The following is a 57,671-nucleotide window of genomic DNA, read 5'->3' on the forward strand; positions in this document are numbered from 1 at the left end:
CCTATATGATAGAGAACATTCTGTCTTATTGCATAGATTGATGTCAAAGACCCCATTAATCCATTAAAAACAGACACAGTCAATATTATGAAGGGATAAGATACTAGGAGATCAATATTTCTAGCTAGAAAAGCACCTGCTCCAACATCTAGGAACAAGCAAAAAATAAGAACTAATTGGCTCTCACCTATAGTTCTAAAAGTTTCACGTAATTTATACATGTATGATATATAGGCTAAAAACACAGTAACCAACAATATGATTACGAAAACTATGTGTCTAATAATACTATTAAATAATACCAATAATGAATAACCAATAAGTGTCGGTGTAGTAATAATATCTGCTAACAGAAAGATCACAGGTAACATTAAGCTTTCAGGCTCAAATCCATGACGGTAAAGATATATGGATGAATAAGATGTGAACGGGTACAGTATGATTGATACAAAAATCATTGCTGGTAAAGCGACTTCAAATATTAATAATAAATCACCACCAATAAGGAACCAAGTAATAAATAATATGATTGTACTTGTCATGACAAGTGTGGATAACACAACTAATATATTACTTATTACTACTTTATCTCTAAGTCTAGGTTTAATTGATCCAAGGTATAATCCACTGTTTAAACGAGATAATAAGCTTGAATAAATGTTTCCATTAAGATCCTTCAATGGAGGATTAATTGCTAGAATCCATGGATTCTCTCTTATAAAGAACCTGTACATGCCTAAAAATATGCTTGAAGCAAATCCGCCTAAAGCATTAATTGTTAGGCTGATGAACTGTTGTTTTAAAAGCTTTTTTGAAACCATAGCGTATCTTTCATCATTGCTCAAAATCATCAACACCATTTCCTAAATAAATGTAAAGATTTATGTTGTGCTTATCTCTCCTAACATTATTATTCCTTACAAGTAATCATTTATCATGTTTTATTAAGGGTTTAAATATTATATTAGAGCTATGAATCAGCTAATAGTTAGTTATAGGATGATCAACATGAGCTACAATATTAGTCGATCTCCAACCCAACAGAGAACATATACTCCTATATTTAAGTTGATCAATGATGCTAGGGAGAGATTAAGCAAGACCAAACATAAAATAATAGTTTTAAGCGGGAAAGGAGGAGTAGGAAAAACATTCGTATCTGCAATGCTCAGCTTAGCACTAGCCTCTGAAGGGTATAGAGTGGCTTTATTTGATGCAGACATCCATGGTTCCTCGATACCTACTGTTCTCGCAATGCATGGTATGAGACTATATGCTAGTGAAAACGGTATAGAGCCAACTCCGGGTCCTTTAGGAATAAAAGTTGTAGCTACAAACTTAATGCTTGATTCCCCAGATTTACCGATCATATGGAGGGGGCCATTAAAATCTAAAGCTATAACAGAGTTATTGGCTAAGGTGAACTGGGGAGAAAACGATTTCTTAATAATCGATCTTCCCCCGGGAACAGGTGATGAAGCGATCACTATTGTTCAGACAATAAAAGATCTCGATGGAGCAATCATCGTTACAGCCCCAAGTATATTGTCCGAAGTAATTGTTGCTAAAGCAATAAATTTCGTAGTAAATAATGGAGTTAAATTGCTAGGTATTGTGGAGAATATGAGCTACTTTAAATGTCCTAAATGCGGATCAGTATACTATTTATTAGGGAAAAGCACAGGCGAAGAACTAGCTAAAAAATACAATACAAAACTTCTAGCGAAAATACCTTTAGACCCCTATATCGGCGAAGCACTAGATAGAGGTGTTCCATATTATATTGAATATCCTGATGCAGAAGCTTCAAAAGCAATTAGAGAGTTAGCAAGAAAGCTCATAGAAATTTTCCAAGAGAAGACTCCAGAGTAATAAGTAACTCTATTTTACAAATCTATTTTAACAGTTACTTTCATAGATTATTTTTCCTAATCCCATTTCAGCTAGTATTATAGAAATAAATTTATTAATAGGAACTAAACCATGTTTATTTATCTGGTGAAAAAGCTTGGCTAATAACCTGGGAAATCTCAGCAAGAAACCAAACTGGATGATACTTAAGGAAGCAGCAGAACAACTAGTCAAATCAGGCAAGAAAAGATTTAGTAGAAAAGAATTAACAAAATTCGCTAAAACACTTGATCCAACACGTCCTGAGACCAGTCTAGATTTCGAAATAGACTTAGTAACAGTTAATAGTAATAGTAAAGACCGGTATCGCGACCCAGATAAGCTCTTCCTCTTCAGAATTGCTAGGGGTAGATATACGCTTTACGACCCAGAAATACATGGACCATTAGAGAAGTATTTAGAAGAACATAGATTTATACCTACTAGAAAATATTTATTAGCACAAATAATTGAGGAGCTCAAGAAGATCGGGTATGAAGCTTATGAGAACCAGTATAATAGAAAACCATTAGCACCAGACATTATTGCTAAGGAAAACAATGAAAGAATAGGTGTATGGGTAATCGATCCAGCAATTGATAAACCTACACAGCTGAAAGCATTAGCATATGCTCTTGGCTCAGCAATTCTCAACAAGAAGTTTAATAGACACATAATAACTATGCCTATTGATTTAGTATCAAGTATTCCACCTGAGCTTAAAGAATTATTGAAGAAACTCAGAGTTGAGATAGTATTATTGAAGGAGGAGAAGAAGTATGCTCTTATCCTATAAACAATTAGTAGTTGTTATCATTACTAACAGCTAATTCTGTCTCCAATTTCTTCTTAATGATTTCTCTAGCCTCCATAAGTATCTTTTCAGAATCAGTGTAGTCCTCTACAATAAATGAGGAACCTATATCTGGTACTTCATAACTAGACATTTCTAGGTTTCTAAGAGTTGATTCTAAATTGGCAAATAACAAACCTATGTCTGGAATAGTTGCTTCTGGAAGCTTCTTTAATTCATTAGTTAGATTCAGAACTTCTTTGGCTATGCCTTTGAAATTATGTATAGTCATAGCATATTCGAGGCTTAAAACTATTTTTTCAAGAACCAATCTTAGATCCGCAAGTCTAGAATGGATCTTGTCAAGTTTCGCTATTTCGGATGCATATTTCTTGGCTAGAAAAGTTTCACCACGCATTTCAAGCTGAGCGGCTATTTCAAGCATGCGGTGTCTGCGACTTTTAATTCTATCCATTAAAGCCTCTATACGGCTCATTCCCTGCTTAACATTATAAATAGCGTATAAAGTCTCCTTATATGGATTAACCTTTCTACGCCTAAATACCAATATACTACACCCGCTTAAATTATCTATAAAAGATTTTATTAAAAGGGAGTGGATACATTATGTGGTTGCCCGTGCTTTATTGTTTGCAGGCTCCCCCTTTTGGGTCGGGTTTTTCACTCTCTTCATTGAGAGGCTATTGGGGCTCCACATAGACCACTTTTGAGCCCTTCATCTGCATTTTACAAACAATTATAAAGTGTTTATAAAGCGAAAACATAAACACTACAAAACAACCATAGTATCCAAATAAGCAAATAGTCTTAGCTTCTCGTCGTATCTGGCATTGTTACTTGATAAATACTTATTACCTCTACAAGTGTTCCGCCGCTTCTAAGTGTTATACCATAGAATGGCTTAGCGATCACCATATACGGCTTGATGTAAGGATCATTGGCAAGCGGCCTATCTGCCAATGTCAATGTCTTAGTTTGATAAGCGTCTATTTCATACTTTATATTTAATCCATACCTGCTAAGCCTGCTTTGAAGCTCATAGCTTAAAGTAGTGGGTGAACCAGTATACCATGCAAAGTAATATGTATGGTTCTTGTCCTGAATGTTTAGGTAGAGTATACTGTCTACTAGGATCTTATATATTAATGGTAGTGTATCTGGTTCGTCAAATCTGGGTGCAAGAACTATACCGCCGTTTGGATCTCTGTAGAGGTAGAAGTATTGGCTCATATCTCTACCTCCAATCTCTATCATCCACCTGCTCTTAGGAATATCTACTAATCCAATGATAAGCCCGGCTTTTACAGGATATACTAGATAAGAATTCTCCTGCTGAGGCAGGAACTGGAAAACATCGAATACTAGAATATATGTTTTGTTTGCTGGTGCTTTTAGTTTCTTCAAAAGCTCTACTGCTTCAGAGGAGTTCTTTGCTGTTAATATTTTTGCTAATAATGAGATCTGTGTAGAGTTAAGGGTTGCACCATCCGCAACTGTTGCTCTATGTGCACCCACGCTTATCCAGTATCCATAATCCCACCAAGCAACAATTAATGAGTCCTTACTAGTATTTGTTCTTAGGAAATCTAGTGTTTGATACCATGCATCTGTCCGTGCATTAATTGGTGCTCCTCCACTCATTATAGAGTATATCATATGATCATATTGCGTATAAATATTATAGCCGCTGAATCCAAGATTAATAAATAATAGAATAACTAATACTCCAGCAATTATTCTAAACCCTGAATCAGTCTTAATCCTAGCCCTCCCCCTCTTCCACTCATTAACTTCCCGTCTCGTGGGAACCACTTTACTCCACAAATATCCTGCAAATACTCCTGCAACCAATAATCCATAAGATGCTGCTAAAGCTTCGAAGTAAGCAGCGTTGAAATACGCATAGAATGCAATCAAGAAACCGATGGCAACATATATTCGATCAGCTCCTCCCTTATACAATAAGTATAAAGCCCCGAAAAACGCTAGGAATAGTGGCGAAACAAAGAATAACCAGTAGACCCCTGTACCCCATGAATGAAGTACTCCGAGTATTCCAGCAGCCTCAATAGCCGGCTGATGCTCTTCGACACTTCTAACCAAGGGTGGAGCCTTAACAAAGTGTAAGCCTAGAGCCCATGCATATCTAGCACCAATATTGATTACTCCCACGGAGATGAGGGCTAAACCAGTGATCACCACGATCACTAGTATTCCAAAATAATGCCATGTCCCGATCAATGGCTTCTTGAGGTGTAAATGCTTGTAACCGTTATGGAATAAATAGAATAGTACAGGTAATAATAATAGTCCAAGCATTAACGTTGCTAATCCATGCAGTCTAAACGGATATAGTCCTAGATGAAATATTATTGAAGGAGATAAGCTGACAAATAATAGTGAGAGAATCACCACAAGTATATTATACTTTATAAAATCTAAAGTTATCTCTTTAGGAGCAAATAATGGATACAACATAAGGAATAAAATAAAGCTTCCAAGCAAATAGCTGTATCCACCCCAGAACCATCCAACAACAGCCATTGAAAGACTTGCTAGAACAGCATATTTTATCTTAGCAGTCTCCCCTCCTCCCTTATTATTAATATTCTTAACCAACTTAGCATAGAAGTATACAAATAAGAATATAAAGCCTAAAGCTATACCCTCTTTCTCAACGAAACCAACAATATTTCTATCACTAGCAGCAGGGACTACAGCATACATTAAAGCAGCAAAGAGCCCGGCAAAAATATTTCCTCCAGTAAGTTCTTTAGCCGCCAAGAATATAGTAATGAAAGCTATTACTGCGAATAATAATGGTTGTAGAACTATCCAGTCCTTAATCGTTAAGCCAAATGGTTTAACAAGAGGATAAGTTAAAGCAGTCCATAACGGGAGGCCTGGATAGCTTGATCTAGTGAAGTCTCTGCCCCATGGATACCAGAATAAATGTGTGTCAGGATTCTGCTTTGTTAAAGTATACCATGATAATAAGCCATGCGTATATGTATAGTTTGCTTGCCAATACTCAATCCACGGATCATTAGCATGTAGCTCCAACCCATAATTTATAGCTGGTAATCCACGCACATATATACCAAAAGCAATAATCAATAATAGGACAAGATATGTTAATGCCTTACCTGCATTAGGTCTTTTATCAAACCATAAATAGATCTTATCGGCCATTTTATAAAATGTTTTGCTCATTTCTTTACACCATCATAATAAACAACTAATTCATAAAACTTATTTCAACTTTTAAAAAGATAATCTCTCGAAAAAAATAAAACTATTTCCCTTAGGTTATACATATACTTTGTTCTATGGAATAATAAGCGCAAGAATGGCCTTTTGTACGTGTTTACGATTCTCTGCTTGATCCCAAACAATACTCCATTTACCATCAATTACTTCATCGACAACTTCCTGCCCTCTATGTGCTGGTAGGCAATGCATAAATACAGCATCCGACTTAGCATGTTTCATTAACTCAACTGTTACTCGATATGGTTCCAGATCTTTTATCCTCTTCTCTTTTTCAGCCTCCTGCCCCATACTAACCCATACATCGGTGTACACTACATCAGCATCTCTAACTGCTTCATAGGGATCACGTATTATCTCGTACTCTCCACCATTAGGTACGGCTTTTTCCTCGAATAATTTAATAATCCTTGGATCAGGATCGTATCCTTTCGGAGAAGATATAATTATCTTGCCCCCTAGAATCCCTATTCCAAGCATTAAGCTGTGTAGGACATTGTCGCCTCCATCTCCTATGAATACTATTTTTAATTTACTTAGATCAGATCCTTTCTTCTCCATAATAGTATAAATATCTGTTAATGCCTGTGCTGGATGCAGTAGATCGCTTAATCCATTAATTACTGGTACACGACTATATTGTGCAAGCTTTTCAAGTTTCTCATGCTCATAAACTCGCGCCATAATACCGTCAACATATCTAGATACTACACGAGCTGTATCCTCAATAGTTTCCCCTCTTCCTAGCTGTAATTCTTTCCAGCCAAGATATAAAGCGTCTCCTCCAAGCTCCCTCATAGCTGTCTCAAAACTTATCCTCGTCCTCGTGCTTGATTTTTCAAAAATCATTGCTAGATGTCGACCTGGAAGTAGAGGAATTACTCTTTCGCCTGCTAAGTATCTTTGTTTAAGATGCTTAGCTGTCTCAAGAACAAATAATAATTCTTCGCGGGAATAATCCGCTAATGTTAAGAAGTCTCTCCCTTTAAGGCTTGTAACCATATTAGATCCCGCCAACTACATGTTTTGTCTTATATATTAATATTAATGACAAAATAAATCCTATAACTGCTACTATAGCAGAATATGTAAAAGCATATGCGTATCCCATTGAATCATATATTTTGCCTAGAATATAGTATCCAATGAGAGCTGATAACCCATATGTTCCATGCATATATCCATATGCTTTAGCTCTAACACTCCTCTTAACATAGAAACTCGTGACAATCCTTATAAGAGTGTCGTGGAAAGCCATGTATATACCATATATGATGAAAAAGACTATAGCAATATAGCTATACGTAAACAATACTATAATAATTGATCCTGTAAACTGTAAAACAAACACTAATGGATATAACTTATCAAATCCTTTAACATCGCTAATAAACCCTATTGGATAAGCTAGTGATGCATAAACTATATTAGCAATGACTAGAAACAATATAGAGAACCCCTCACTCCAACCAATCTCCTTAGCTCGTAATAATAAATATGCTTGAGTATATCCCGCTAAACCACTAACAGCAACAGTAGCTATGAATAACCAGAAATATGGATTCATACCTGTCTGTGAAAGCCCAGATTTCTTAGAAACATTCTTTTTTACACCTACTTCTTCAACGAAAAACAACAATATTAGAATAGCAGGTAATCCAGGTATTATACTGAATATGAAAACACCTATGTATCCAAAAAATAATAACAGAAATATAGCTAGTAAAGGACCAATAGTTCCACCAACAGTATCAAGTGCTCTATGAAGACCAAATGCTCTCCCTCTATATTCTGAACTAGCACTTGCTGCAAGCAATGTGTCTCTAGGAGAAGTCCTTATACCTTTGCCTGTTCTATCTAATACTTTAATTAACAAGATGCCTAACGAGCTACGAGTAATAGCGAAAAATGGCTTGATAAAGTTAGATAAGGAATAACCAATCAGAGTCAATAACTTATATTTGTGTATTTTATTAGCAATGAATCCACTTAAATACTTAAATATGCTAGCAACAAGCTCTCCAGCCCCTTCCACTAGACCTACAACTTCTTTTCCATAACCTAGGCTTTGAATATAGAATGGTAAAACAGCATAAACAGACTCACTAGATATATCGGTTAAAAGACTTGTAGTACTTAGTGCTAAAATATTTTTCTTTAAATACTGTTTACCTTCACCCGACATCTCATGGATCATCTCTATTTATTTTTGTTATTAGAAATTACCCTATCTATATATTTGAAATCAATATTAGCTATTTTCTCATAATTCCTCGATAGACTATATAAAATATTCTTAACATCTGAGTAAGAAACCCTATTAAGTAGATCATGTTTTACTAGTTCAATATAATTGCTCTTAGCAAGGTCAATTATTTGTCTAAATATTTTTTTAGACAATAAATATCTTCTAATATTTACATAGTATTTCGTCCTAAACGCATCTCTGGCTATATAGCTAGGAGTAATCTTGAAAGGTGTTATGATCTCAAAGTGGTTATTTGTGTCCTGCACTAAATATGTTCTTAGAAAGTATATGCCGCTTCTCATTTTAGGAGTTATAATAGTTATTTCTTCGAGTCTTCTAAAATATGAGTGAAGCTTATCAATTAGTCTATAAGATAATGATTCGATCTCCGATAATAAAGCCAGTAAATGATTTATTAAACTAATAGCATTCCTCGATACTCTATCCTTCTCGGATTCTATTAGATCGAGCCTCTTCTCTTCAACACTGATCATCTTAATATATTTGTTTCTCACCGATTCTAAATCTTTTTTAAGCGACTTCTGTAATTTTTTAATTCTTACTTGGAGCTTTCCTCGTTGGTGTTCAAGCTCCTTAATGAGCTCAGCATGTCTTTTTTTATTTCTGAACATTGATTGTTCACTAATTAATCTACGGATCTCATTATCAATAGTTCTAATTTGAACTTCTATACCACTTATTATTCTTTGATATCTTCGCTCAGTGTTTTTAAGTTCTGAAACCATTTCTGTACTTAAAAGGTTAATTTTTTCCTTAATCAATTCTTGTGTTTCGTTAATGCTTCTATCTATTCTCCCATGGATTCTAGAGTATTTTTCTTTAATATCGTTTATTGCAATAAATGATTGATATGATAGATCCTCTATAATCTTCATAATATCCATGATTGTTTTAGTAATGAGGTATATGAATTGGTTTATTTGATTAACATACTCCTCTATATCTATGCTAGTAGGTGCTATGTTTATTTCATATCCGCTGGATATATCGTATCCGCACCTACTTATTATTTCTGATAATTCATTAATAATTGACTTATATGGTATTACCTTAGGTAAAACAAGTTCTCCATCTACAGAGTATTTTCCTCGAATGTATTCTTTGAGAATTTCACGAATACTAATTAAGGCATTTTCATTTAATGAATCTATAGTGATAGACTTAATGTAGTCGGTGTTAGGTACTTTATATTTCAGCCTGAAATCCTTCTTGTTTAGATAATCTAGTATAAATGTCCTATTATCGTATCCTTCAAGAAATAATAGGGGGTAGTATATGGGTATTATCCTAGAGAGCTTCTTGCCCTTAACAGAGTATAAATATGTGATCAATGCTGCTTCTCTGTATTGGTCAAAATAGATGAGCGAATCTGGATCTATTATTGTAGGAATTATTGGGTATTTATAGGTCATAATATTCAGCCATTAAAACCTTATTGTTATGTCTGCATCGTTAAACTAATGGTTCTTTTAATTATTCACTATCTATTATTTATTTTTCACCGTATCAAGATATATCTGTTCCCATGTGATCAGCATAGACAATATATATTTGGACCGACAGTATAAGTGTATATTGACAAATAGGACTTGGAGGCAAAGTGTTATGAGTGAACCTTGGTTCCTAGGATATCTGGAAGGAAAACATTGGCTAACAAATGTCGACTATAATATAGACACAATATTCAAGGTACTACAAGCAGCGAAAGAGCTGAAGGAAATGTATCATAAAGGCGTAAGGAAAGTTAACTGGTTAGATGGGAAGACATTGTATCTACTATTCTACAACAAGAGTCTCCGTACAAGAAACAGTTTCCAAACAGGAATCTATCAGTTAGGTGGTCAAGGCATCTATATAGCTGCAGACCAAGTATATAGACCAACACTTCCAGAAGACATGGTACCATATCAGACAGAAGCAATACGTGACGTATCACGAGTTCTAAGCAGGTATGGTAGTGGAATAGCTATACGTATCTATGGAGACGCTGCTAAATGGATTATTGGACGTGGACACAAGATTATACAGGAATTTGCTAAGTGGGCAAGTATACCAGTACTTAATATGGAGGACGATATCTATCACCCATTCCAGGCATTAGCCGATGCACAAGCAGCTCTAGAAGCACTTGGATGGCCCAAGGATCTAAGAGGAAAGAAATTCGTTGTCAGCTATGCATATAGTGGTGGGTTAAAACCATTAGCAGTTCCACAGAGTGTAGCATTAATAGCTGCTATGCTGGGAGCAGACGTTTATATTGCTCATCCACCAGGTTTTGAATTATTAGATGACGTACTAGCAAAGGTTAAACAATACACTGAGCACTGGGGTAGTGAGTTCAAGGTAGTACATGATATGGATGAAGCATTCGAAGGAGCAACCTTCGTGTATCCAAAGGCTTGGAGCCCGAAAGGATTCTTCCCACCATTCAACAACGTAGTTGATAAGGAGGGTGCTAAAGCGTATCAAGCAAAGTTTAAAGACTGGATAGTAACTATGGAGAGACTCGAAAAAGCCGGCAAACCTTTCTACATGCACTGTGGACCAGCAGACCGTGGACAAGAAGTTACAGATGAAGTACTAGACAGCTATGAGAAGAGCCTATACTTTGAAGAAGCTGAGAACCGTCTGCATGTACAGAAAGCTGTAATGGCCATGGTAATGGGTAGTAAGAAGTAATTTTTCTCTTAATAATATTTTTCTTTTTCTTATCCTTTCTTCTCTCCTATTTATCTCTGATCTGTGAGAATTATGTTTATATATATAAGAATAACTGTTGGATCACAGGCTTTTGTAGAGATATAATTGGTTGCAACCCTAGGATAACTAGAATATTAACTTTAGGAGTAAAGTTAGTGATCAAACTATTTGGGTAAGTATATGATCAAGGATATAATATATAATATTATAGATGCCAGTAATATCATTGTTAATATTGATTCTGTGTTTATATTTAATTTAAAGCGCAGAACAGGCCTGTGTATTGGTTTAACTTGTCTCGTTTGCTCCTTATATTCTTTTACCCAAAGAGCTGGGGGAGTAGTCTTCTCGATCTCGGTGCTCTCAACACATTTGATTCTCTCTAAAACGCTTCGTAGTACATCTGTGTATTTACGTAATACTTTATGTCTTGGATCACTATTTATAGAATCAACAATATCATCTATGTAGCAGGAAAACCTTGATAAATACCTTGATAATTTTTCATGCATCAATATATTCTCCAACAAAACAGCTGGGTCACAATTACTTATTTCACGACACTCATCCTCTAAAGACACAACAATAGTCCCCAACTTAACCAGAAAACCATCAATACTCCTAATATAAGACAACGAATCAGCAAGCTCAACCACAAATTTCTCAACCATATAATTCCTCGCCAACAATCCAGCCCCTCCTACTACGCTAATCTATCCATTTCATAACCCTTAATAATTAACCTCATTCACGAAATTGAACCCTAGGATGATAAAAAAGTAAATCAAAAATTCTACCGTCAAAGTTTCCAAACAATTCTATTCAACATATAGAAATACTCATGTATAAAAATTAAAGACTATTTGCTTATTTGGATACTATACCATGGTTGTTTTGGAAAATTATGAAAACCATGATTGTTTTGATAGATTGGCGGGGTTCGCTTTATAAACCCCTCACTAATATTATGGTTAATAAAAAGCAGATGAAGGGCTCAAAAGTGGTCTGTGTGGAGCCCCGATAGCCCCCTCAATGAAGGAATGAAAACCCGACCCAAGAGGGGGAAGCCCGTGCAAACATCCATAAAATCCAAAGTAACCAAAAGATAAAGCACGGGCAACCACTGCTTATTACTGTATAGAGTAGGAACAACAAAGATTAACTTGGCGAAGGAACAAGGATTAAACATAGTTATGCATTATATTGGAAAATGTATAGAAGAAAACATTAGAAGTGTTAGGAACATAAATGTCTCCCTCTACTGGGCCCCAGATTTTGATCAGGAACGTGGAGATGTATTTGAAATTTACCCGGTATGGAAGGTTGACACATACCTCGTTCCAAAACAACTGCAGGAAGGTATGTGTGATGGTGTTATAGGGTATTCTGTTTCAATACGGACTGATACAGACAAAACAGGATCAACTGTCTAGTCCAGCAATATACTTGAACCAAAACGAACATACTCAATATAACGCGGAACAATACGAAATAATAAATGAATAGACAGTATAAATAATCTAATAGTGCCCACATCTACGATATTATTAGTCGTCGCTACAGTTATTTTTATCGTTAATACAAATAAACTTGCAATCATGATGATAAAGTGCAACGCCGATAACTTGTTAGACAAATTTATACTATTATTTCATAGTTGGCTTCTTTCGAAATTAAACAATATTTTTATAGAGTCTATTAGTTCAATATAGCTTTTAATGATTGTGTTAAAACCTTCATGTCGGATCAGATCTATTATTGTTTCTTCAAGCTTACTTCTATGTTTTATTTTTCTAGTCAAGTGTTTTTGTATTCTGCCTTGAATATAGCTTATTGACTGAATGAAGCCGTTGAAATGTTTGAAGATGTTACGTGTTAAACCATATATGCAAGTGTTTTTGAATAAGCATTTACTACAATTGAATTCGTGGCAGAGGCAGTATTTTTTATTTGGCACATATGGTTTAACTCCTAGAGATCGAAGTAATGCTTGGTAGTGTCTATCTATGGGAGCATATTCTGTAATTCCATATGTGTGTAACAAGTATGCGTTAATGGTTTTTAGCCCTACATATTTGATTTTGAGTAGTTCAACTGCTTCCTCGAGTGGTTGATAATTGTTTTTGCTTAAAAACTTAACAATATCATCATAGATTTCGATCAATTGTTTATACTGATATGAACGAATAAACTTGGCACATTTTAATGGGTTTGTTAAACAATTGTTTCTATGAATAATTTTTATCCATTTAACTGTGTTTGCATAGTAGTCTGTGTTTCTCGATAGAAATATTGATGTGAAAATGTATAGTTTATCTCTTGGACTATGCATTAATGTTAATCCTGCGAAAACATTGTTTTTAAAGATACCTAGCTTGTTAAAGAATTCCTTCACATATTTATGGTTCTCTATTCCTAGAATTTGTCTTATAGTATGATGAGAACAATTATTTGGAATAATACATGTTGTTTCATTACCAACCATATACTTGCATCTTAAGCCGCGACAAATACCTATTTCTTTTGTGAAGACTACTCCATTATTATGTTTCTCAACCCTAAATAGAGGTAGTAGATATGAGTAGTAGAGAGATAATGGATAGTTTATGTCTTTAATTATAATTTTCATTTTTCCACCAGAGAAGAAAAAATAAAACAGTTGTTTCTTATCCGAGCTAGATCTTTATTTTAGAATATAGTTTCTTATAGTAGTTCTCTATATCTAACTCAACTTTTCCTTGCTTAATATCTTTTCTCAATGCTTCAAGCGGTAAATTTTCTAGACCCATGTATTCAGCAGCTGTTAATACTTTTTTACCATGTTTCTCCGCTAGTTCATAAATTTCCCTCATTTTTTCCTCGAACTTTTTGTCTCGAACAATATGGTGATCAAGAATTATTGTTTTTGCCGGTGTATCTGTTATGACTTTTTTCACGTTTTCCATGCTTTCAACGAAGTCCTTCATTGAAACTCTCCATCCCATGAGGATTGTGGGGTAACCATCTATTATTATAAATGTTGGTTTCTTCTCGAGAACCCATTTTAATGCATCTGGATCCGCTAGGTTTTGAGCATCTGAGCCATGGATAAATGAGCTTCTCCCCTTTCTGATATTTACCATTATTACTCTTCCAACTTTGCTTCCAACGGGGCCGTGCCATACGGGAGGAGAGAATTCTAATATAATGTTTTTACCGATCTTGAACTTTTTGTCATCAGCCACTATTATTTCAGCAGCAATATCCTTTATGTTTTCATAGAATTTCCTACCTCTATTCTTAGCTGAACTAGTAACTTCGTTTTCATATGCTTTAATAAAAACTTTTTTCCCACTAAAGATTTCTTCATACATTTCCTTATCATTGGGATAAGGATGGTGATCGTAATGATAATGCGTAACGATTACTATGTCAGATTTTCTCCCTACTTCAATAATTTTTCTCCTAACAATATCCAGCGCTTTCAATTCAAGATCTGTTGGTGGTAACCCATATCTTTTAGGAGCAAGTGCAACCCCTGGATCGATTAATATTTTATAACCATTTACAACAACGAGTACTGCCTGACTTCTAACACCCATAGAATCAAATGCTAATGGATATATTTTAATAGGCAAAGCATACTCACCAATATATTATATATGTTACAGAGGAATTTTTAGAGTATTGACACAATATACGTTCCAGATAACATTACATGCTTCATCTGATCAGAGCCTTTATCTAACTAAAAATCAATAATACTAATAACGCTCTTTAAGGGTTGACTAAACATAAGAGCTCTGAAAAACAAGTGGTGAGAAAAATGAGTGATATACTAGAGATCAAGCATACTTCGAGAGTAATATATGCTAGACTATCAGATAATTCTAAAGCCTTCATTAGGTATAGAGTTGAAAATGGTGTTATGAAATTAATTGAAACATATACTCCACCACAACACCGAGGAAAGGGAATTGCAAAGAAACTAATGCAATACGCTATAGAACTGGCGAAGAAGAATAATTGGTTAATAGAACCCATATGTAGTTATTCAGTATATTACTTTATAAAATACCCAGAATATAGAGAGCTACTCGTTCCAGAATACAGAAAAATGAGTGATGAAGAACTGAAAGAACTATTTAAGAAAAGGCTTGAAGAGGAAAAGAAAAAGGATAAAGATTAATTCACTATTAATATAAACATTATACTATATCCAAACAATTCCTTCCATAAAATACAACATTGTTTTTCTTTAATAATAACTCTTTCGCTAACTGTTAGGGTAGATTCATGTGATCTTCGAAGCAGGGTTGAATAAGTATATACATAAGATACTTGAATTGATTATTGCGAGGTAGCATATATGGTTTTAGAAAGATAGAGTATTTATGAGGGAAACTCTTAATGTCCGGATTTGATCCATTTAAGTTATCCACTATAGTATATAGAGGAGTTGCAAGGATTAGGGATGGTGTAGAGGAGAGGAGATATTATCGTTTCAGAGGGGGCAGATGGTATGGTGGTATAGCTACTGGTGATGTTGTTGGTTGTAATTTGAGATGTAAGTTTTGCTGGTCTTGGAGATATAGTTTCTATACTAATAAAGGATTCTTTCAAACCCCTCAACAAGTCTATGAGAAACTAACGCGAATAGCTGAGAAGAGAAAATATAAGTATATTCGGCTTAGCGGGGGAGAACCAACTATTACTATGAAGCATGTTATACAGTTGCTTGAATTACTTGATCAGACAAAATTTGTATTTATACTGGAAACAAACGGTTTATTAATAGGGTATCATCGCAAATACGCTGAAGAACTTGCTACATATAGAAAAATAGCTGTAAGAGTATCATTTAAAGGAACAACCCCCGAAGAATTCGAACAATTAACTGGTGCAGATAAGAAATATTATGGATACCAGTTTAAAGCATTAGAAAACCTAATAGATGCAGGCCTCAAACCAGGAGAACAAGTATATCCAGCAGTCATGCTTAGTTTCTCCCCAGAAGAAAACATTAAGAAATTCCTAGATCGACTTAGAGATATACATCCAGTTTTAGCACAAGAAATAGATCCTGAATACGTAATACTGTATCCACACGTAGTTGAACTACTGAGAAAAAACAAGTTAAAACCCAGAATAGCCTATAAGCCTAATGGAATACCCGAATTCATGATTTAATAATCTAAAATTATTTCTCAACACTGAAACCCATTTTCCCACCATCAAGAATTACTGGATATGAAGTAATTTCGTATCTTACAGGGGAAGCATCAGGTCCTACTACATAGGATGTAAACACTTTTGAAGAAGTGGAAAAATCTTCTATTAAAGTATAATTATGTGCATAATCATAATAGAAATCAATATGTTCATAATAATTGTCTAGGTAAAGAATAGACATTGAAGCATCATTCCACACGCCAAAACATATATTCTCTATATAATAATCATAGATCGATGAGGAATTTTTATCAACGACTAATTTTCCGTCAATAAATAATTTAGTCTCAACCACACCTTCAGAGTCATGAACAATTAATTCAAACCTATAGTTGTGAGGATCAGTTGACTTATGGTTTAATTGAATATTGCCGTAGCCAGATAAATACAGATATAAATAGCCTTCAGGATCAGCCTCTAGATCAATATATTTCCAGTCATTAGAAACATCGTTCCATAAGCCTATCTCAAAGATAATTTGTTTACCACCACTAATCTGGAGGTTTGCATACCACATATTAAAAGAAACAATATATTTATTGACGCGCCCTCCCCAGCTATCTCCGAGTTTAGGCACCCATTCTGGAAGATTATATATTGTAGTATTGCTTGCAATCCAGTATTCACGGTATACTGCGAGCATCTTAGATGGATCAAAATCCCACATATAAAAGTACCCGTTACTGAAATAATTTAATGCGGGATGAGCATCTATTTGGAGCGTAGTATAGAATTCTTGTCCCGAAGATGTTCTTACACGTATGGAGACCATTAATCCGGGATATAGTGTTTGATCTTTTATTTTTAAAGCAATCACTGCTCTATGACCCGGCTTGAGATATGGTGTGTTTCCGAGATACGTGTTAGATGTAGTATCCCATGCCCAAACAATATTTGCTGGTTTATCATCGATGAATATATCAGTAACAGTAAATCCTTCCGACCCCTTATTTGCAAGGGTTAGGAAAAGTGTTTTAACAGCATACTTGCACTCCAGGATCTCAGCCTTAATTAATCCCTTACTTATACCACTAGTTATTATGCCTGATACAAATAATGCGTATGTAATCGATATTAAAATCGTTACTGTTATAATTATGGTAATAGCTATGATCGTGTTCACTAATAACCCCTCTTAATAATATGTGTTTCCTACGTGTTAATAAAGTATTTTTTAAGAATACCCAACATTTTTAGTATGTTCCATGAACAATGTATTTTTGCATCAATATATATTTAATACATTCAATTAAACTAAGGAAAATTCTAAAATACCATATATATCAGTTGAATAATAACATTAACATACAGAATTATAGGGGTGGTGTAGACTATATGGATAGACATGAGAAATACATAGTAGTAGCATTCGGTGGCAACGCATTCCAGACCAAGGGAGAGAAAGGCACTCCTGAAAACTATTGGAAAAACGCTTATCGTAGCGCAGAGTTCCTGGTAAAAATAATTAATGAGGGATATAAAGTAGCTATCACACATGGTAATGGTCCTCAGGTCGGCATTATTGCTGAATGGATGTTGGCCGGGAAGAAACTTAAAGGACTAGAGGTTATGACACTAGATATTGCTGGAGCTATGAGTCAGGGATGGCTCGGCTACTTAATACAGCAGAGCCTATATAATAAGCTCCAAGAACAAGGATTGCTTGGTAAAGTAGTTAAAGGAGTAGTAACCATTGTTACACAAACAATAGTAGATAAAAACGACCCAGCTTTCCAGAACCCAACAAAATATATTGGTCCATGGTATAATGAAGAGGAAGCTAAACAATTAGCAAAAGAGTTCGGTTGGACCGTTAAACCAGATCCCCGCGGTGGCTGGAGACGAGTTGTTCCATCACCAGATCCTAAGGGTCATGTTGAAATAGAAGCTGTTAAAAAACTTCTCGACGAAGGATTCATAGTTATAGCTAGTGGTGGTGGAGGAATACCTGTATATATAAATGATAAAGGATTAGTTCACGGCGTTGAAGCCGTTATAGACAAGGACCTAGCAGGCGAAAGATTAGCAACAGCTATAGGTGCCGGGACATTCATGATTCTTACAGACGTAGACAAAGTATACTTAAACTATGGCAAACCTGATCAGAAACCAATTGATGTTATGACTGTCAGTGAAGCAAAGAAGTTCTATGAAGAAGGACACTTTAAACCAGGCAGTATGGGACCAAAAGTTCTTGCAGCGATAAGATTTATTGAAAACGGCGGTAAACAAGCAATCATTGGACACTTAACACAAGCATATGAAGCATTAAAAGGAAAAGCAGGTACAAGAATAATTCCCGACTAATAGCCAGTCATTTTTTCTTCTTACTTTCTCTTACTTCTTTTCTTTCTTCTTATTTTAAATTTTGATACCTAATTATTGCTCGTTAAAGCTAATCGATGCTGTGAGAACTTCGAATGGTTCATCTCTTTGCTAAGCTTATTTATTTGAATACCACGATATATTATTACTAAGAGAACAATATATGGTGCATGGTTCTTGGCTGAGAAGGTATCTATTCTTATAAAGAATGGGCTTGTCGTTACAATGGATGATAAGCGTAGAATCTATAATCCTGGATACGTAGCAGTTGATAATGATAAAATAGTTGACGTTGGTAGAGGAGATGGAGCCGGTAAATACACCGCTGAAGAAGTTATTGATGCCCGCGGATCAATTGTTATGCCGGGGTTCCTATGTGCCCATACGCATTTCTATGGAGCACTGCTAAGAGCCAGTCCATGGTTCGCGAAAATTGAGCCGCCAACTGATTTCATGCAGAATCTACAGAGGATCTGGTGGGCATTAGATGTATTGTTAACACATGAAGATGCATATGCAGCAGCTCTAATAGGATCAATTGATTTCGTGAAGAGCGGTACAACGATGTTCTTCGACAACATTAGTGCTCCAAACGCTATAGATGGAATACTTGACCATATGGAGAAAGCTGTGAATGAGGTAGGATTAAGAGGAATACTATCATTTGAAGCAACACAGCGTAGAAGCATCGAGGAAGGTATAAGGGGTGTTAGAGAGAATGAGAGATTCATTAAGAAGAACAATAATGATCCAAACAAACTCGTTAAGGGAGCAATATATCTACACGCAAGCTTTACTGTAACAGATGAACTATTCAGAATGGCTCGAGAAATAGCAAATAAGTATAACGCACTACTCTCTATCCATGTTGAGGAAGGATTGGTGGATGTATACCACAACCTTGAAAGATACGGGATAAGGCCTGTTGAGAGAATGGAAAAACTAGGATTCCTAGGTCCCGACGTTATACTAGTACACGTAGTCCAAGCTAATGATGACGAATTAGCCATAATTAAGAAAACAGGTGCACACGTAGCACATAATGCTATGAGCAACATGCTAAACGCTGTAGGCGTTCCCCCAGTACCTAAAATGATGAAGCTAGGAATAAATGTTGGAATAGGAAATGATGGATACATTTTTGACGTATTTGAAAATATGCGGGCAACATACCTAATACATAAAGTATGGAACCTAGATCCGAGATTAATGACTCCTCAAGAAGTAGTAGAGATGGCAACTATTAACGTTGCAAAAATGTTTGGTGTAGATAAAGAGCTTGGAAGCATTGAGAAAGGCAAGAAAGCAGACATTATTGTAATCAAGCCAGAATTCACACCAACACCCATTAATGAACAAACAGTATATGGGCACTTAGTAAATACGTTTAATGGCAGAGATGTTAGAACAGTAATTATTAATGGTAAAATAATTATGAGAGATAGGAAACTATTAACAATAGATGAAGCAAAAGCAGTTGAATACGTACATAAAACTGTTGAGAAATTATGGGATAGACTATTAAGTGAGGGAGAATATCAATTAGATGTTCTTGAACTATCTAAATAATAATAATTGTTTTTTAATATTCTTATTCTCTATTATTTCTCCTAAGCTAAATATACTATATGATTAATATAATTGAAAAGCTATGCAGATTCATGTATTCTTCTATGTATTATACGAATTTGAATATCACCGATTAATACTCTACAAGATTATTATATGTTTAAAAAACTATACAGAGTGTTATGTTCCAATATAAAAATTTTATATTGTCATAAGTAAAAGTTAAATAACCCATAACACTCTATAAAAATATTGGGTGATAATGATGGCGGCCTGCAAGGATGCAGTCAAAGTCAAAACACTTAGTGGTAAAGAAGTAGAGCTTGTTCCTAAAAAGGTATGGCAGTTAAGCCCTAAGGGAAGGAAGGGAGTTAAAGTAGGATTATTCCAGGACCCAGAAACAGGTAAATACTTCAGAGCAAAAGTTCCCGACGACTACCCGATATGTGGTTAAGAAAAAATTTAAACAAGAATATTATTTTTATAACCCTTTACAACAACTCTTTCTATTTATCGACATAATTCATTTGTTATGCATTTAATAGTAGTATTGTGATTATTTAGAATAACATAGTTTTATAATAGTCAGTAACAGGGGTATTCTTCACCCATCTTTTGTCCTGGCCTTCATCATCCCTATAATTAATTCTTTGTATTCTACTTATTTAATTGTTTAAAAAGATCCGGAATTTTTAGTTTGCTATAGTGAGTATTTTGATTTAGTTGCCTTAATTGTTGTTTCCATAACATATTTTATTTATAGGTGTAAATATTTTCCTAGAGATAATTCTAGGTGAGAATGGTAGTGGTTAGTTTAGAAGTAGAGATTGCTGGTCTTAAAATGAAGAATCCATTGATGAATGCTGCTTGTCCAGTATCTAGAGATGCTGAAATGATGAAGGCATTGATAGATAATGGTGTTGGTGCTGTTGTAGCCAAGACGATTAGTGTTAGACCAGCAATTGTTCCAAGACCTAGTATGGGTGCTGTTGACCGTGGCATTGTCAGGTCGCAGATTCTAAAAACTTTTGGGCCAGGAAATGTACGGATCGTGAATGCTGATAGTGGAAACTATAGGTTTATATATGCTTTATTAAACGCTGAATTATGGAGTGATATACCGGCAGAACATTATTTTGAAAGAGAATATCCTATTGTTAAAAAATATGCTGAAGAAAAAGGTGTTCCATTCATTATAAGTATCGGTTATAAGCCCGAAGAACTTCAATTGCTGGGTCCAAAATGTCAGAAGGCAGGTGCTAATGCTATAGAGTTCTCAACACATTATATAGGGAAAGATTATAGACCAGTGGTTGAAGCAGCTAAAGCGTTACGAGAAGTTGTTGATATACCGATATTCGCCAAGCTGAGTCCCTTCACACCAAATATTCCAGAACTTGTTAAAGAACTTGAAAAAGTAGGTGTTGACGGAATAGTTGCAACAAACACTATTGGCCCAGCTCTACACATAGACATAGAGACAGGGCTACCCATTGTTGGTGGACCGAATGGTTATGGATGGATGAGCGGGCCAGCATTAAAACCATTAGCTTTAGCAGTTGTAGCGGAAGCAGCTAAAAACACCCATCTACCAGTTATTGGTGTTGGCGGTATTTCCAAGGGTACTGATGTTATAGAATACTTTATGGCTGGAGCATCAGCTGTCCAAATATGTACAGCCGCACTCATTGAGGGACTAGGCGTATTTAGGAGGATAGAGAAAGAAATAGAATCATGGCTTAAGAGACATGGATATGATAGCATATTAGATGTTAAAGGTAAAGCTCTAAAATACTTAAAGCCTGAGCCGCGCCGTGTATGGGCAAAACCTCCCGTTGTCGATCCAAAGAAATGTATAGGATGTGGATTCTGTGAACAAGTTTGTGACTATAACGCCGTAAAAGTAGTACCCAATGAAGAAGGGAAACGGATTGCACAAGTAAACTATGATCTATGCTATGGATGTGGTTTATGTACAAGTGTTTGTCCAACAAGAGCTATTCATTTCGAAGAAGAACTAGACTAAAACAGACATTTATTTTTTTATCTTCTTTCTCACTATTCCTTATATTCTATCGCTTTTAATCATCCGAATCCTGAATTGAGTTCTATACATTAGTTTCGGTCTACCCCCAGCCAATTATATATTCTGTTTCATATTAGCGGTGCAATAAAACCATGGTTAAACTGGGAATTAAGGAATTAGACAATATAATCTCTCCATACAAGATAGTGGAGTTGGAAGCAGATTGGAGCAATCATATATTAGAATTAGCAGATATAATATTTAGACTAGCTAGGCAGGGACAAGTACATATACTTTTTGTTAATAGTTCCAAATATATAGATATCGATAAATTCTACTTAGACCTTGAACCCTTCATTGAGGATATAGGCGATATAAAAATTTATTGGGCTAAGAACATTGAAACATTAGCTTATCATTTACTGTTAACACCGAAAACGAAGAAGGGATCCATAATAGTTATTCTACCGTATAGAAGAGATCTTGTCTCACAAATCGAGAACACGTATACGCCAAGACTTAAACATTCGTTACAAATAGCAGCAGACAAAGGGTGGAGCATTATTATCGTTAACCCACTTATGTCAGAAGGTGTTATCAATAATTATTTAGGAGAAATCTCGTTGAGAATACGTTTTGGTGAGAGAATAAACTATGTTGAGATCCTTAATAGAGCAATAATGGAGAAACCTATGAAGATTTTTTAAATATCTATTATAAAAAATTATTTATTGCATAAAATATTTTTGTTATTGATTCAAACAAACATTTCTAAACATCTATATATAGTCTATTGTAAATATATATGTTTTATGGGTGATAACTATGACCAACATGAAGATTCCAAGAATACCTACACTTAGAGAAATAAATATACGTGAAAAGAGAGTATTTATGAGAATAGATATTAATGTACCAATTGATCCTGATAAAGGAGAAATTCTTGATGATCGAAGAATAAGAGTGCACTCACAAACAATTAAAGAAGTAGTTGAAAAATATAGGCCAGCACTAGTTTTGGGCTCTCATCAAGGAAGACCGGGAGAACCAGATTTTATAACATTAGAAAAACATGCAGAATTATTATCTAAGTATACAGGGTATAATGTAAAATTTGTAGATGATGTTATAGGGCCTACTGCTAGAAAAGCTATACAGGAGCTTAAACCAGGAGAAATACTATTACTGGATAATTTAAGGCTTGTATCAGAGGAGATAATTGAGGCTACACCGGAAAAACAAAGCTATACTATATTTGTTAGAAGACTAGCTCCATTATTTGATGCATATGTTAATGACGCATTTGCAACAGCACATAGAAGCCAACCAAGCATAGTGGGTTTCCCACTAGTATTACCAAGCGCAGCAGGACCATTATTCGAAAAAGAAATAATGGCTTTGAGACGAGTTGTTGAAAGCTTTGAATCACCTAGAATATTTGTTCTTGGAGGAACAAAGGTCCGAGACCTGCTCAGAGTAATTGAGAACCTTGTAAGAAATAAAATGGCTGATAGAATATTAACGACAGGATTACTAGCTCAATTATTCCTAGTAGCCAAAGGAATAGGGCTTGGCAAAGAAAACATGAGATACTTAGAAGAAAAAGGAATACTCCCATTAATCCCTAGAGCCAGATACATATTATTAATGGGCGCACCCATTGAGACCCCAATAGATTTCAAAGTATTAATAGATGGAGAGACTAGAAACGTCGGCATAGGAGAAATAAATGGTAAAATAATGGATATAGGAGAGCAAACAATTAGGATATATAGCGAGTTCATCAAAGACGCTAAAATAGTTGTAATGAGGGGTCCGGCGGGAGTTATTGAAGATGAGAGATTCAGAGATGGAACAGTTAAGTTACTAGAAGCAGCATATAATAGTAAGGCCTTCGTATTAATAGGTGGTGGACATCTATCATCAATGATCGATGAATCCAAGTTAAATGAACACATACATGTATCAACAGGAGGAAATGCGTTGTTATTATTCTTATCGGGAGAGACTCTGCCAGCACTTAAAGCATTAGAATTATCGGCTAAAATGTTTTTAAGCTAACATTATCAATTGCAATATTGTCTTCTCTCGAATTGTTTTCATGAAAACAAATTGTTTAGAGGTGATAATTTTGTCTAAAATACGAGTTGGCGTAAATGGTTATGGAACTATTGGGAAAAGAATAGCTGATGCAGTAGCTAAGATGCCTGATATGGAACTAGTAGGTATTGTTAAGGTGACACCAGACTATGGATACTTGGTAGCGGAGCAAAAAGGTATACCTGTCTATACAATAAAGGATCGTATAGATAAATTTAAGGATAAAGGTTTCAAAGTTGAGGGAACAATAGAGGATCTATTGGAGCAAATAGAAATAATTGTTGATGCAACACCGGGAGGATATGGTTTTTATTATAAAGAGAAATACTATGAAAAACTAATTAATAAAGGAAAACTAAAAGCAATTTATCAAGGCGGGGAAAAATCCGAAGTAGCAGATATAAGTTTTAACGCGTATTGCAACGCCGAAGAAGCTCTAAAAGCAAACAGTATAAGAATAGTAAGCTGTAACACTACAGGCTTGCTCAGAGTTATATGTGTACTTAACAATGCTTTCGGAGTTGAAAAAGTAAGAGCAACAATTATACGGAGAGCAGCTGATCCCAAGGAAGATAAGAGAGGGCCGGTTAACTCGGTAAAACTTAACCCACCAAAAATACCGAGTCATCATGCATTGGATGTAAAAACAGTAATGCCAAACATTGACATAGAGACAGCCGCAGTTATTGTTCCGACGACTCTAATGCATGTTCATTCAGTATACATGGTATTAAAGACAAAGGTTAGGGTAGATGAAATAATTGATGAATTATCCAATTATAATAGAATATTGGTTATTGATGCTGAAAAAACAGGAATTGATTCGACTGCAAAGATCGTTGAGGCAGCAAGAGATCTGCTGAGGTCTAGATACGATATTCCCGAACTGATCATATGGAAGGATAGTATATATACTAGAGAAAATGAGTTGTGGTTTCTACAAGCAGTCCATCAAGAATCAATTGTTGTCCCAGAAAACATAGATGCTATTAGAGGTTTGGCAAGAACTGATGGTTATCCAGATAAAAGTATTAAGTTGACTGATTCTGTTCTAGGAATAGGAAAGTTTTTAGGATAATATAAAACCTGATAAAGCCTTTTACGTAATATAATATAATTGGGTGGTTTATATGGCTTACAAAGAAGCACCAACATATGAGATAAGCTTTATGTTTAGAAGAATACTTGTCCCAATAGATGGTAGTGAAAATAGTCTAAAAGCATTAGATCTCGCAGCTGATCTTGCAAAACATTACGGCTCACATGTAACAGTTATATTTGCGAAGCCTAAAGGATATAATGCAGATTTTAAACCGTTAGAAAAAGCTAGGAAAAGAATTGAGAATAAAGGTATTGACGCTGAATTCAAAGAATTAGAGTTCGACCCAGCAGAAAATAGTACAGCGGGAAAAATCTTAGAGGAAATAGTAAATGGAAACTATGACTTAGTAGTGATGGGGGCGCGTGGAAGAACATTATCAAGCGAAATAACTATTGGAAGCAAAGCATTAAGTATTGCAAGCAACTCACCGGTTACAGTAATTATTGTTAGGTAAAAAATAATTTAATATAATGTTTCATTCTTAATCTAATGGTTTTTTCAGAATCCAATTAGCTGCTTTAGGATAATCTGCTCCGCCATATCTGTGTATTGCAGATGTATAGAAGTTTTTAAGAGCTGAAGACAGAATTGAAGGATATTCATTTATGCTCAGAGTAGTGCTAATTAATCTATAATCCTTTGCAGCGCCTTTAACAGTGAATCTAATTTTTCCTGTATTCTTCATTCTCTCAATGTATCGTTTAACTAATCTGCCAAACCATAGCTTCTCAGATACATGTAGGAATTTCTCTAGATCAATATCATATGATTCTAGAATAGCTAGGCTCTCAGCAATTATGGGTGGAAGTGATAAACCTATATTGTTGAGAGAAAGTTTTAACGCCATTGCTTTAGGTATTTCTCCAACATATATGGTTTCAACACTATAGTTTTCGACGAATTGGACAACACTATCTAGATCCTTTTGAGAACCCGCAATCATTGATACTAGAGTGCATGAAGAAGCTTCATCGACGCTACCATATACTGGTGCTTCATAATAATGCTTAAATCCTAGACTAGAGAGTCTCTTGTTAATAATAGCACTTATTTGCGGAGTAACCGTTGAAGAATTCAAAATAAAGGCTTCCTTATTATTCATATATGCTAAACCATTATTTCCAAACACTACATTATCTAGTGCTTCATCATCAAATACAAAGATTACAATATAGTCTGCAACATCCATGTCCTTAGGTGAATCTACTACTTCACATTTAACCTCTTGGCAAAGTTTTTCAGCTTTAGACCTTGTACGATTATAAACTAATAGATCAATTCCCTTAGAAGATAAACACTTTGCTAAAGCAGAACCCATCAAGCCTGTACCAATAATTCCAGCCTTCATAAAAAACACCTTTATCCTAGCATTTCTTTACATTTTTATCTTCTGTGCTTGGTTTATGTGGAATAATACAGATAAACTTTAAAGTAGTACTGCCGCGATTCCAGTATTCATGCTCAACATTTGGCGGAATATATATGAAGAAGCCGCTGGTTACCCTATATATTCTGTTATCAATTCTTACATCACCGATTCCTTCTAAAACAAATATTTCATGCTCCCATGGATGATGATGAGCTTTAATATGACCTCCTGGCTCAACTTCGAAGAGCCTCATGGCAAAAGTTGGAGCTCCATCTTCTTTCCGTATAAGCCAGCGAATCCATGTATTAACAGCCATATTTTCCGGGACAGGTTCATTCTTCACTATACTATAATGCCCAACTTTTTCACCACAGGGTCCTAGAACAATTTCTTCCCTAGCCAAGATTTTTACCTCCGACTTTAGAATTGTACATGAAAATATCTATTGGTTAAGCAAATAATAACTATTAATATCGAGATCGCCATTGTATATTGACATGTATCCTATTGAAAGCATTTAAAAATTATTCTTCGGTAGCTAATATTTCTTCATATATTGTTCTCTCCATTTCATTCAGCACTTCTAATCTTCTCATAATATTAAATAAGTCGAATATGTCAATCCTGTTTGTTCTTATAAGCTCTAATAGATCATTAAAAGTTTCAGCACCATATTGTCTATACAATTTTTTCTTCTCATCATTAATTATCTCCAACATATCACGAGCTGTTAGCTTTACGTCTCCAAAATCTATTATAGTATTGAAAACTTTATCACTTATTCTTTTAGTTGTTATAGACATAATTGCCCCTGCAGAAAAATTAACAATATATATATTTATTACTTGGAGAAGAAAGTATTACTGGTGTATATAAGATTTTTTATCTGATGTAGTACTTCTTTAATACGTTAATAATGTTGACTTTCTCTGGTACTGTTTTGTAAGCATTAAACGCTATTTCCCAGTATTTCTCCGGGTCATTATTATATATATCAATTATCCATAGAAGCTTTTTCTTAAATTCTTCATAGTCTTTTTCATCAATATTAGCTGCTCTTGGATCACTGTATATGTTTATGAAGTCTCTAATATCCTCGCCGAAAAGCCAGCTGTTAACATTGTCTTCTACTATCTCTATAACTCCACCATCACGGCTGGACAGTATTGGTATACCGTTTGCTAATGCCTTCATATAGCTTGTTCCACAAGCTTCCCAACCACTAAACGGAGTAAATAATAATAGGTCACTTCCCTGCAATATGGTCTTTGCAGTACTAATATCGTATTCATGAATATATACTACATTACTGAGTCTTAAATGGAGTCTTCTAAACCATCTCGCATAATTTAATCCATCATTATCTCTTGGATGAGGTTTCCCACCCAATAAGAAGAACGCGTTAATGTCAGGATTTTCCTCAATGAATCTAGCTATGAAGTATGGTCTCTTATATCTTGCTAATCTTCTAACCCATGCAATAATTGGTCTATTATCTAATAGAATGTTTCCTTTATACTTATGCATTAGCATTACTAGTTTTTCTCTAGCTTCTCTTCTAGCTTCTTTCAATAGAGAAGGATCAGCCTTGTTTTCCACATATGCCTTGTATAGTTTGGGGTTCATCCATCTCTTAAGGCATATTCCATTAGTTATGGATCTAATCTTGTCTTTATGGCGTGGAAAAACTTTACCAATAACATCTTCTTGCTTCTTAGAAACAACTATAGCGTCTTTTAATCTCTCTAATGCTAGCTCGGTTAAGCTTACATAGTCGCTCATAAATGTACCGAATTCCCTAGCTATAAAATCACCTGGAAAACCCGGATGACCCCATGGGCCAGGAGTATGTATTATGATTCTAAACTTATTATAATTGTTCAGAGATAATAGTGTTAGAGCCGTATGTGCTTCCTCGAGATCTATTATACTTATATTTTCAAGTCCAACTCTATTCTTTAAATAATATGCAGAAGCCTTGGCTAGTAAAGCGTATCTGAGAAATTGGTGTTCTAGACTATCCTCGATATACACTCTATCAGTTAGTCTCCGAGCCCACATAGGACATATAGCTTCAAATAATACTGCACGAGCAGTCTTATAACTATATATCCATGGTTGAACAATTATTTCTTCTCCTCGAAGAACTACCTTAAACTGTTTATCAGGCTTTAAAACCTTATATGCCTCTTCAGGTTGTTCTTCAGGCTCAGGAATTGGTTCTTCGCCGTTGAAACGATATTTAACATATCCATCGCGATAAAATATTGTTAGAACAAGGAAATCTAAACCCATATCTCCTGCTCCATACAGTTTATCTCCTTCAAGAACGCCTAGTCCACCAGCGTATGTTTTGAGCTCATCCAATCCTATTTCGGGTGTTATACTAACAATAACCATGAACCATACACCAACTCATGGGTTCTTGGAAGAAGTAAATTTTAGATTGTTGTATTATATTAATTATTGGTCAGGTATTTATGCGTATACTTGGCCGTGTAAAAATAAATCATTAATGTGAGGGGAGTTGTGATGATGATTAAATTAGTTGATGAAAAAGATCTCGTTCTCATCGTAATAGATCTTCAGGAAAAATTATTGAAGATAATTAGTGATAAAGAGAAATTAGTTGAGAACAATAAGATACTAATAAGATTTCTCAGTAGAATAAAAGCTCCTATAATCGCTACTAAACAAGTTAAGTTAGGAGACATTAATGGGGATATTGCTAAAGAATTAACAGGCTCGAAGATTATTGAGAAGGAAACATTTAGTTGTTTTAGGAACAAAGAGTTTATGGATACAATACGTATGATGAATAGAAAAACACTATTAATCACCGGCATAGAAACACATATATGTGTATTACAAACAGCTATTGACGCATTAAATCTTGGATATAGAGTTATTATACCGTATGATGCCGTTTCTTCACAGATTAAAAGCGATCATGAATATGCTCTACAATATCTTCGAAGCAAAGGAGCCGAAATACTGCCAACAGAATCCATTATATATGCTATTATGGAGTCTTCTAAGCACGCCTTATTTAGAGAGGTATTGAATCTAATAAAAGAACGGAGAAAACTGTATTCGTAGAAATATATCCATGGAAGTAGAGAGATGAACACAGACTTAAAGGAATATGTTGAAAAAGCAAATCTTCCAGATCCGCATCTCACAGTAGCTGGAATAATCAATGATAAAGTATTGAAAGGATACTATTATAACTACTTGAGAAGGAATGGAATAATATTAATCGATCTAAATACAGCTCTAAGCAATAATACGTATAAGGAAGAAATACATGATATCGCTTATGAGCTTGGCTTTGATAAGGAACTCTTATATAAGGCTACAACGGGATTCTATATTAAAGTACCTGATGAGATTAGATCATCTATACCAATATATGCATGTTTCATAATAGGATCTAGGGGGTTTACTCAGAGAATAATTAATGTTGTAAATATAGGAGATAATGCAGAAGCCTTCATAGCTAAGGGATGTGCAACAATAGTTCCTGAAGGAGCACATTCTGCCATTACACTGCTTCGAATAGGTAAAAATAGTAGATTAACTAGTTTAATGATACACAATTGGGCACCATATGTAAATGTTGGAGCTAAAACAATAGGGATTGTAGGAGAAAACTCTATTTATAGCTACTACTATGTTAAACTATCACCTGTAAGAGCTCTTGGATTATCAACCAGCATTAAAGTATATAGGAATGCACAAGTAGACGTTCATGAAGCAACATATGTTCATAGAAATACAAATGTTAACAGCTCTATAGAAATCGAGTTAAACGGGGAGGGAGCGGGAGGATTAATAACTACTAGAGGAGTTGTCGAAGAAAATGGAAGCATGAATACAAGGCTTATGATTAAGAGTAATGCTAATAAAACAAGAGGACATATTGAATGCAACGGACTAGTTTTAGGAAAAGGCATATATCGAACTATACCTGTCTTAGAGACTAAAGTTGATGATACATATTTAACGCATGAAGCAAGTATTGGTAAAATAAGTGGTGAACAACTATTCTATCTACAATCACGCGGTTTAAGCGAGGAGGAAGCAACAAAAATGATCATACTTGGATTCTTAGCTTCGTCAATGCATGGATTGCCTGAGAGCATGAGGAAATATGTTGAAGTAGCATTGAAGCAATTATCCCATTATGGTAAGGGATTATAGCGATAATCTAATTTTAACACGTATCCTTAGCTCACTTCTTAGAATCATCTGATTTATTTACCTTTGATCTAGACGGAATCGAATATAACTACCGGTCCCCATTATTTAATGTTGAAACATTGAAATAAGAAGGTGAGTGCATTGATTAATGATTTTTACAGGAAAATAATAGCTGAATCTTCTCAATCACTTGTCAAAGATACATTATCAATCATAACTCGTTATCATAGATTGCAGGGTAGTAGCGGATTATGGAATGCCGTGAATGAATTAAAAGAAATATTGGGGGGTCTTGGATTACCAGCTAAAACCTTCCGTATTGAAGAGGGAGATGGAATAGGCTTTATTAAGGCGCCTATATCTTGGGATCCTATTGAAGCTTATATAGAGATCAAAATCGGGGATCATGTTTTAGCCAGGCTCGATCTAAAAGATCACCCTACTCTCTTGGCTGCGCATAGTCCCGGAGGAGAAGGGTGCGCTGAACTCAAAGTTTGTGGAGAGAAGCTCTGTGATGGAGAAGCCATTCTAGTTACTGGCTATCTCTATGATATTTACCTGAATACCGACGCTAAGTTAATCTTATACTATATGAAGAATAGGCATCCCGAAGCAGTTCCTTATACGGGTCTCTTCCTTGAACCCGGAGATAAAATGAAAGGAGTTGTTATGAATATACCGTATAGTTTAGCCTTGAAGATTATGTCGCTGAAAATTGAAAATCCTAGAAAAAAGATTACTGTTTGCTGGAAAGCAAAAATAAATAGACATAACAAGGGATTACCCATACTAATATCCTGTATTGGAGACGACCCCGGAGTAGTATTTATCAGTCATATTTGTCATCCTAAGCCAGGAGCACACGATAATGCTAGTGGATCAGCTGGAAACCTACATGTAGCCTATGTATTGAGCCAGATCAATCCCGGTTTTAGCTACTGTAATATATGGGTTCCAGAATATACTGGCACAGTATTTTTAGAAGATAAACTTCCATGGAGACCTTTATCGGTTATCAATCTTGACATGATAGGCTCTAAACAATATATAACTGGTAGCTCGCTAACATTAATTAATCCACCACGATTCATGAACACATTTACAGCACCTGCTGGATGGATTGCTATGCAGAAGGTTTTTGATACCAGTAAAAGCTTCAACAATATATCCCAACCAGGAATAAGATATGGTATATCACCATACACTATGGGAAGCGATCACGATGTCTTCATCGTATGGGGGATAGATTCCATAATGTACAATGAGTGGCCTAGCAAATATTACCATACAGACAAGGATACTACTGAAACAATTGATCCTGAACACTTAATGAATACTAGTATAGCATCAATACTGACAGCATACCTGATTTTAAAGTCGAATAATAATTTCCTAGAAGGACTACGGAGAATATATGATTCATACTTGAAAACATGGTATAAGAGCCAAGCAATCAAGATAGGCTATAGTATAAATTATTTGTCAAAATATCTTGTCAAGAAACCATTAGTCGAAAAATTAGAGGAGCCATTAATGAAGTCACCAATATTCTCTAGAACACTTTACCATATTCTTGGGAGGGCGAGGTATTTAGAAATAAGAAAGATACCGGGTATATATACATACTTAGCTGTATATGCTCCGCTATCTGAAAAGATCGGATTAAATAATCATGTCAAACACTATAAAGCAGAACTATTAATAAAATGGAGCAGGAAAGAAGAAAAACAAGTAGTAGATGCATGGGAAACTATTAAGTCAAACATTAAGATCTAGAGCCAGTCAAATTTATTTTTATATTCACCAACAACACATAATATCTTCGAAACAAAGATTAGCAGAAATAGAATAGGTGTAGTATTTGCCTGTGATTAGGATCGCTAAATGGGATCTCGAAAGACTTATTGGTAGAATTCTTAGCAACGAAGAGATCATGGATTATCTTCCCAGGATCAAATGTGAAGTAGAAACTATCTCGGAGGATGGGGAGGTAGAGTATGAAGCAACACATGATCGCCCAGACCTATATAGTGTTGAAGGAGTTGCACGTAATCTAAGATATTTTCTCGGCATAAAAAGTCGGAACTATAAATTTGTTGATGAAGGTGTTAAAGCATATAATATGGGTATACCACGCAGACCCTATGTTGCTTTTGCAATAGTTAAAGACCTAGAACTAGATCATGAATCCGTTAGGCAAATCATGCAGTTACAAGAAAAACTAGCAACAACATATGGTAGGAGCCGGCGAAAAGCAAGTATTGGAGTATATGATCTAGATAAGTTCAAAATGCCTGTATATTATGAGCTTAGAGACCCAGATAATACAAGTTTCATTCCTCTAAACGAAAAAGAAGAAATGAATCTTAGAGAAATACTTGAAAAAACAGAGAAAGGTCAAATATATGGACACATAATAAAGGATTGGAACAAATACCCAGTTATAAGAGATTCTGAAGGTAAGATTCTATCATTAGTACCCATAATTAATAGTGAAGACACCAGGGTAACTATGTATACAAAGAATGTATTGATCGATTCAACCGGATTAGATCCCAGAACAGTAGTTGATCTCGTAACAATAATGGCTACAAGCATAGCTGAGAGATCAACTAGTAAAACAATTGTATTTGTAGACACAATTATGCCTGACAATACTACTTTAAGAGCACCACGCGACAAAGGTCCAACAATAGAACTGCATCTAGATGATGTTGAAAAAATACTTGGAATCAAAATTGATACAAAGAATATTTTAAAATATTTGAATAAAATGGGGCATGAAACCGTTGAGGTAAGAAACAACACTATAAAAATAGTTACGCCACCATATAGAATAGATATTAAATCATGGATAGATATCGTTGAAGATATAGCAATGGCAATAGGCTACGATATTATTGGAATAAAGGCTAACAAACTACCTCCAGCAACCCATCCTGGAAGAATACATCCTCTCGAATATATTTCGAGGCTTATCCGTAAAATACTTGTAGGATACGGATACACAGAAATAACTAGCTATATGATGAGTAATCCAAGAGCCCAACTGGAAATGTTTGGATTAACGGATGAGAAAATAATTACAGTACTAAATCCTAAGATGGACAAATATACTGGTCTAAGGAGATGGTTAACACCAGGATTACTTGAAGTTATAGTTGAGAATAAGGAGAAACAATCCTCTATGAAAATATTTGAGATAGGAGATGTAGCTATACTTGATCCTAACACTGAAACTGGTGCTAGAATAGAGAGAAGAGTAGGAATAGCAATAACTCATGGAAAAGCAACTTTAACTGACGGATTAGCTATTGTATCAACAATACTTAACAGACTAAAACTTAATCCTACTTTCGAGAAAACTTATATACAGGGAATGCTACCTGAAAGAACAGCTTCAATAAAAATAGGCGGCGAAGAAATAGGTTTTGTAGCTGAAATCCGTCCCGATCTATTATACAGCCTAGGTGTTCCATTCCCAGTAGTTGTATCCGAGATAGTACTGAATAAGTTATTAATTATTCTTAGACAATAAACTCAACTGAGAGGATGAGGCTTGGAAGGGATGACCCTTTCTTAGGGGATGAATAGACGGGCCTGGCTGATCATTTTTTATATACTATAGAATACAGTATTGGCGCAATAACTGTTGTTGTTAGAGAAACAGTTATTGCAGTATTAAATAACATAGGAGATATTATTCCATAATCAAGTCCCAGTTTTAACAATGCTGTTTCCAATGCACCTCTACCACTCATAGCTAATCCAACAGCTATACTTCTCCTCTTATCTTTTAAGGAAATATATGCTATTGGAGCTGTCCCCACGAACTTGCCTAGTATAGCCAATGATAGCAAGACTAAATACAGAGAAAAACTTACAGCCCCCGGTGAATAGGATAAACCAATGTATGCGAAAAATAATGGAATAAACAATGCATCTAATACAACTGTAAAATCACTTATAAACTCGGTTATTGCTATACGAGTCCTCAACATTGGATCATGAAACTCTCTCCCTCTACTAATAAGTATGCCTGCGAGATAAGCACCTATTAGCTCGCTTAATCCGAAAAGTTTTGCTGCTACAGCCAAAGAGAGTGATAATAATATTGAGAATGTTGCAAACCAGAAATAGTCTTGGCTTATAGTTTTATATATCTTGGGATACTTGTTTACAAGCAAGCTACTAATGAAGAAAATCAATGATAGGAAAAATAATGCTTTACTAGTCAAGATAACTAGTGTAGTTATAGATAAACTATTTTCAACAGCTAAGCCGGCTAGTATACCTATAATGAATACAGCCATTACATCATCAACGAAACTTGCTCCTACAAGAAGCGATCTAGATATGGTATCTCCTTTTTTAGCAACTATAGCTGCCATAGTTTCAGTGGCTGTATTAGATAGTGATGCAGCAATAAATATTCCAGGCAGACCCTCATATCCAAGAAGACACATGGCTAGATAAATTAATGTAAAAGTTACTAATACACCCATGCCACCCATTAATAATACTGTTTTGCTTCTCCTCTTTAATTCTCTATAATCTGTTGTTAGACCAGTATAAAACATTAATAGTAATAAACCAAAATAAGCTATCCCCAACATTTCGCCGGAGGGTTTAACTAAGCCTAGAAAATATGGACCTAAAACTATTCCTGTAATAACGTGTCCTGCCATAGGATGTAAACTGTATTTCCTAAAAGGGATCTCTAGTATCTTAGCTAGCATCAGCAACATTACTATTTCGAATATTAAGTATTCGACATCCACTCCATCATCACTCCATCATATAGGAAGCAACAACTCTACCATCAGTTAATAATATATTGCTTCTTCTAACAAGTAAGGGTAATACATTGGGGCCAAAAGATTCTTCAAGAACAAGAGTCTTGTCCTTTACACTATATATTTTTGTCTCGCGCATTTTACCATAATCAACATATAGAGCAACTATATCTCCTGAAATTATAGCAAATATAGTATCTCTAATAATGTGACTAATCCAAACAACCCGGCCTTTAAAGTCATAGTTTATAATGAACGGCATACCCATAATCTGAGCAAGGACAGCCGCGGTATAATTATTTACATTAATATTAAATACTCCGCGAGTAAACGGAGGCTTTAGCAAAGTATATTCTATAACATAGTCTTCGGGATTATATAGCTTCAAAAAGTTCTTTCCCATTAAAACAACTTGTTTAACCTCAAAAATCTCTGAACCAGGAACTTTGTGAGGTATAGGATTAAACGGTGGAAGAACAGGTAGACCCTCCTCTCCCCCAGGAATTATTTCTTCACCATCATTATTGTATCCATGAGTGATTATTTTGCCTTCATGCTCTCCATAGACAAATACATAGTCTAGACTAGATACGGCTGATCCGCCAAATCCTGTTATGTGATCAATTACTGATCCTGTAGATCCATCGATCAGCATTGTAATAGTTGAATCAGCTCTAATACCGCGTGTAGTAACGGCAATCAGATTATCAGAACCCACAACTTCAAAATGATATACACCTCCAACAGTAACTGATTCCAATACATCACCGTTACCAGTAACAACATTTATATCTAGCGCATAATTAGGCTTTAAATTAGCTATTACACACACATCTTTTCTACAAACCATTTTAGTGTTTAGTCCTCTATAGATCTTAGTCCAAGCTCTGTTACCATATCCTTTAAAGCATATGAGTGTTTTAAATTCTCTTTTTCTCTCAGTAACACCTCGAAGCTCGGGTTCGCCTATCCTTCTAACGTCTACTTTACCGCTGATAAAGTTAACAGTGTACAGTACCATGGAATCGGCGCAGTACAGTCTTAGCTCGATATATTCTTCTCTAAATCTGACAGCATCCAAGCTACAATTGCTGGGCAGAGCCCTTGACCAAGTATGTCGTATGGGCATTTATTTTTCCCTCCTCAGAGATATTTTATTATAAATGACATAGTTAAAAATACATATTTGAAGACAAATACTATCATGTGTGCTTTCAAACTAAATAATTTATATGGTGTGTTTAATGGTTAAAGAAAAAATATATATGATGCCTATGATTATTGAGGATAAGGATATCGGTGAAGAACCCGATCCCATTAAGCCAAGAAGCATTTATATATATAAGAAAGGAGAACATAGTCCTTATCCCGGCTTAACATATAGTAAAAGCTTTGTATATGTTAGTGGAGGAAGACTTTATAGAACGTATGTAAAAAATGTCTCTGGAGTATCTCATTTGTTTCTAAACGATAAAAGTATAAGTCCCATATATGGTTCATTATATAATGTCGTATATAATGGACAATACCATGGATTAGCTGTTCAATTAGCAGATGGAACTCATTCATTTATAGTTCTTGATGGTAGAAGAACTGTTTATCAATTATCCAATATCAAAACCGGATTATTTTCGAAAAAAATATGTAACATCATACATGTTGATGTAGGCATTGTTGGAGACAGGATAATTGCTTTAGTACGTACCACCGGCCCACCCGGTACTAAGTGTAAAGATGCCATAGTGTATAGTAAAGATGAAGAAGAATATGCTCTTAAAGAGCACGAAAAACTCTTACTAGGTGGATGGAATGGATTATGGTTTTCCTATATCGAGACGACGAGTAGGAAGATAAATGTGTTTTTCCATTTATGGGATGGCTCAGTAAAGAAGTACTCGATTCCAACATCGCTTATTCCCAAACAATTCCTTATACCCAATGCAATAGTATACTATGATCATAGTCGTGGATTAATTGTGTTGAATAATACCTCTGAACTATTAGCGGTTGATTTAAAAAGTAAGACCGCTCTTTGGCGTAGAGGCTTTGGTGGAACAATTTATACACCCTTTATAAACACCGGTTTAGAAGAAATACTTGTCCATGATGATAGAAACATATACTTAATCGATCCATTGACTGGTGATGAATTATCTTCTCTAGAAGCACCATCAAATGTCTCAACTGCAAATTTATCGAGAAAATACTTACTAATTGGCTCAAATGATATATTATACTTATATATTAGAGAGGGGAGAAGGTTCGATTATATCGCGAAATACTCGATCACAGGAAGCATTAGAGGTATAAGTATACAAGGAGACGATGTTCTAATAGGGTATAGGTCTCCGGGGGATATACCTAAGGTCATATATATGAGCCTAGGAGAAACAATCAGTTTTAAACTAAAAGAAATCGAGCTACCGGTTAATAGTGTAGTCGAAATACCTGTGGGGGAAATAGTTCCTAATATAAGAGTGTTAAGAATCGATTCCCGCCAACTACTGATAACTACTCGTGAAAACAAGATCATAGTAGCTGATCGAGGCAGTAAACCCGGCGAGTACAAAGCCACTCTAGAGATCTCAATAGCTGGTTTCCTCCCTGTAGTAGATGATATAAGTATAAAGGTACAAGAACTGAAAAGTGCATTCAAAAAATTAAGTATACAATCAACTGTCATACCCAGCCAACTGGGACCATTCATACCTGTAACTATAAATTCAATTATACCTATCGATGAACTATACATGGTTCTAACAACTAAGGATAATTCATTGTTTGGGACAACTAATGTTGTGAGAAATATTAAAAGAGGTGAAACAATGCTTCCACTCTATATAGTATGGGCAAAAATTGGTATCCATAATGCTGATCTAAAAATAGTAGGATGGAGTAGGAGGAATAGAATATTTGAAGAATTCAAGACAAAAATAAAAATTGAATACGATATACCCCCATTTCATTTAAGAGTAGCTGGCGGAATAGCATATATCTGGTCGCCTTTTAGCATTGAAGCAGTAAAGATAACGCTTAGATCGAGGGAGGCAGAATATACTATTATGCACGACTTAAAAACTGGTTGGAACGAAATAGAAGTCCATGATATGATCCCTGATGAGGTTATTATTACTTTACGTGGCGGAATAACCTATGTTGTAAGGAGGGGGCAAAGCTGGATCCAATTAATGAAGCACTCATTTTAAGTTTTTATTTTGCCTTAGCAGCATTATTTACAGAACTATTAGCTGTTTATCTTGATAAAAAGAGACACTCTATAAATGAGCGCGAAGCAAAACATAGATCTCATCAATAATCTTCTCTATTCTATCAATTCTTTGCTCAAGAATACTTATTTTATCTTCTAGTTCCTTTATCTTAGATTCAATGTTTTCCTCCATAAAGCATCATCTCCCAATCCATTTATAAAGATCAATTGTTTGTTTCACCTTAAAAAATAATTTCTGTCCCCAAAGAATTTTATCTAATAAATTCTCCAAAACCATTTTCTCAGCAAGAACTACTCCTTTATCACCATATGTTGCTCTAATCTCATCTGTGCTGAGAGGTTTTCTCAGGAGATGATTAATCAATGCTTCTTCTAGATCAGAAGATAACACTATTGTATTATGTTTTTCGCTTATACATTCCTTAACTATGTATCCTTTATCTACTAGATAATCTTTGACTCGTGCAAACAATTTTCCCCTAACGGGTTTAATCATTTGTTTCCATGAAGGTCTATTTATTGTTTTCAAGTAAATCTTCACTATACCTGTTGAACCAATATGGCTTGTTAGCTCATCTAGTGTTGGGGGATCAGAGTTTTTTATTCCATTTATCTTTAAAAGATTGATTTCGAATGCTATTTTTCTCCTATATGTTTTAGGTATACTTTTCAATATCTTTATTAATAAGCTGGTCTTCGCATTATTCATAGGATCATTTATTACTTGTCTAGTATCCTCTGCAGCATCAAATGGAATAATTACCTCGTCTACAATGTCTAGTATTGGCGAAGCCCATTTCTCTCCTAAGGTATATCCTGTTGTTCTAATTCTAATACTTGATTTACAACCATATTGATTAATAATATCTCTTATTGTTTTAGCTACTAGCGGTGTATGATAATTGAGTAATGGGTCACCATATCCCCACAATAATATGTTCCGAAATATACATCCATTAACTTGTATGAATTCTTCGATTTCTTTTTTAACTGTCTCTGGATCAATAAGCATTGTTGGCTTCATGGTTTTAATAGATGTTCTCCCTAATGGACAATAAATACAGTTGTGCGGGCATCTTTTAGGAGGAAGCAATACATCTACTCCAAGACTCCAATCAAAACATCTACTAGGATGGGGGCCATAAATAGTCTTTAACTTCACTTGCCAGCCACCTTGCTCTCCAGTACCGCTATGTAGAAGCCTTGACTATTCATTGTATGCGGTAACACTCTATAAGTGCTATTACTTATATTGAAACCTTTATAAGCTGTTGATAAACCAGGCAAATTTATTTTCACAGTTTCAGCTAATCCTTCATTAACTATTCTTTCAATAACCTTCTCACCCTCTAATGGATGAATACTACATGTAGCATAAACTACTCTCCTAGCATATCTCAAAATATTCTTAAGAATTCTATATTGTTTTTTATGGTATTGTTCCAGCTTGGATCTTCTATTCGTATTTAACTTGACTGCTGGATCTGAATAAACAGCGCCTAACCCACTACACGGAGCATCCACTAAAGCATAGTCGAAAACCCGACTCAGCTTAATATTTCTAGAATCTGCATTAATCAGAATAGTTCTTATGGAATCAACACCAAGCCTTTTAAGAAGTGTTTGCTCGATACTAATTCTTTTAGAGCTAAGATCAATGGCAAAGCCATATAGTTTATTATTAGTAAGCATAAATGCTAAACTATATTTTAGCCCAGGAGCGCTACAGGCGTCTAAGAAATACTTATCCTCCTCTAGTTCTAGAGCTTCTACAACATATGCACTCGCTAAGTCTTGTGGAATAATGAATCCATTTTTTACGCATTTATTATGACCGATTGGATCCCATTTTGGATGTTCTACGTAAACCATGTATTTAGGGAAATCTTTTTTCTGATAAATAATACCGGTTTCATCTAAGCATTTATATGCGTCTTCATAACTTATTTTCAAAGTATTTATTCTAAGCCATCTCTTCCTTACATTAAGGTTTTTAAGCATCTTATCTAGTTCTTTCTCGCTCATATGATTCAATAAATCTTTAACGAGAAATTCCGGATAACTATGTAGGAGACTTATTCTTTTGGTTCTAGATAATTGTTTAACTTCGTCTTTTATAAGGGATCGTGCTCTTCTAATACTGAATCCTATTTTGGAGAAGTAATTAATTATTCCAGCAGGTTTTGTTCCATAACCGTTTTTTGCAGATAACCATCTTAGAGAATAATAGTAATTTATAGTATAGTATCCTACCTTGTAGAATATGCGTAGAGCCCATCTTGGAAAACTGTATTTGTGAATTATAGTTCTGAATGCTTTATCATAGCTTATATGTGCTTTTAATATGTAGTTTAGAAGTCGTTTCAGGAAAAACTCTAATTGGTGAGGGGGGAGAACTGTTTCCAATCCTAAACCCTACCTGTTCTCTCCCGTAGTAATAGGAATAATTTGTTGATAAATCTTGGGGGCTCAATATATTTCACACCAATTTGCATGCATAGTTTCATTATTCCAGTATCATTAGTTACTAGTTCACCGTTTATTTCGTGAGCTAGTACTACGAGGTCGAAATCAACCCTTGTATCAATAACGCCTTTACGCGTGGCTTCTCGATATTTTTCTCTAAGTTCATGTATTGTTTCGGCAACGCTTTCCTCAAATCCCTTTTTATCCTGTGCTACTCCATAATCGTATCCTCTACGAGCAGCTCTACGAACACTATCTTCAGCTACTCTTAACCCCTTTGTTATCCTGATCAACATATCATGTATCCAATCACTCATAATTATAGCTGGTATCCGAGTAGTATATAGATCAGGGGATCTAATAGTTATGGCTCCCATCAACATATCAATTGCTTCTCTACTAACATTGTTTCTTTCAAGAAAGCTTCTAAGCTCTAATGCCGTACTAGGTGTTGTATAGAATTCAGCTCCTAAAACTATATGGGACCTTATAAGTAGGCGAGCATATTCTCTGACAACGCCATCTAGAGTTTTAACTCCGAAGATCTCTCTAAGCCTAGGATCAGTTACAGCACTTGTATCAAGCACATATATTAGTGGCAAAGCATTCCTGCCTCAAACCATTATCCTAAACTATTTCGGAACACTCACAACTCTAACATCTGAACCTTGTGTCTTTGATGTGAAGTAGGGTAGTATAGGTGTTGGAAGTTTCTGGAGGAAATCAAGGTCTTTACTGAATAGATCCCTTATATCATCTAGTCCAAGCACAGCCATAGCTAGTCGATCAATACCTATACCCCAAGCAATAGCTCTAACACCAGGTGCTCCCAAGATCTCCATTACTTCAGGTCTAAATACTCCGCCTGGAAACACCTCGATCCATCCAAGATGAGGATGCTTAATAAAGCCTTCAACACTTGGTTCTGTGAATGGGAAGTATCCAGGTTTAAACCATACTTCTCTAATACCTAGTGCTGCAGCGAATTCTTTGAAAAATGCTAGTAAATGTTTAAATGTAACGTTTTTACCTACAATAACACCGTCTAATTGATAAAACTCCATAGCATGTTTAGCATCAAGTGTTTCCGGTCTAAATACTCTGTCAAGACTAAAAACTCTATACTCTCCCTCTCCTCTTTCATAGATTGCTCTAACAGATACAGCTGTGGTTTGGCTACGGAGTATAGGTCTAAGAGCTCTAATAGGGTCCCATTTATACCCCCAGCCTCTCTCATGTATTTTTCCAGCTCTACTGAGAAGCTCTTCTGGGACTTTGCCTTTGAAATCCATTTTCAAGAAGAAAGTATCATGTATTTCTCTAGCGGGATGATCTTGTGCTTGAAACAATGCATCAAAGTTCCAAAACTCTAATTCAACATGTGGGCCTTTAACTTCTTCAAAACCCATGGAGACCAGTATATCACGGACAAGGTCGAGGAACTCTATATAAGCATTTAGTCTCCCACCAACAGGTTTGGGAGGAGGAACTGTTAGGTCGAATTCTTTAATAACATATTTCTCCAATTCATCCTTTGGCTTAGGGATAACTACAGTTAATAATTCTCTCCTCGTTATCAAGCCTTCTCTAAATAATTTTTCGAGAACATCGCTAGGTTCAACAATTATTATTGTCTTCTTCTCGGTTCTTATCATTCGTCTACGTTTTAGAATATTAATAATATTGTCTCCTACGGTTTCGCCACGCATTATTTTTTCGAGAGCAGACCTTATGATTGAAGCCTCCTCTATAGCTTTGTGACAACCATATTCATCGCCTACAACAACGACTCCACTCATAACACTTAGACATTTATTCCTGACTAGATGTTGGAAGCCTATTTGGGCTTTTTGCTTTTCAATACCTGCTTCACTACTAACACATTCTAGGAAATCCTCAACATTCCTACCAACACATCTATACATTACCCTAAAAACTCTTTCCTCCGGTGTTCTTGAACTAAGAACTTCACGTCCTTCATCCGTGATTACTGGTACTTGTTTAATTTTACGGATTACTCTAAGTAACCCTTTAGCTTCGAGCTCAGCTAGATCCCTCATTATATTCTCGGGCTTCTCATCCAAAGCCCTAGCTAGTTCTTCGACACTGAGCGATCCACTGCTCAAAAGAACCTCGACAATCCTGTATTGCCTATTTGGCAAATAATATTTATCATCACTATCTTGACTCATTTACCAATACCCCTCCTAACAATTAACTCAGTCACTCATCTCATATATTACATTATAAATTATCAAACATGAAATAAATACTAATCCACCAATATACATTATTAATTATGTAAGGCCCCGAGCCTCTGGACCTGCAAATAACCCCTCTTATTCATGTAGGGGGTTAGGGATGAGCAGGTCCGCGCGACGGGGCCGACAATCAAATATTTTCAAAATAAAACATAAGTATTGTCCATGAAAAAACCTAGTGGAGTGTAAAGATTTGATGTATAGAGTTATAATTATTGGAGCAGGCATTGTTGGCTTAAGCATTGCCAGGGTCTTATCACGTTTTGAAAACCTTAAGATCACTGTTATCGATAAAAATCCTGATGTGGGATGGGGTGTTAGTAAAGCTAATACTTCAATTATTCATCCATGCCACGAAGAGGATCCCGACAAACATCCTTTGAGAACAAAGCTTTGCCTAGAAGGACATAATATATGGTATAAATGGGTCCGTGAACTAGATATACCGAATAGGTGGCCAGGCGAGATAATCGTTGCAACAAATGAAGATGAATACCATGTATTAAAACATTATCTCGAACTAGCTAGGAGAAATAATGTTCCAGGCGTTAGGATTGTTGATGGAGAGGAGCTTTTCAAGTTAGAGCCGAGTATAAATAGGAGTAGTATAGCAGGACTATATGCTCCATCAGCTGGCTCAATAGATCCTGTTCAAGCATGTATAGCTTTAGCTGAGAACAATGTAGATAATGGTGTAAGATTTGTTTTAGGAGAAAAAGTTGTTGATATAGTTGTTAAAGATAAACATGTCAAGGAAGTGGTTACAAATAATAATGTTTATGAAGCAGACATAGTTATTAATGCTGCTGGGTTATTTGCTGATGAAATAGCTCGTATGGTGGGTATAAATGATTACATAATCTATCCTAGAAGAGGTCAATACATATTATTTGATAAAACAGCTAGTCCTAAACCAGACAAAATAATACATACAACGCCAACACCTAAAACAAAAGGAGTATATGTATTGAAAACAATTGAAGAAACACTACTTATAGGTCCCACAGCAGAAGATTTATCAATAGAGGAGAAGGAAGCAAACATTGTTACTAAGGAAGGAATAAGCTTCATTCTTGAAAATGCTAAGAAAATAATTGAGAAACTACCTCCCATGAATCTAGTTATTAGAACATTTACAGGAATAAGGCCGGAGCCTCCGAATGGATCATATATTCTTAGATTTCACGAGGAACCATGGGGATTTGTTGAGGCAGCAGGAATAAGATCGCCTGGTTTAACAGCTGCTCCAGCAATTGCATACTATATAAAAAACCTGATCTCTCAACACATAGATCTTAAGCTGAAAAAGAAATGGATACGTATACGTAAAGGAATCATTAAGATCAAGGATCTTAGTAGAATCGAAAGAAATAACTTGATAAAACAGAACCCAAAATACGGTAGAATAATTTGTCAATGCATGGGTGTTTCAGAAGCTGAGATCTTAGAGGCAATTAATAGGATGAGAAAGATAGGTGTTAAGGAAACAACACTTGACGGCATTAAATTTAGAACACACTCTATGTATGGTAGGTGCCAAGGAACATTCTGCAGACCACTAATATCCCTAATAGTTTCGAGAGAAACAGGCTTAGAGCCTTGGAAAGTTTCTTTCAAGGGAGGAAACAGCACATATGGTATTGGATTTGTCAAGGAATTATTTATGAAGAGGTGATCTATTGTGAGGAAAGAATATGATGCATTAATAATTGGCGGGGGACCAGCAGGTTTAGCATCTGCTATAAAATTAGCTGAGAAAGGATATGAACCACTCATAATAGAGGCTAAGGATAGATTGGGAGGTATACCCCTTCAATGTATTCATCCCGGTTTTGGCTTGCATTATTTCCATGAAGACCTTACCGGGCCGGAATTTATTTATAGATTCATTAACCGCGTGGAACAACTTGATATAAACTATGTTACTAATGCATATGTTGAGAAAATAATTAATGAATCCATTATTTCCAAGAAAGTCTCAATTATCTCGCCTCATGGAAACCTAGTATTCGAGGGTAAGGCTTTAATATATGCTGCAGGAGCTCGTGAACGCCATAGATACGAAATAAGTATTCCGGGACCAAATGTTGCAGGAATTTATACTGCTGGAGAAGCACAGACAATGATGGATATGTATGGTATAATGCCAGGGAAGAAAGTATTAATTATAGGATCAGGAGATGTAGGTCTCATAATGGCTCGTAGATTTGTTCTCGAAGGTGCAGAAGTTGTTGGAGTTGTGGAAATACTAAAGTATCCAAGCGGTCTAGTCAGAAACATTGTTCAGTGTTTAAAAGATTTCAGTATACCCTTAATGCTTCAACACATGGTTACAGATATAAAAGCTGAGAATGGAAGGGTATCAGGAGCAATAATCTCGAAAGTAGACGAGAATCTCAAACCAATACCTGGAACCGAGAAAGAAATAGGTTGTGATACTATAATTATAGCCGCCGGTCTTAGACCTAAAGTAAAATTGTTAAAAGAAATAGGCGTAAATATTGATCCAAGAACACACGGGCCCTTAGTTAATGATTACTTGGAAACAATAAATGTTCCAGGAGTATTTGTAGCAGGCAACGCATTATTAATTAATGACTATGTAGACTATGCTACAGAACAAGGAGAATGGGCTGCTGAAAGTGCAGCCTTACATATAGAATTCAAAGGATTACCAACAAAACAATGGCGTAAAGTAGTACCTGGAGAAAACATTAGGCTTGTTGTCCCACAATATGTTAGCGGGGAAAAGAACACTATCCTATACATACGTGTAACAGAACCCCTCGAAAACGTTCAGCTAATGTTTCCAGAAGTTGGTAAAAGTATACCAGTAATACACGCATTACCATCAATTATGCTTAGAATAAGGCTTAGGAAAGAAGACGTCTCCAAGACAACCGACAAAATAATTGTCGAGGCGAAACCCCTATGAGCCCCGATAGAATAGATGAGATCATATGTATTATATGTCCTAGAGGATGCCAGATCAAAGTCTATAGTGTAAACGGTAAAATAACACGTATTGAAGGCTATAGTTGTCCTAGAGGTAAAGAATATGCTATTAAAGAAGTAAAAATGCCAATGAGAACTTTAATGACTATTGTAAAATGTAGAGGAGGAGATCTCCCAGTAGTATCTGTTAAAACATCCAAGCCTATTCCGAAAAATAAATTGATAGAAGTTTCAAAGTACCTAGCAAACATAGTTGTCGAGGCACCTGTTGAAATAGGTGATATTATAGTAAGAAACGTTCTTGGATTAAACGTAGACATAGTGGCTACTAGGCCTTGTAGAAAAATATGATTAGAGAAGATCAAAAATTATTTCTTAGTAAAAGCCTCAACATTATTGGTTATAACTACATCAATAAGTTCCTCTAATCCTTTTAATAAGCTTGGATCATCAACTGTCCATAACACGGTTTTTGCACCAACATTCTTCACATTAACAAGATACTCTCTAAACTTTTCGAATCCTATTAGTTGAAGTCCTTGAATAGGAGGATTAATAGAGTATAATTTTAGTTTTTCATGTAGTTTAAAAGCATTCATTGCCGCCTCTAAGCTTCCAATATTGTATCCTATTTTAGCGTTTGGATCAAGCTCTCTGATCTTCTCTAATGCTTTCTCGAAAAAACTAACATATACTATATTATCCTGCCAATTCATTTCATTAACAATTTTAATAGTCTCTTCAACAGCATCTACATCTTTTATCTCAATAGCTACAATATATCTTCGCGGAATAGCTTTTAATACATCTCGTAAAAGGGGAATATGTTGACCCATTCCAAGATCTATTTTTGCGAGCTCATTATAACTAGACTCCTTAACAATAAGCTTCACATTCGATACCCTCTGAGTATCAGGATCATGTATTACTACAACTTGTCCATCAGCACTAAGCCAAACATCAAGTTCTATTCCATCAGCACCATAGAGAAGAGCTCCTAGAAAAGAAGCAACAGTGTTTTCAGGGTATTTCAATGGGTATCCGCGATGACCTATAATAATCAAATCTAAGCACCTTGATCAATACATACTTTTCATTTATATATTTGATAAAACAGTAAAAAATTATTGTTGTAAACATGTTTTTAGGTGCTAAAATTGATAGGTTTGATCGAGATAATTCTCATTATAATTGTTCTAGCAGTAATCTTATTCGCAATATTAATTATTGGTCTAGCATATATTGCTGCAAATAAACTAGTTAAGCCACCAAGATATAAGCGTTCATGGACTCCTAAAGATCTAGGTTATGATTATGAAGATGTGATTGTTGAAACAAGTGATGGATTGAAACTGAAAGGATGGTTTATTGATCGTGGAAGCAATACTACAATACTAGCAATCCACGGATACACTTCCAGTAAATGGGATGAAACCTATATGAAACCAATAATTAATATTCTCGCTAAGAACGGATTCAATGTCGCGGCATTCGATTTTCGAGCTCATGGAGAAAGTGAAGGAGAAACAACTACTCTAGGATACTTAGAGGTAAGGGATTATGTGAAGATTATTGACTGGTTAAAACAGAGTAAGCCTGAGAAATCCGAGAAAATAGGAGTTATAGGTTATTCTATGGGTGGAGCAGTAACGATAATGTTGTCAGCAATAGATAAACGCGTAAACGTTGCTGTAGCCGATAGCCCCTACATAGATATTGTAGAATCCGGTAGGAGATGGATCAATAGAATGAAGGGGGTGGTGAAAAACTTGTTAATTCTAGGATACCCGTTAATCGTTAGTATAGCGTCTAGAAAAATGAATGTAAACATCGATGATTTAAGAATGTATAAGTATGCTGATAAAATAAAAATACCAATACTTATAATTGCTGGTGAAAAAGATGATCTTGTTAGTTTAGAGGAGATCAAGAAATTCTATGATGAATTAAAGAAACATAATGAAAAAGCTGAATTGTGGATCACAGAGTCAGCACATGTTAGAAGCATTGCTGATAAGCCGGAGGAATACGAGGAGAAAGTAATTGGATTCTTTAAGAGGTGGTTGATTTGAGTGAAACTAAAAATATATATTTAAAATCAATTCTAATAACTCTCGCATTGCTTGTTCTAAGTTATTTTGCCGGCGACTACATGTTAGCAGCAGTTATTGATCCAATGCATCAGGAAGGAATAATACCTGGAACCGAGGCAACATGGAGAACATACGCTGGTTTATTGAAAACTATTCCAGGCCTCGTTGGTCTTGCACTAACTATTATGTGGGGAGTGTTGGCTGATAAGATTGGTAGGCCGCGACTATTATTCATATTAGGAATCACTATGGGATTATCTTTAGCATTAGTAAGCTTCGCTATGAACTATATCTACTTATTACTCATACTAACGATATTTGGCATAGCGAAGATCGGTATCGGGCCGGTAATATATGCTTTCATACCCGATATTATGCCTCCAGAGAAGAGAGGACTAGGTTATGCTGCATATTATGCGCCAAGCGTGTTAGGATTCGTAGTTGGAATGATTATTGGTGGAATATTGTTTTATTGGAGAACTGCTTATTTACTCGTTGGACTAATGATACTAGTATTCGCTATTCCACTCTACTTATTATCTAGAGGCATAAGGATAGGCTTTGCAGAAGAGAAGATTATTGAGAAAAAATATCGTTTCATAGATGCTCTGCGTGCAGCGCTGAATAAAACAATAACACTCATGATGATCCAGATAATTCCATGGGCTATTCCATGGGGCTTCATAACATTATTTGGTGTCGACTATATAAAGATTAGATGGGGTTTGCCTGGACCGATTGCGAGCGGCATATTAGCAATAGCAGCTCTTTCAATAGCTACAGGACATATTCTAGGAGGTAAATTAGCTGATAATCTAGTTAAGAAAGGAAATGTTAATGGTAGAGTTAAGATATCAGTTATAGGTATCGTTATAGGATATTTAGCTATGCTGGGAATGTTCATATATCCTTATCCATACGGCTCTACAGCTATTACAGACCTATTACCACCAATAATCCTAGCATTAACCGGATTAATGTTCACAACATTCGCATATCCTAATATCAGCAGTATTATTAGCGACTGTGCATATCCAGAATATAGAGGAACTGTTTTCTCACTATACAATATACTAAATACTAGTGGCTGGGCTATAGGACCAGTCCTATACGGATTAATAGCTGGATATTATATATCTATAGGAATACCCGAGAAAACAGCCTTAATGTATTCTGCAGTTCTCATTGAAGCCTTATGGTTAATAAGCCTCATAATATGGATCATAGTCGGTAAAACATATCCAAGAGACAGAATCAAATAACAAAAAAATATATTATTTTTATCTAATCAATTCTCATTCCCAATAAGCACCGCTACCTGGTAGTTCGCCGACTTCATCTAACCATTTCATAGCTCTCTTAACAGCTGATCTCCATCCACTATATAGTTTCTCTCTTTTCTCCTTACTCCATATAGGTTTAAACTCTTTATCCAACACCCACAGTTTGCGTAGTTCATCGATATTTCTCCATAATCCAGCTCCTAATCCAGCGGCAAATGCCGCACCTAAGCTTGTGGTTTCAATGTTTCGGGGGCGGAGAACAGGTATTCCTAGTATGTTGGCTTGTAATTGCATAAGATAGTTGTTTTTAGTAGCACCACCATCTACTTTTAACATGTTTATAACTATTCCAGCATCCTTGATCATGGCTTCATACACGTCTCTCACCTGGTAAGCTATTGCTTCAAGCACTGCATGAACAATATGTTCTATCCTAGTATACCTTGTAAGACCGATTATTAGCCCTCTAGCAGTCATGTCCCAGTATGGAGCATATAATCCACTAAATGCAGGAACAAAATATACTCCACCAGAACCGATTTCTCCAGTCTTCCCTGCTAGTTTTTCGGTTTCAGAAGGATCTCTAATTATTCTGAGATTATCTCTAAGCCATTGAATAGCCGCACCACTAATTGCAACCGATCCTTCAAGAGCATATACTGGATCATACCCTTCAAATACATAACCAATAGTAGTAAGCAATCCCTTAGACGAATGAACAGGTTTATCCCCAGTATTTAATAACATAAATGTTCCAGTACCATATGTTGATTTCATTTCACCTCTTCTAAAACATGTTTGTCCAACAAGAGCAGCTTGTTGATCGCCTAGATCTCCATGTATAGGTATTTCTTCGCCTAGTATATCCTTATTCATGTAACCATATGGTTTCCTAGAACTGCTTGGAACAACTACTGGTAGGATCTCATATGGTATCCTCATTTTCTCTAATAATTCAATTGACCATCTATGATTAACTATGTCAAACAACATTGTCCTAGACGCATTAGAATAGTCTATGACATGTGCTCCTCCACGATCAGGGGTTAAATGATCTCTTGTCCCCCTCGTCATATTCCATATAATCCATGTGTCAATTGTTCCAAACAATATTTCTCCGTGCTCCGCCCTATCACGAGCACCTGGAATATTATCAAGGATCCATTTAATTTTTGAAGCCGAGAAATATGTTGAAATAGTCAACCCGGTTTTCTCATGAACAAACTTGCTTAAACCCTTTTCAATAAGACTTTTACAGTAATTAATAGTTCGAGTATCTTGCCACACAATAGCATTATAAATAGGCTTACCTGTAGCTTTATCCCATACAATAGTCGTTTCTCGCTGATTAGTTATACCAACACTAACTATATCACTAGGATCAATTTCTGAAAGCTTCACAGCATCCTTCATAACATAAACTGTGTTTCTCCAGATCTCTAATGGATCGTGCTCTACCCAGCCTGGACGCGGATAAATCTGTCTATGCTCTCGATAACTATAATTAATTATCCTACCTTCATTATCGTAGAGAACTGCTCGAGTACCAGTAGTTCCTTGATCAACAACGAGGATATAGCGAGGCAAAACCCCGTCCTGCTCCATCACATTATTTACATTATAAAAATTATAATGTATAGGCAAGAATAAAAATGCAACAAAACTATCTAGATCTAAAGATGCTTCTCTAGAAATATCGGGCATGATTTATTATTAGTTACCGAATAGTTCTGGGCAAATATTACATTTTAAAGGATCTATTTCTGGATCCAGCTTTTTATGTATGTTACACATATATTTTTTCGACATAATATATAGTGTAAGCGATGTTATATCTCTGTATATTTCATAAATTGACGGGTTCTTATCTATTATTTTCTCAGCCAGTTCTTCTAATTTTCGTTCTACATCAATGTTCCTTGATAGATCTATTTGTACTCCTCTCTGCTTAGCTAGATACCGTGATACAGCTGAGGGTGTTATTCTTAATTTTCTAGCTATTTCTATCTCTGATAATCCATGTTGATACATTATCTCGACTATTCTCCTATTAATATATGGGACTATGTATCTATAAGCTAGTTCGAATATTGATTTCAATTCTTTATAGCACCACTATTTTCTTCTTGATCTCGTCTGGATTATTAATTATATCAGTTAGATCTTCTACTATTTCAACTGTTCCTAGTTGTTTACCATCCTTATTATTGACTGGAACAATTAGTACTCTTATTATTCTATTACCTAATCTTGTCCAGAATTCTCTATATGGTTTATCTCCTCTCTTCAATTGTTCGACCACTAGCTTTACATATCTCTCCAATCTTGGAGGATGACAATAATATAATAGTCTACCAACTATTGTTTTTGTTCTAATAAATCCCTTATGGAATATGCTACTACTATAGAATCTTATTCTATCATCCGTATTAGCATATGTAATCTCTAATGGAAGTGCTCTAAATAATCCTTCTATCTCTTCTCTGTTAAGAAACCCTGTATCTAATTCTATGTCGTTCTCTTTCCTAATCTGATATTTATCTGGTTTGAATTGTCCAATCATCTTTCTAACATGTATAGGTATCTTATCATATTTTTCAGGAGGTATTGTACCATCGATCTCGAATGGATATATAGGTTTAGCGCTTGGTTTCCAGTTTTTATTTGTTTCAACAATATATCCGATCTCTTCTCCGATCTCATGAATAACGGTCCATTCACCCTCGCTGAATAACTCCCATATGGTGGGGAATAATATTTTGTTTTCTCTGAAAACTATATCTGCAATTTCCTTGGAAAGCCATGTTGTATCATCAACTATTTTCTTTACATTGGCTTCACTAATGGTTTCTTTTTCGAGAAGCTTTTCAACATATTCTATCATTTCTCTAATCTTCTTTATTACACCATCTTCTTTACTCCATAATACTCTTGGTATTGCCTCTAATCCTCTCCGCTCTAGATATGGGAAGATTAGCATCTGGATTTTCCTATAGTGAACCCTGATCTTCTTGAGATCATATAGTATATTTATTAATTCACTCAGTATTTTTCTTCTAACATCGTTGTTTGTTGCTCTAGCAAGTGATCCTGTATATATACCTAAAAGTTCAGCTTGCTTCAAGATGTAATTGTTTTCTTTCAATAAATTATCTAGTGGATGCCCTTCTGGTATGTCTTTTAACTCTTTTCCTCTCAGATAATCCATGAATAGGTTGAGATGAAGATCGCAGAGTTTTATTATATCGTTTACACTAAATCCCTCGAGGACGAGTTGTTGTTCTAGTAGGGGTATTTCTAATGGGGAGACTTCTCGAAGCAAGTTGCCGAATTCTATTTTTATTCTTTCGACGTCTTCTCCGCTTTTTATCTTTTTAAGGATTTCTTTTAATAATTCGAGTTTTTGTGCTTTATCAATATTTGACATGTGTCACACCTAATTAGGGATACATATATAGCCACTTATAAACCTATAGGAAGTTATGATCCGTACGATGATTCTCTATAATTTACTAGTATATTGTATTAAGACCTGGCATCTCTTTCCATGCACTATGTAGTAGTTTTACATAGTATTCTACACTATATTTTTGATCAACATCTATAAAGGGTTCAGGTTCTCCACTAGGAGATACTATGTAGACTATGGGTCCAGTATATTTTCTAATCATTGATAATGCTTTCAACCATGGTGTTTTATTTTTGGATCTTTTCCTAGTATTAACAATTATGCCTAACTTCCAAGATTCTACTTCTCTATTGATAAGTTTTTGTTCAGCTGATTGGAAAATCTTGTGAGCTTCTCTTAGTTTTTCTTTGAATTCCTCTGGTTTCTTAGCTTCTCCCAGCTTGTTTATTGCTTCTAATTGTGTTTCTCTAATAAATATTGGAGTATTTTTCCTAACACACATTACTCCCTTGATCTTCATTTCACCACTAACTAGTCTCCCATAATACCTATTAGATGCTCCAAGCCCTGTATTCTTTGTTTTCGGAATATATAGCCATGTATATTCAGCCTCGATCTTTGCAGGCATACCTGTTTCTTCAACTATTCTCAATGCTTTCTCGCAATCTCCTCCTTGAACAAATAAGCTGTCTATTATTATATGTATTACTTTATATCCTCTATTCTCAAGCAACCTATGTGCTTCTCTCAATATTCTGCGAGCATACCATGTAACTGTTTCATGAGCCATTATTGAGCCGAACAAGCTGTTTTTAAAGCCTAGGTAGCCGAATCCTGAGACAAGTATCCATTTCAGAGCTTTGCTTCTAAGACTATATATTTCATTATTTGTCTGTGCTACAAGCATTTTTGCTTTCTCACGTAGCTTTACTAGTTTGTTAAGAACAATTGATACAAGCCCTCTACGATCAAGACATATTATGTGAGGTAGATTCTTCACTACATGTTTTTTCCTACAATATGGATTATCAATTGTTTCGCCACTAATATTGTATTTAGCAATGATGCTTGGATAAAGACTATTATAGTCTATTTGACAAACACCCCAATATAGGCCGGGTCTAGGCGAGTAAACTAGTCCTCCACGATCGGTTTCTAGTAAGCTTCGAAGACTTCTCCAAGACTCTCTACGTCCAAAACCATTTATTATAAGGTATTTATGTTTCCTAGCTTCTAATGCTTCTATAGTAGTTAATATTCTGCCTATAGTTGCGTAATTAAGCATTCTAGGAGGAGTATATGCTAGTCTGCTCCAATACACTATACCTGTATGATCAACAAGTGTTTCCACATCATCTATCCATACATCATAGTATTTCCTGATCCAAGAATATCTTTGCTCAACATATATTTTTTCTACAATACTAGTATAAAGTATTAATGGTTTATATTCACGAACAACTTCAACAGCTCCATCCAAGTCACCCTCATAAACTATGCCCTCACTGTTCTCTATAACAGCTTTCTCAGGATCTATTGTTTCAGAATATAATCTATACCCGTCTCTAAATAAGCGTAGTATTAAATACTTAATCGGAGGCTCAGAATATTCTGGATCAAAAGGATTCTCTAAAGCAACATAGCCTTCTCCACGTTTCTTCAGAGGAGTCAATACAGGGATCTTGTTTCTCCATAAAGCCTCAATTAATGGTTCAGGATAAGTATTAACAGGGACAGCGATGGCTTTACGTATAACCCAATTATTAACAATATCTATTATGCGGGGATCCAGTGTTTCATAAACAATAACTTCTGTCTCAGACGCGTAATATGGTGGTTTATACCAGTTCTCAACCCATACGTTTTCAACACCATTTATTAACTCAACATTTTCAGCTAAAACATCTGGATCGATACGTGGCATAAGGTATCCGCGGTATAGAAGACTTGTTGATACTACATATACTTTTCCATCCTGATCTAATAGTTTAAACAAGGTGTGTTTACCGGTGGGGGCAGCGTCGAAAAGGTAGAGAACAGTGTTGTTCAAGAAACATCCTCTCTTAAGAATCTACGTAGTATGTGGAAATATATGATCTCTAATGGATCATTTACGGGTATATCGCTGTATATACTTATGGTATCCTCAATGTCTTCAAGTATTTCTTCCCACCTAGCTTCCTCATCCTTTGGAAGCCTAGCTATTATTTTACGGAATCTTTCCAGCTCCCTTAGGAGAGCCATTCTATAAGAGACCGTTGTTCTACCCATACATTTCCACCCCTGATCTTATCAATAGGAATACTTGTACGCAACCCCTCTGATAGACGGGGATGTTTAACAACAATAAGATAACCCCACTTCCTATCCTTAACATCTAATCGGAGAACAATATCTGCTGTATGATGATGGAAAAAACCGCCCATAGGCCTATAATAACCATCCCTGCCAACCTCGTTAAACAATATAATACGATAACCGAGATTTTTCAACCTATGAATTAAACCAGTAATTCTGCTCATATCACGATAACCTATTAAGCCATTCCTGACAAAGGAGTAGGGAGTATAGATCAAAATGGATGCTTTCTCTGAAGAATTATTCTCTAAAAAATCCTCGAGAACTGTTTCAACATCTCCCATGCGAAAACAACGGGCAATGAAAACATTATCGGGATCACCTCTACGCATACGGATAAGTCTGAGAAGAAAATATGGGTCTAGACCGCCGAATTCCCGTACCAGAACAACATAGACTCTCCCATAAACACTAGAAACACTTATGACATGGTGAAATAAAAGCTCTAACAAACTATTATCACTACTGTAAAACTCGTAGACACCATTCCATGGGATTCCATTGAAAAACCTATCAATGAACCAGAAACCAGTGATTTTAACCATAAAAGCTTCACCCAGAGAATAAATAAAACAATATAAAACCAAGAGACGTAACCGAAAATATTATAGAAACATAGTTGTATCAATAAAGACATTATATTTAATTATTAATTAGAGAAAATATTTCCGAAACATATTTAGAAATATTAAAATTACTGTTAATGCGGTTCTTTAACAATAACTATTCTTAAGGCTTTACTGGTAAAGTATAGGATTGTATTAGTGTTCGTGTATAGGGATGTTTTGGATTCTCTATTATTTCTTGAAATGATGCTTCTTCTACTATTTCTCCCTTATACAGTATTATTGCTTTCTCCGCGAGATACTGGGCTACAGGTATATCATGTGTTACAGTGATCATTGTTGGTTTTAGTTTTTCATAGATTTCATTGAGTATATTTATTATTTGTGCCTGAATAGATACATCCAACGCTGATGTTGGCTCATCTAGTATTAGTATTTCTGGTTTATGCACTAATGCTCTCGCTATTAGTACTCTTTGCATCATACCCCCGCTAAGCTGATCCGGGTAGTAATCTAAAACAGCTCTGTGGAGATGAACATGTTTCAAGCTCTCAAATACACGTTTCTCTGCTTCCTCCCCATCTATACCCAGTGCTTCTAATGGTTCATAGAGAATCCTTCTCACCTTAAGCCTTGGATTCAATGATCTACTAGGATCTTGTGGCACATAACCTATTTTCTTAGCTAATAATCTTTTTTCACGTCTCTTCAAACTATACGGAGTATATCCGAGAACTCTTACCTCTCCATGTCTAGGCTTGATTAAGCCGAGCATTATTTTTATTAAAGTAGTTTTTCCAGCTCCACTTTCACCTATAATTGCAACTTTTTCTCCACGATAAATTGTTAAGTTAATATTTCTTAGTACAGGAGTGAATTTTTTGAATAATGACCTAAATCCTTTCGCAACATAGTATCCAGCCACAAGATCCTTGATTTCCACAACAGGTTCACTACTCACTTTTCCCCGCCCTCCACATTATATAGCCAGCAAGCAACACGATGACCATTGATCTCTATAATCTCGGGTTCTTTTTCTCTACAAATATCCATAGCCTTTGGACATCTTTTACTGAACTGGCAACCTTTGATATATTCTCCGGGCCTAGGTGGTTCGCCTAGATAGGAGACTAGTTTTTTCTTAACACCTAGAATAGGGACGGCGTCGAACAACATTTTAGTGTAGGGATGCAGAGGGTTTTCGATAATTTCTCTAGTACTTGTTTCCTCAACTATTTTTCCAGCATACATTACCGCTACTCGATCACATATTCGAGTAGCTGATAATATATCATGTGTTATCATTATAATTGTTAAGCCTAACTCGTTTTTCAGTCTCAGAAGAAGCTTTAATAATTGAAGCCTCAAATTAGCATCTAGCGCCGATGTTGGTTCGTCCGCAACAAC

54 protein-coding genes (2 of these 54 only partly in view) are annotated in these 57,671 nt (G+C 35.5%); 24 read left to right on the forward strand and 30 right to left on the reverse strand.

Annotated elements, in window-relative coordinates; all coding sequences use genetic code 11:
- Positions 1–851 carry the 5' portion of a magnesium transporter gene (locus SMAR_RS01100; protein WP_052833775.1) on the reverse strand. The gene continues 352 nt to the left of window position 1, outside the view, so only the first 851 of its 1,203 coding nucleotides appear in the window; its start codon is at positions 849–851; its stop codon lies off the left edge, out of view.
- Positions 852–1,008: 157 nt separating this feature from the next.
- Here SMAR_RS01100 and SMAR_RS01105 point away from each other — a divergent pair, with 157 nt between their 5' ends.
- Together SMAR_RS01105 and SMAR_RS01110 are read left to right on the forward strand one after the other, a co-directional pair.
- Positions 1,009–1,872: an Mrp/NBP35 family ATP-binding protein gene (locus tag SMAR_RS01105; protein WP_011838524.1), complete on the forward strand. Its 864-nt coding sequence runs from the start codon at positions 1,009–1,011 to the stop codon at positions 1,870–1,872.
- Between the two features lie 136 nt (positions 1,873–2,008).
- Positions 2,009–2,686, forward strand: coding sequence for a DUF7669 domain-containing protein (locus SMAR_RS01110; RefSeq protein WP_011838525.1), 678 nt, complete (start codon positions 2,009–2,011; stop codon positions 2,684–2,686).
- A 4-nt stretch (positions 2,687–2,690) separates the two neighbouring features.
- Here the strand turns inward: SMAR_RS01110 and SMAR_RS01115 are convergent, their stop codons facing one another.
- From SMAR_RS01115 to SMAR_RS01135, 5 genes are all read right to left on the reverse strand, one after another.
- Positions 2,691–3,251, reverse strand: coding sequence for a hypothetical protein (locus SMAR_RS01115; RefSeq protein WP_011838526.1), 561 nt, complete (start codon positions 3,249–3,251; stop codon positions 2,691–2,693).
- Between the two features lie 260 nt (positions 3,252–3,511).
- Positions 3,512–5,917 (reverse strand): STT3 domain-containing protein, encoded by a 2,406-nt coding sequence (locus SMAR_RS01120; protein WP_011838527.1) that lies wholly within the window; start codon positions 5,915–5,917, stop codon positions 3,512–3,514.
- Positions 5,918–6,031: 114 nt separating this feature from the next.
- Positions 6,032–6,976, reverse strand: a complete 945-nt coding sequence (gene argF, locus SMAR_RS01125; RefSeq protein ID WP_011838528.1) for an ornithine carbamoyltransferase — start codon at positions 6,974–6,976, stop codon at positions 6,032–6,034.
- A gap of 1 nt (position 6,977) precedes the next feature.
- Positions 6,978–8,159, reverse strand: coding sequence for an MFS transporter (locus SMAR_RS01130; protein ID WP_148676707.1), 1,182 nt, complete (start codon positions 8,157–8,159; stop codon positions 6,978–6,980).
- 14 nt (positions 8,160–8,173) lie between these two features.
- Positions 8,174–9,655, reverse strand: coding sequence for a hypothetical protein (locus SMAR_RS01135; RefSeq protein ID WP_011838530.1), 1,482 nt, complete (start codon positions 9,653–9,655; stop codon positions 8,174–8,176).
- Positions 9,656–9,848: 193 nt separating this feature from the next.
- Between SMAR_RS01135 and SMAR_RS01140 the strand changes: the two genes are divergently transcribed.
- Complete coding sequence (locus SMAR_RS01140; protein WP_011838531.1) at positions 9,849–10,922, forward strand: ornithine carbamoyltransferase; 1,074 nt, start codon at positions 9,849–9,851, stop codon at positions 10,920–10,922.
- A gap of 185 nt (positions 10,923–11,107) precedes the next feature.
- Here SMAR_RS01140 and SMAR_RS01145 read toward each other — a convergent pair whose 3' ends face one another.
- Positions 11,108–11,629, reverse strand: coding sequence for a hypothetical protein (locus tag SMAR_RS01145; RefSeq protein WP_244372447.1), 522 nt, complete (start codon positions 11,627–11,629; stop codon positions 11,108–11,110).
- A 477-nt stretch (positions 11,630–12,106) separates the two neighbouring features.
- On the opposite strand from SMAR_RS01145, the gene SMAR_RS01150 reads away from it, so the two are divergent.
- The gene (locus SMAR_RS01150) at positions 12,107–12,376 is read left to right on the forward strand and encodes a hypothetical protein (protein ID WP_011838533.1); all 270 of its coding nucleotides are present in this window, start codon (positions 12,107–12,109) and stop codon (positions 12,374–12,376) included.
- Between the two features lie 218 nt (positions 12,377–12,594).
- On the opposite strand, the gene SMAR_RS01155 is transcribed toward SMAR_RS01150, so the two are convergent.
- On the reverse strand, positions 12,595–13,572 hold the full coding sequence (locus SMAR_RS01155) for an HhH-GDP family DNA glycosylase (protein ID WP_011838534.1): 978 nt from the start codon (positions 13,570–13,572) through the stop codon (positions 12,595–12,597).
- A 46-nt stretch (positions 13,573–13,618) separates the two neighbouring features.
- Positions 13,619–14,560 (reverse strand): MBL fold metallo-hydrolase, encoded by a 942-nt coding sequence (locus SMAR_RS01160; protein WP_011838535.1) that lies wholly within the window; start codon positions 14,558–14,560, stop codon positions 13,619–13,621.
- 188 nt (positions 14,561–14,748) lie between these two features.
- On the opposite strand from SMAR_RS01160, the gene SMAR_RS01165 reads away from it, so the two are divergent.
- Both SMAR_RS01165 and SMAR_RS01170 read left to right on the forward strand, forming a co-directional pair.
- Complete coding sequence (locus SMAR_RS01165; RefSeq protein ID WP_011838536.1) at positions 14,749–15,111, forward strand: GNAT family N-acetyltransferase; 363 nt, start codon at positions 14,749–14,751, stop codon at positions 15,109–15,111.
- A gap of 221 nt (positions 15,112–15,332) precedes the next feature.
- The gene (locus SMAR_RS01170; RefSeq protein WP_011838537.1) at positions 15,333–16,112 is read left to right on the forward strand and encodes a radical SAM protein; all 780 of its coding nucleotides are present in this window, start codon (positions 15,333–15,335) and stop codon (positions 16,110–16,112) included.
- A gap of 10 nt (positions 16,113–16,122) precedes the next feature.
- On the opposite strand, the gene SMAR_RS01175 is transcribed toward SMAR_RS01170, so the two are convergent.
- Positions 16,123–17,277, reverse strand: a complete 1,155-nt coding sequence (locus SMAR_RS01175; RefSeq protein ID WP_011838538.1) for a hypothetical protein — start codon at positions 17,275–17,277, stop codon at positions 16,123–16,125.
- Positions 17,278–17,489: 212 nt separating this feature from the next.
- Between SMAR_RS01175 and arcC the strand changes: the two genes are divergently transcribed.
- From arcC to SMAR_RS01215, 8 genes are all read left to right on the forward strand, one after another.
- A complete protein-coding gene (gene arcC, locus SMAR_RS01180) occupies positions 17,490–18,461 on the forward strand; it encodes a carbamate kinase (protein WP_011838539.1) in 972 nt (323 codons plus the stop codon).
- Positions 18,462–18,656: 195 nt separating this feature from the next.
- On the forward strand, positions 18,657–20,048 hold the full coding sequence (locus SMAR_RS01185; protein WP_011838540.1) for an amidohydrolase family protein: 1,392 nt from the start codon (positions 18,657–18,659) through the stop codon (positions 20,046–20,048).
- A gap of 265 nt (positions 20,049–20,313) precedes the next feature.
- A complete protein-coding gene (locus tag SMAR_RS01190) occupies positions 20,314–20,502 on the forward strand; it encodes a chromatin protein Cren7 (RefSeq protein ID WP_011838541.1) in 189 nt (62 codons plus the stop codon).
- Between the two features lie 351 nt (positions 20,503–20,853).
- Positions 20,854–22,074 carry a 4Fe-4S dicluster-binding protein gene (locus SMAR_RS01195; RefSeq protein ID WP_011838542.1) on the forward strand — a complete coding sequence of 407 codons (1,221 nt, stop codon included), beginning with the start codon at positions 20,854–20,856 and terminating at the stop codon, positions 22,072–22,074.
- Between the two features lie 152 nt (positions 22,075–22,226).
- Positions 22,227–22,781 (forward strand): hypothetical protein, encoded by a 555-nt coding sequence (locus SMAR_RS01200; protein WP_011838543.1) that lies wholly within the window; start codon positions 22,227–22,229, stop codon positions 22,779–22,781.
- Positions 22,782–22,899: 118 nt separating this feature from the next.
- A complete protein-coding gene (locus SMAR_RS01205; protein ID WP_011838544.1) occupies positions 22,900–24,135 on the forward strand; it encodes a phosphoglycerate kinase in 1,236 nt (411 codons plus the stop codon).
- A 70-nt stretch (positions 24,136–24,205) separates the two neighbouring features.
- Entirely contained in the window at positions 24,206–25,252 is a 1,047-nt protein-coding gene (locus SMAR_RS01210) for a type II glyceraldehyde-3-phosphate dehydrogenase (protein ID WP_011838545.1), read from the forward strand.
- A 52-nt stretch (positions 25,253–25,304) separates the two neighbouring features.
- Complete coding sequence (locus tag SMAR_RS01215; protein ID WP_011838546.1) at positions 25,305–25,730, forward strand: universal stress protein; 426 nt, start codon at positions 25,305–25,307, stop codon at positions 25,728–25,730.
- 27 nt (positions 25,731–25,757) lie between these two features.
- Here the strand turns inward: SMAR_RS01215 and SMAR_RS01220 are convergent, their stop codons facing one another.
- The 4 genes from SMAR_RS01220 to SMAR_RS01235 form a co-directional block, all read right to left on the reverse strand.
- Complete coding sequence (locus SMAR_RS01220; protein WP_011838547.1) at positions 25,758–26,624, reverse strand: NAD(P)-dependent oxidoreductase; 867 nt, start codon at positions 26,622–26,624, stop codon at positions 25,758–25,760.
- Positions 26,625–26,640: 16 nt separating this feature from the next.
- Positions 26,641–27,048 (reverse strand): cupin domain-containing protein, encoded by a 408-nt coding sequence (locus tag SMAR_RS01225; protein ID WP_011838548.1) that lies wholly within the window; start codon positions 27,046–27,048, stop codon positions 26,641–26,643.
- Positions 27,049–27,169: 121 nt separating this feature from the next.
- Positions 27,170–27,448, reverse strand: a complete 279-nt coding sequence (locus SMAR_RS01230) for a hypothetical protein (protein WP_011838549.1) — start codon at positions 27,446–27,448, stop codon at positions 27,170–27,172.
- 79 nt (positions 27,449–27,527) lie between these two features.
- Positions 27,528–29,045, reverse strand: coding sequence for a glycogen/starch/alpha-glucan phosphorylase (locus tag SMAR_RS01235; RefSeq protein ID WP_011838550.1), 1,518 nt, complete (start codon positions 29,043–29,045; stop codon positions 27,528–27,530).
- Positions 29,046–29,177: 132 nt separating this feature from the next.
- Here SMAR_RS01235 and SMAR_RS01240 point away from each other — a divergent pair, with 132 nt between their 5' ends.
- The 4 genes from SMAR_RS01240 to pheT all read left to right on the forward strand — a co-directional run bounded on the left by SMAR_RS01240 (position 29,178) and on the right by pheT (position 34,386).
- The gene (locus SMAR_RS01240) at positions 29,178–29,744 is read left to right on the forward strand and encodes an isochorismatase family protein (protein ID WP_011838551.1); all 567 of its coding nucleotides are present in this window, start codon (positions 29,178–29,180) and stop codon (positions 29,742–29,744) included.
- 24 nt (positions 29,745–29,768) lie between these two features.
- A complete protein-coding gene (locus tag SMAR_RS01245) occupies positions 29,769–30,848 on the forward strand; it encodes a SufB/SufD family protein (protein WP_011838552.1) in 1,080 nt (359 codons plus the stop codon).
- A gap of 132 nt (positions 30,849–30,980) precedes the next feature.
- Complete coding sequence (locus tag SMAR_RS01250) at positions 30,981–32,624, forward strand: M28 family peptidase (protein ID WP_244372449.1); 1,644 nt, start codon at positions 30,981–30,983, stop codon at positions 32,622–32,624.
- Positions 32,625–32,715: 91 nt separating this feature from the next.
- The gene (gene pheT, locus SMAR_RS01255; RefSeq protein ID WP_244372548.1) at positions 32,716–34,386 is read left to right on the forward strand and encodes a phenylalanine--tRNA ligase subunit beta; all 1,671 of its coding nucleotides are present in this window, start codon (positions 32,716–32,718) and stop codon (positions 34,384–34,386) included.
- Positions 34,387–34,456: 70 nt separating this feature from the next.
- Here pheT and SMAR_RS01260 read toward each other — a convergent pair whose 3' ends face one another.
- Positions 34,457–35,629, reverse strand: coding sequence for a cation:proton antiporter (locus SMAR_RS01260; protein ID WP_011838555.1), 1,173 nt, complete (start codon positions 35,627–35,629; stop codon positions 34,457–34,459).
- A gap of 7 nt (positions 35,630–35,636) precedes the next feature.
- Positions 35,637–36,773: a hypothetical protein gene (locus SMAR_RS01265; protein WP_011838556.1), complete on the reverse strand. Its 1,137-nt coding sequence runs from the start codon at positions 36,771–36,773 to the stop codon at positions 35,637–35,639.
- Positions 36,774–36,888: 115 nt separating this feature from the next.
- On the opposite strand from SMAR_RS01265, the gene SMAR_RS01270 reads away from it, so the two are divergent.
- Complete coding sequence (locus tag SMAR_RS01270; protein WP_011838557.1) at positions 36,889–38,850, forward strand: hypothetical protein; 1,962 nt, start codon at positions 36,889–36,891, stop codon at positions 38,848–38,850.
- Between the two features lie 69 nt (positions 38,851–38,919).
- Here the strand turns inward: SMAR_RS01270 and SMAR_RS08675 are convergent, their stop codons facing one another.
- The 5 genes from SMAR_RS08675 to pheS are packed head-to-tail and all read right to left on the reverse strand — an operon-like array spanning position 38,920 to position 43,531.
- Entirely contained in the window at positions 38,920–39,045 is a 126-nt protein-coding gene (locus SMAR_RS08675) for a hypothetical protein (RefSeq protein ID WP_280097292.1), read from the reverse strand.
- A 6-nt stretch (positions 39,046–39,051) separates the two neighbouring features.
- Positions 39,052–40,035, reverse strand: a complete 984-nt coding sequence (locus tag SMAR_RS01275) for a radical SAM protein (protein ID WP_148676708.1) — start codon at positions 40,033–40,035, stop codon at positions 39,052–39,054.
- Positions 40,032–41,279 carry an RsmB/NOP family class I SAM-dependent RNA methyltransferase gene (locus SMAR_RS01280; RefSeq protein WP_011838559.1) on the reverse strand — a complete coding sequence of 416 codons (1,248 nt, stop codon included), beginning with the start codon at positions 41,277–41,279 and terminating at the stop codon, positions 40,032–40,034. Before SMAR_RS01280 ends, SMAR_RS01275 begins: the two co-directional genes overlap by 4 nt.
- A gap of 2 nt (positions 41,280–41,281) precedes the next feature.
- Positions 41,282–41,941 carry an RNA ligase partner protein gene (locus tag SMAR_RS01285; protein WP_011838560.1) on the reverse strand — a complete coding sequence of 220 codons (660 nt, stop codon included), beginning with the start codon at positions 41,939–41,941 and terminating at the stop codon, positions 41,282–41,284.
- A gap of 30 nt (positions 41,942–41,971) precedes the next feature.
- The gene (pheS, locus tag SMAR_RS01290) at positions 41,972–43,531 is read right to left on the reverse strand and encodes a phenylalanine--tRNA ligase subunit alpha (protein WP_011838561.1); all 1,560 of its coding nucleotides are present in this window, start codon (positions 43,529–43,531) and stop codon (positions 41,972–41,974) included.
- A 265-nt stretch (positions 43,532–43,796) separates the two neighbouring features.
- Between pheS and SMAR_RS01295 the strand changes: the two genes are divergently transcribed.
- Genes SMAR_RS01295 through SMAR_RS01305 form a run of 3 tightly spaced genes read left to right on the forward strand, consistent with a single transcriptional unit; the run spans position 43,797 to position 46,906 of the window.
- Positions 43,797–45,275 (forward strand): NAD(P)/FAD-dependent oxidoreductase, encoded by a 1,479-nt coding sequence (locus SMAR_RS01295; protein ID WP_011838562.1) that lies wholly within the window; start codon positions 43,797–43,799, stop codon positions 45,273–45,275.
- A gap of 6 nt (positions 45,276–45,281) precedes the next feature.
- Entirely contained in the window at positions 45,282–46,535 is a 1,254-nt protein-coding gene (locus SMAR_RS01300; RefSeq protein ID WP_011838563.1) for an NAD(P)/FAD-dependent oxidoreductase, read from the forward strand.
- Positions 46,532–46,906: a DUF1667 domain-containing protein gene (locus tag SMAR_RS01305; RefSeq protein WP_011838564.1), complete on the forward strand. Its 375-nt coding sequence runs from the start codon at positions 46,532–46,534 to the stop codon at positions 46,904–46,906. The genes SMAR_RS01300 and SMAR_RS01305 overlap by 4 nt, the downstream gene beginning before the upstream one ends.
- 17 nt (positions 46,907–46,923) lie before the next feature.
- Here the strand turns inward: SMAR_RS01305 and SMAR_RS01310 are convergent, their stop codons facing one another.
- Positions 46,924–47,619 (reverse strand): glycerophosphodiester phosphodiesterase family protein, encoded by a 696-nt coding sequence (locus tag SMAR_RS01310; RefSeq protein WP_011838565.1) that lies wholly within the window; start codon positions 47,617–47,619, stop codon positions 46,924–46,926.
- A gap of 84 nt (positions 47,620–47,703) precedes the next feature.
- On the opposite strand from SMAR_RS01310, the gene SMAR_RS01315 reads away from it, so the two are divergent.
- Positions 47,704–48,627 carry an alpha/beta hydrolase gene (locus SMAR_RS01315; protein ID WP_425277382.1) on the forward strand — a complete coding sequence of 308 codons (924 nt, stop codon included), beginning with the start codon at positions 47,704–47,706 and terminating at the stop codon, positions 48,625–48,627.
- Entirely contained in the window at positions 48,615–49,910 is a 1,296-nt protein-coding gene (locus SMAR_RS01320; protein ID WP_244372451.1) for an MFS transporter, read from the forward strand. Before SMAR_RS01315 ends, SMAR_RS01320 begins: the two co-directional genes overlap by 13 nt.
- A gap of 33 nt (positions 49,911–49,943) precedes the next feature.
- Here the strand turns inward: SMAR_RS01320 and glpK are convergent, their stop codons facing one another.
- From glpK to SMAR_RS01360, 8 genes are all read right to left on the reverse strand, one after another.
- Positions 49,944–51,518: a glycerol kinase GlpK gene (gene glpK, locus SMAR_RS01325; protein WP_011838568.1), complete on the reverse strand. Its 1,575-nt coding sequence runs from the start codon at positions 51,516–51,518 to the stop codon at positions 49,944–49,946.
- A gap of 126 nt (positions 51,519–51,644) precedes the next feature.
- Positions 51,645–52,031, reverse strand: a complete 387-nt coding sequence (locus SMAR_RS01330) for a transcriptional regulator (protein WP_011838569.1) — start codon at positions 52,029–52,031, stop codon at positions 51,645–51,647.
- A gap of 4 nt (positions 52,032–52,035) precedes the next feature.
- Positions 52,036–53,358, reverse strand: coding sequence for a DUF438 domain-containing protein (locus tag SMAR_RS01335; protein WP_011838570.1), 1,323 nt, complete (start codon positions 53,356–53,358; stop codon positions 52,036–52,038).
- 85 nt (positions 53,359–53,443) lie between these two features.
- A complete protein-coding gene (locus SMAR_RS01340; RefSeq protein ID WP_011838571.1) occupies positions 53,444–55,390 on the reverse strand; it encodes a DNA polymerase domain-containing protein in 1,947 nt (648 codons plus the stop codon).
- Positions 55,387–55,611 (reverse strand): hypothetical protein, encoded by a 225-nt coding sequence (locus tag SMAR_RS01345; RefSeq protein WP_011838572.1) that lies wholly within the window; start codon positions 55,609–55,611, stop codon positions 55,387–55,389. The genes SMAR_RS01340 and SMAR_RS01345 overlap by 4 nt, the downstream gene beginning before the upstream one ends.
- Positions 55,572–56,243 carry a hypothetical protein gene (locus SMAR_RS01350; protein ID WP_011838573.1) on the reverse strand — a complete coding sequence of 224 codons (672 nt, stop codon included), beginning with the start codon at positions 56,241–56,243 and terminating at the stop codon, positions 55,572–55,574. Before SMAR_RS01350 ends, SMAR_RS01345 begins: the two co-directional genes overlap by 40 nt.
- Before the next feature lie 184 nt (positions 56,244–56,427).
- On the reverse strand, positions 56,428–57,225 hold the full coding sequence (locus tag SMAR_RS01355) for an ABC transporter ATP-binding protein (protein ID WP_011838574.1): 798 nt from the start codon (positions 57,223–57,225) through the stop codon (positions 56,428–56,430).
- On the reverse strand, positions 57,222–57,671 hold the end of the coding sequence (locus SMAR_RS01360; protein WP_011838575.1) for an ABC transporter ATP-binding protein. Its footprint extends 522 nt past the window's final position; the window shows 450 of its 972 coding nt (coding positions 523–972); the start codon falls outside the window, past its right edge — the gene reads right to left on this strand; its stop codon occupies positions 57,222–57,224. The genes SMAR_RS01355 and SMAR_RS01360 overlap by 4 nt, the downstream gene beginning before the upstream one ends.

It is taken from the genome of Staphylothermus marinus F1 (genome assembly GCF_000015945.1).
Taxonomy (GTDB): Archaea; Thermoproteota; Thermoprotei_A; order Sulfolobales; family Desulfurococcaceae; genus Staphylothermus; species Staphylothermus marinus.

What these genes read in the sequence shown, in the direction of transcription:
- SMAR_RS01240 (WP_011838551.1), top strand. Translation starts at nt 29,178, where the DNA reads ATGATGATTAAATTAGTTGATGAAAAAGATCTCGTTCTCATCGTAATA.
- SMAR_RS01230 (WP_011838549.1), bottom strand. Translation starts at nt 27,448, where the DNA reads ATGTCTATAACAACTAAAAGAATAAGTGATAAAGTTTTCAATACTATA.
- SMAR_RS01190 (WP_011838541.1), top strand. Translation starts at nt 20,314, where the DNA reads ATGGCGGCCTGCAAGGATGCAGTCAAAGTCAAAACACTTAGTGGTAAA.
- SMAR_RS01235 (WP_011838550.1), bottom strand. Translation starts at nt 29,045, where the DNA reads ATGGTTATTGTTAGTATAACACCCGAAATAGGATTGGATGAGCTCAAA.
- argF (WP_011838528.1), bottom strand. Translation starts at nt 6,976, where the DNA reads ATGGTTACAAGCCTTAAAGGGAGAGACTTCTTAACATTAGCGGATTAT.
- SMAR_RS01165 (WP_011838536.1), top strand. Translation starts at nt 14,749, where the DNA reads ATGAGTGATATACTAGAGATCAAGCATACTTCGAGAGTAATATATGCT.
- SMAR_RS01205 (WP_011838544.1), top strand. Translation starts at nt 22,900, where the DNA reads ATGACCAACATGAAGATTCCAAGAATACCTACACTTAGAGAAATAAAT.
- SMAR_RS01215 (WP_011838546.1), top strand. Translation starts at nt 25,305, where the DNA reads ATGGCTTACAAAGAAGCACCAACATATGAGATAAGCTTTATGTTTAGA.
- SMAR_RS01140 (WP_011838531.1), top strand. Translation starts at nt 9,849, where the DNA reads ATGAGTGAACCTTGGTTCCTAGGATATCTGGAAGGAAAACATTGGCTA.
- SMAR_RS01220 (WP_011838547.1), bottom strand. Translation starts at nt 26,624, where the DNA reads ATGAAGGCTGGAATTATTGGTACAGGCTTGATGGGTTCTGCTTTAGCA.
- SMAR_RS01155 (WP_011838534.1), bottom strand. Translation starts at nt 13,572, where the DNA reads ATGAAAATTATAATTAAAGACATAAACTATCCATTATCTCTCTACTAC.
- SMAR_RS01265 (WP_011838556.1), bottom strand. Translation starts at nt 36,773, where the DNA reads ATGCCCATACGACATACTTGGTCAAGGGCTCTGCCCAGCAATTGTAGC.
- SMAR_RS01105 (WP_011838524.1), top strand. Translation starts at nt 1,009, where the DNA reads ATGAGCTACAATATTAGTCGATCTCCAACCCAACAGAGAACATATACT.
- pheS (WP_011838561.1), bottom strand. Translation starts at nt 43,531, where the DNA reads ATGAGTCAAGATAGTGATGATAAATATTATTTGCCAAATAGGCAATAC.
- SMAR_RS01170 (WP_011838537.1), top strand. Translation starts at nt 15,333, where the DNA reads ATGTCCGGATTTGATCCATTTAAGTTATCCACTATAGTATATAGAGGA.
- SMAR_RS01345 (WP_011838572.1), bottom strand. Translation starts at nt 55,611, where the DNA reads ATGGGTAGAACAACGGTCTCTTATAGAATGGCTCTCCTAAGGGAGCTG.
- SMAR_RS08675 (WP_280097292.1), bottom strand. Translation starts at nt 39,045, where the DNA reads ATGGAGGAAAACATTGAATCTAAGATAAAGGAACTAGAAGATAAAATA.
- SMAR_RS01245 (WP_011838552.1), top strand. Translation starts at nt 29,769, where the DNA reads ATGAACACAGACTTAAAGGAATATGTTGAAAAAGCAAATCTTCCAGAT.
- SMAR_RS01120 (WP_011838527.1), bottom strand. Translation starts at nt 5,917, where the DNA reads ATGAGCAAAACATTTTATAAAATGGCCGATAAGATCTATTTATGGTTT.
- SMAR_RS01200 (WP_011838543.1), top strand. Translation starts at nt 22,227, where the DNA reads ATGGTTAAACTGGGAATTAAGGAATTAGACAATATAATCTCTCCATAC.
- SMAR_RS01130 (WP_148676707.1), bottom strand. Translation starts at nt 8,159, where the DNA reads ATGTCGGGTGAAGGTAAACAGTATTTAAAGAAAAATATTTTAGCACTA.
- SMAR_RS01335 (WP_011838570.1), bottom strand. Translation starts at nt 53,358, where the DNA reads ATGTCAAATATTGATAAAGCACAAAAACTCGAATTATTAAAAGAAATC.
- SMAR_RS01295 (WP_011838562.1), top strand. Translation starts at nt 43,797, where the DNA reads ATGTATAGAGTTATAATTATTGGAGCAGGCATTGTTGGCTTAAGCATT.
- SMAR_RS01270 (WP_011838557.1), top strand. Translation starts at nt 36,889, where the DNA reads ATGGTTAAAGAAAAAATATATATGATGCCTATGATTATTGAGGATAAG.
- SMAR_RS01350 (WP_011838573.1), bottom strand. Translation starts at nt 56,243, where the DNA reads ATGGTTAAAATCACTGGTTTCTGGTTCATTGATAGGTTTTTCAATGGA.
- arcC (WP_011838539.1), top strand. Translation starts at nt 17,490, where the DNA reads ATGGATAGACATGAGAAATACATAGTAGTAGCATTCGGTGGCAACGCA.
- SMAR_RS01135 (WP_011838530.1), bottom strand. Translation starts at nt 9,655, where the DNA reads ATGACCTATAAATACCCAATAATTCCTACAATAATAGATCCAGATTCG.
- SMAR_RS01305 (WP_011838564.1), top strand. Translation starts at nt 46,532, where the DNA reads ATGAGCCCCGATAGAATAGATGAGATCATATGTATTATATGTCCTAGA.